At 54.1% G+C, this 57,671-nt stretch carries 51 protein-coding genes (2 of these 51 running past the window's edge); 20 read left to right on the top strand and 31 right to left on the bottom strand.

Annotated features, from left to right (window positions below; translation table 11 throughout):
- From TH4_RS09715 to TH4_RS09705, 3 genes are all read right to left on the bottom strand, one after another.
- Positions 1-13, bottom strand: partial view of a Fe(3+) ABC transporter substrate-binding protein gene (locus tag TH4_RS09715; protein WP_083997042.1) — the 5' end (the start) only. 1,013 nt of this gene lie to the left of the window's left edge; 13 of the gene's 1,026 nt are visible here — the first part of the coding sequence; its start codon is at positions 11-13; its stop codon lies beyond the left edge, outside the window.
- A 236-nt stretch (positions 14-249) separates the two neighbouring features.
- Positions 250-1,266: a Fe(3+) ABC transporter substrate-binding protein gene (locus TH4_RS09710; protein ID WP_064780889.1), complete on the bottom strand. Its 1,017-nt coding sequence runs from the start codon at positions 1,264-1,266 to the stop codon at positions 250-252.
- Positions 1,267-1,461: 195 nt separating this feature from the next.
- Entirely contained in the window at positions 1,462-2,295 is an 834-nt protein-coding gene (locus tag TH4_RS09705) for a 3'-5' exonuclease (protein WP_245227811.1), read from the bottom strand.
- Between the two features lie 367 nt (positions 2,296-2,662).
- On the opposite strand from TH4_RS09705, the gene TH4_RS09700 reads away from it, so the two are divergent.
- Complete coding sequence (locus TH4_RS09700) at positions 2,663-3,694, top strand: ABC transporter substrate-binding protein (RefSeq protein WP_064780887.1); 1,032 nt, start codon at positions 2,663-2,665, stop codon at positions 3,692-3,694.
- Between the two features lie 92 nt (positions 3,695-3,786).
- Here TH4_RS09700 and TH4_RS09695 read toward each other — a convergent pair whose 3' ends face one another.
- Positions 3,787-4,170, bottom strand: a complete 384-nt coding sequence (locus tag TH4_RS09695; protein ID WP_064780885.1) for a thiol-disulfide oxidoreductase DCC family protein — start codon at positions 4,168-4,170, stop codon at positions 3,787-3,789.
- 195 nt (positions 4,171-4,365) lie between these two features.
- Between TH4_RS09695 and TH4_RS09690 the strand changes: the two genes are divergently transcribed.
- Both TH4_RS09690 and TH4_RS09685 read left to right on the top strand, forming a co-directional pair.
- The gene (locus tag TH4_RS09690; protein ID WP_064780883.1) at positions 4,366-5,229 is read left to right on the top strand and encodes an ABC transporter permease; all 864 of its coding nucleotides are present in this window, start codon (positions 4,366-4,368) and stop codon (positions 5,227-5,229) included.
- Positions 5,229-6,254, top strand: a complete 1,026-nt coding sequence (locus TH4_RS09685) for a quaternary amine ABC transporter ATP-binding protein (protein ID WP_064780881.1) — start codon at positions 5,229-5,231, stop codon at positions 6,252-6,254. Before TH4_RS09690 ends, TH4_RS09685 begins: the two co-directional genes overlap by 1 nt.
- A gap of 21 nt (positions 6,255-6,275) precedes the next feature.
- On the opposite strand, the gene TH4_RS09680 is transcribed toward TH4_RS09685, so the two are convergent.
- Positions 6,276-6,779, bottom strand: coding sequence for a M67 family metallopeptidase (locus tag TH4_RS09680; protein WP_064780879.1), 504 nt, complete (start codon positions 6,777-6,779; stop codon positions 6,276-6,278).
- A gap of 27 nt (positions 6,780-6,806) precedes the next feature.
- A complete protein-coding gene (locus TH4_RS09675) occupies positions 6,807-7,178 on the bottom strand; it encodes a hypothetical protein (protein WP_064780877.1) in 372 nt (123 codons plus the stop codon).
- 224 nt (positions 7,179-7,402) lie between these two features.
- Here TH4_RS09675 and TH4_RS09665 point away from each other — a divergent pair, with 224 nt between their 5' ends.
- Together TH4_RS09665 and rpoH are read left to right on the top strand one after the other, a co-directional pair.
- Positions 7,403-8,374: an RluA family pseudouridine synthase gene (locus tag TH4_RS09665; RefSeq protein WP_064780873.1), complete on the top strand. Its 972-nt coding sequence runs from the start codon at positions 7,403-7,405 to the stop codon at positions 8,372-8,374.
- A 119-nt stretch (positions 8,375-8,493) separates the two neighbouring features.
- Entirely contained in the window at positions 8,494-9,360 is an 867-nt protein-coding gene (gene rpoH, locus TH4_RS09660; protein WP_040823769.1) for an RNA polymerase sigma factor RpoH, read from the top strand.
- Positions 9,361-9,457: 97 nt separating this feature from the next.
- Here the strand turns inward: rpoH and TH4_RS09655 are convergent, their stop codons facing one another.
- The 10 genes from TH4_RS09655 to TH4_RS09610 form a co-directional block, all read right to left on the bottom strand.
- Positions 9,458-9,943 carry a hypothetical protein gene (locus TH4_RS09655; protein WP_063089899.1) on the bottom strand — a complete coding sequence of 162 codons (486 nt, stop codon included), beginning with the start codon at positions 9,941-9,943 and terminating at the stop codon, positions 9,458-9,460.
- A gap of 9 nt (positions 9,944-9,952) precedes the next feature.
- Positions 9,953-12,088 carry a serine/threonine-protein kinase gene (locus TH4_RS09650; RefSeq protein ID WP_064780871.1) on the bottom strand — a complete coding sequence of 712 codons (2,136 nt, stop codon included), beginning with the start codon at positions 12,086-12,088 and terminating at the stop codon, positions 9,953-9,955.
- A 246-nt stretch (positions 12,089-12,334) separates the two neighbouring features.
- Positions 12,335-13,630, bottom strand: coding sequence for an adenylosuccinate synthase (locus TH4_RS09645; RefSeq protein ID WP_063089905.1), 1,296 nt, complete (start codon positions 13,628-13,630; stop codon positions 12,335-12,337).
- 35 nt (positions 13,631-13,665) lie between these two features.
- A complete protein-coding gene (locus tag TH4_RS09640) occupies positions 13,666-14,832 on the bottom strand; it encodes an ATP phosphoribosyltransferase regulatory subunit (RefSeq protein WP_008890830.1) in 1,167 nt (388 codons plus the stop codon).
- 156 nt (positions 14,833-14,988) lie between these two features.
- Positions 14,989-16,170, bottom strand: a complete 1,182-nt coding sequence (locus TH4_RS09635) for a phosphoserine transaminase (RefSeq protein ID WP_064780869.1) — start codon at positions 16,168-16,170, stop codon at positions 14,989-14,991.
- A 173-nt stretch (positions 16,171-16,343) separates the two neighbouring features.
- The gene (locus TH4_RS09630) at positions 16,344-18,215 is read right to left on the bottom strand and encodes an SLC13 family permease (protein ID WP_083997041.1); all 1,872 of its coding nucleotides are present in this window, start codon (positions 18,213-18,215) and stop codon (positions 16,344-16,346) included.
- A gap of 266 nt (positions 18,216-18,481) precedes the next feature.
- A complete protein-coding gene (locus TH4_RS09625; RefSeq protein ID WP_064780867.1) occupies positions 18,482-19,306 on the bottom strand; it encodes a PhzF family phenazine biosynthesis protein in 825 nt (274 codons plus the stop codon).
- 78 nt (positions 19,307-19,384) lie between these two features.
- The gene (locus TH4_RS09620; protein WP_083997040.1) at positions 19,385-20,815 is read right to left on the bottom strand and encodes a pyridoxal phosphate-dependent decarboxylase family protein; all 1,431 of its coding nucleotides are present in this window, start codon (positions 20,813-20,815) and stop codon (positions 19,385-19,387) included.
- Complete coding sequence (locus TH4_RS09615) at positions 20,812-21,774, bottom strand: threonine dehydratase (RefSeq protein ID WP_064780865.1); 963 nt, start codon at positions 21,772-21,774, stop codon at positions 20,812-20,814. Before TH4_RS09615 ends, TH4_RS09620 begins: the two co-directional genes overlap by 4 nt.
- Before the next feature lie 130 nt (positions 21,775-21,904).
- Positions 21,905-22,168 (bottom strand): DUF1127 domain-containing protein, encoded by a 264-nt coding sequence (locus tag TH4_RS09610; protein WP_064781034.1) that lies wholly within the window; start codon positions 22,166-22,168, stop codon positions 21,905-21,907.
- 79 nt (positions 22,169-22,247) lie between these two features.
- On the opposite strand from TH4_RS09610, the gene TH4_RS09605 reads away from it, so the two are divergent.
- Positions 22,248-23,714, top strand: coding sequence for an aminotransferase-like domain-containing protein (locus TH4_RS09605; protein WP_064780863.1), 1,467 nt, complete (start codon positions 22,248-22,250; stop codon positions 23,712-23,714).
- On the opposite strand, the gene TH4_RS20770 is transcribed toward TH4_RS09605, so the two are convergent.
- Positions 23,678-23,995: a hypothetical protein gene (locus tag TH4_RS20770; protein WP_167351201.1), complete on the bottom strand. Its 318-nt coding sequence runs from the start codon at positions 23,993-23,995 to the stop codon at positions 23,678-23,680. The genes TH4_RS09605 and TH4_RS20770 overlap by 37 nt on opposite strands.
- Before the next feature lie 41 nt (positions 23,996-24,036).
- Between TH4_RS20770 and TH4_RS09600 the strand changes: the two genes are divergently transcribed.
- Together TH4_RS09600 and TH4_RS09595 are read left to right on the top strand one after the other, a co-directional pair.
- On the top strand, positions 24,037-26,280 hold the full coding sequence (locus tag TH4_RS09600) for an ATP-binding protein (protein ID WP_245227809.1): 2,244 nt from the start codon (positions 24,037-24,039) through the stop codon (positions 26,278-26,280).
- A 71-nt stretch (positions 26,281-26,351) separates the two neighbouring features.
- Positions 26,352-27,062: an SPOR domain-containing protein gene (locus tag TH4_RS09595; RefSeq protein WP_167351209.1), complete on the top strand. Its 711-nt coding sequence runs from the start codon at positions 26,352-26,354 to the stop codon at positions 27,060-27,062.
- An 8-nt stretch (positions 27,063-27,070) separates the two neighbouring features.
- Here TH4_RS09595 and TH4_RS09590 read toward each other — a convergent pair whose 3' ends face one another.
- Entirely contained in the window at positions 27,071-27,379 is a 309-nt protein-coding gene (locus TH4_RS09590; RefSeq protein ID WP_008890840.1) for a DUF5818 domain-containing protein, read from the bottom strand.
- A 146-nt stretch (positions 27,380-27,525) separates the two neighbouring features.
- Here TH4_RS09590 and TH4_RS09585 point away from each other — a divergent pair, with 146 nt between their 5' ends.
- Complete coding sequence (locus TH4_RS09585; RefSeq protein WP_064780856.1) at positions 27,526-28,230, top strand: GGDEF domain-containing protein; 705 nt, start codon at positions 27,526-27,528, stop codon at positions 28,228-28,230.
- Positions 28,231-28,259: 29 nt separating this feature from the next.
- On the opposite strand, the gene TH4_RS09580 is transcribed toward TH4_RS09585, so the two are convergent.
- The gene (locus TH4_RS09580) at positions 28,260-29,591 is read right to left on the bottom strand and encodes a flavin monoamine oxidase family protein (RefSeq protein WP_064781033.1); all 1,332 of its coding nucleotides are present in this window, start codon (positions 29,589-29,591) and stop codon (positions 28,260-28,262) included.
- A 386-nt stretch (positions 29,592-29,977) separates the two neighbouring features.
- Here TH4_RS09580 and TH4_RS09575 point away from each other — a divergent pair, with 386 nt between their 5' ends.
- The 3 genes from TH4_RS09575 to TH4_RS09565 are packed head-to-tail and all read left to right on the top strand — an operon-like array spanning position 29,978 to position 34,986.
- Positions 29,978-31,846 carry an EAL domain-containing protein gene (locus tag TH4_RS09575; protein WP_064780854.1) on the top strand — a complete coding sequence of 623 codons (1,869 nt, stop codon included), beginning with the start codon at positions 29,978-29,980 and terminating at the stop codon, positions 31,844-31,846.
- On the top strand, positions 31,843-33,579 hold the full coding sequence (locus TH4_RS09570) for a sensor domain-containing diguanylate cyclase (RefSeq protein ID WP_064780851.1): 1,737 nt from the start codon (positions 31,843-31,845) through the stop codon (positions 33,577-33,579). Before TH4_RS09575 ends, TH4_RS09570 begins: the two co-directional genes overlap by 4 nt.
- Positions 33,580-33,591: 12 nt before the next feature.
- The gene (locus TH4_RS09565; protein ID WP_064780849.1) at positions 33,592-34,986 is read left to right on the top strand and encodes a DUF2336 domain-containing protein; all 1,395 of its coding nucleotides are present in this window, start codon (positions 33,592-33,594) and stop codon (positions 34,984-34,986) included.
- A 25-nt stretch (positions 34,987-35,011) separates the two neighbouring features.
- On the opposite strand, the gene TH4_RS09560 is transcribed toward TH4_RS09565, so the two are convergent.
- Positions 35,012-35,512, bottom strand: a complete 501-nt coding sequence (locus tag TH4_RS09560) for a GNAT family N-acetyltransferase (RefSeq protein ID WP_064780847.1) — start codon at positions 35,510-35,512, stop codon at positions 35,012-35,014.
- A gap of 41 nt (positions 35,513-35,553) precedes the next feature.
- Positions 35,554-35,805 (bottom strand): sulfurtransferase TusA family protein, encoded by a 252-nt coding sequence (locus tag TH4_RS09555; RefSeq protein ID WP_064780844.1) that lies wholly within the window; start codon positions 35,803-35,805, stop codon positions 35,554-35,556.
- A 120-nt stretch (positions 35,806-35,925) separates the two neighbouring features.
- Between TH4_RS09555 and TH4_RS09550 the strand changes: the two genes are divergently transcribed.
- The 3 genes from TH4_RS09550 to TH4_RS09540 all read left to right on the top strand — a co-directional run bounded on the left by TH4_RS09550 (position 35,926) and on the right by TH4_RS09540 (position 38,349).
- A complete protein-coding gene (locus TH4_RS09550) occupies positions 35,926-36,849 on the top strand; it encodes a sulfite exporter TauE/SafE family protein (RefSeq protein WP_008890848.1) in 924 nt (307 codons plus the stop codon).
- Positions 36,849-37,616, top strand: coding sequence for a TIGR02186 family protein (locus TH4_RS09545; protein ID WP_064780842.1), 768 nt, complete (start codon positions 36,849-36,851; stop codon positions 37,614-37,616). Before TH4_RS09550 ends, TH4_RS09545 begins: the two co-directional genes overlap by 1 nt.
- Before the next feature lie 229 nt (positions 37,617-37,845).
- Positions 37,846-38,349 carry a universal stress protein gene (locus tag TH4_RS09540; protein WP_008890850.1) on the top strand — a complete coding sequence of 168 codons (504 nt, stop codon included), beginning with the start codon at positions 37,846-37,848 and terminating at the stop codon, positions 38,347-38,349.
- 21 nt (positions 38,350-38,370) lie between these two features.
- Here TH4_RS09540 and TH4_RS09535 read toward each other — a convergent pair whose 3' ends face one another.
- The 4 genes from TH4_RS09535 to TH4_RS09520 form a co-directional block, all read right to left on the bottom strand.
- Entirely contained in the window at positions 38,371-40,365 is a 1,995-nt protein-coding gene (locus tag TH4_RS09535; RefSeq protein WP_167727154.1) for a glycosyltransferase, read from the bottom strand.
- Between the two features lie 8 nt (positions 40,366-40,373).
- Positions 40,374-41,597 carry an HlyD family secretion protein gene (locus TH4_RS09530; RefSeq protein WP_064780838.1) on the bottom strand — a complete coding sequence of 408 codons (1,224 nt, stop codon included), beginning with the start codon at positions 41,595-41,597 and terminating at the stop codon, positions 40,374-40,376.
- A 97-nt stretch (positions 41,598-41,694) separates the two neighbouring features.
- Positions 41,695-44,100: a tetratricopeptide repeat protein gene (locus tag TH4_RS09525; protein ID WP_245227819.1), complete on the bottom strand. Its 2,406-nt coding sequence runs from the start codon at positions 44,098-44,100 to the stop codon at positions 41,695-41,697.
- A 291-nt stretch (positions 44,101-44,391) separates the two neighbouring features.
- Positions 44,392-45,498, bottom strand: coding sequence for a saccharopine dehydrogenase family protein (locus TH4_RS09520; RefSeq protein ID WP_280806645.1), 1,107 nt, complete (start codon positions 45,496-45,498; stop codon positions 44,392-44,394).
- Between the two features lie 140 nt (positions 45,499-45,638).
- Between TH4_RS09520 and TH4_RS09515 the strand changes: the two genes are divergently transcribed.
- Positions 45,639-46,076, top strand: a complete 438-nt coding sequence (locus tag TH4_RS09515) for an Lrp/AsnC family transcriptional regulator (RefSeq protein WP_008890855.1) — start codon at positions 45,639-45,641, stop codon at positions 46,074-46,076.
- Positions 46,077-46,122: 46 nt separating this feature from the next.
- Entirely contained in the window at positions 46,123-47,967 is a 1,845-nt protein-coding gene (locus TH4_RS09510) for an adenylate/guanylate cyclase domain-containing protein (RefSeq protein WP_245227808.1), read from the top strand.
- A gap of 113 nt (positions 47,968-48,080) precedes the next feature.
- Here the strand turns inward: TH4_RS09510 and ykgO are convergent, their stop codons facing one another.
- Both ykgO and TH4_RS09500 read right to left on the bottom strand, forming a co-directional pair.
- The gene (gene ykgO / locus TH4_RS09505; protein ID WP_007090004.1) at positions 48,081-48,206 is read right to left on the bottom strand and encodes a type B 50S ribosomal protein L36; all 126 of its coding nucleotides are present in this window, start codon (positions 48,204-48,206) and stop codon (positions 48,081-48,083) included.
- A 161-nt stretch (positions 48,207-48,367) separates the two neighbouring features.
- Positions 48,368-49,426: a methyltransferase domain-containing protein gene (locus TH4_RS09500; RefSeq protein WP_245227805.1), complete on the bottom strand. Its 1,059-nt coding sequence runs from the start codon at positions 49,424-49,426 to the stop codon at positions 48,368-48,370.
- Positions 49,427-49,608: 182 nt separating this feature from the next.
- On the opposite strand from TH4_RS09500, the gene TH4_RS09495 reads away from it, so the two are divergent.
- Positions 49,609-50,964, top strand: coding sequence for a DnaJ domain-containing protein (locus TH4_RS09495; protein WP_064780831.1), 1,356 nt, complete (start codon positions 49,609-49,611; stop codon positions 50,962-50,964).
- A 48-nt stretch (positions 50,965-51,012) separates the two neighbouring features.
- Here TH4_RS09495 and TH4_RS09490 read toward each other — a convergent pair whose 3' ends face one another.
- The 3 genes from TH4_RS09490 to TH4_RS09480 form a co-directional block, all read right to left on the bottom strand.
- Positions 51,013-52,473 carry an aminoacyl-histidine dipeptidase gene (locus TH4_RS09490; protein WP_064780829.1) on the bottom strand — a complete coding sequence of 487 codons (1,461 nt, stop codon included), beginning with the start codon at positions 52,471-52,473 and terminating at the stop codon, positions 51,013-51,015.
- A gap of 188 nt (positions 52,474-52,661) precedes the next feature.
- Positions 52,662-53,171, bottom strand: coding sequence for a GNAT family N-acetyltransferase (locus TH4_RS09485; RefSeq protein WP_064780827.1), 510 nt, complete (start codon positions 53,169-53,171; stop codon positions 52,662-52,664).
- A gap of 100 nt (positions 53,172-53,271) precedes the next feature.
- Positions 53,272-54,903: a sensor domain-containing diguanylate cyclase gene (locus TH4_RS09480; RefSeq protein WP_064780825.1), complete on the bottom strand. Its 1,632-nt coding sequence runs from the start codon at positions 54,901-54,903 to the stop codon at positions 53,272-53,274.
- 287 nt (positions 54,904-55,190) lie between these two features.
- Here TH4_RS09480 and TH4_RS09475 point away from each other — a divergent pair, with 287 nt between their 5' ends.
- Entirely contained in the window at positions 55,191-55,802 is a 612-nt protein-coding gene (locus TH4_RS09475) for an NUDIX domain-containing protein (protein WP_064780823.1), read from the top strand.
- Between the two features lie 138 nt (positions 55,803-55,940).
- Complete coding sequence (locus TH4_RS09470) at positions 55,941-56,939, top strand: cysteine synthase A (protein ID WP_064780821.1); 999 nt, start codon at positions 55,941-55,943, stop codon at positions 56,937-56,939.
- 65 nt (positions 56,940-57,004) lie between these two features.
- On the opposite strand, the gene TH4_RS09465 is transcribed toward TH4_RS09470, so the two are convergent.
- Positions 57,005-57,671 carry the end of an MFS transporter gene (locus TH4_RS09465; RefSeq protein WP_157097733.1) on the bottom strand. The gene runs 692 nt beyond the window's last position, so only the last 667 of its 1,359 coding nucleotides appear in the window; its start codon lies beyond the right edge, outside the window; it ends in the stop codon at positions 57,005-57,007.

Below are 57,671 nucleotides of genomic sequence, written 5' to 3'. Positions count from 1 at the left end.
GCAGAGAAATCATAAATGCCTCGTTTGGATCAGCTGCAGGTCGCACAGCAATTAGGAATGATTTGTATTTGCTGTGGCCGAAATTAAAGGGCCCGCCCCGCCTTTTGCAAGCAAGAAAACCACATAAGAGCCATACCCGAAGTCACGAATGCGCGACCGCATCCGGCCTGTGACCGCATGCCGAAACTGAAAAAAGGGGTGGCATTACACCACCCCTTTCAAAAAGCTCATCAAACTCAGTCGGTTTGACTATTCGTTATAACCGATCTCATCGACCATCTTGATCGCATCCGGGCTCAGGCGGGCAATCTCGGCCAACGATACTTCATCGGCCTTGAACGTGCCCCAGGACTTCACATTTTCGGCCCACTCGACACCCGGTTTGACCGGATATTCGTAATTGACCTCAGCATAGATGCCCTGCGCAACATCACCGGCCAGGAATTCCATCAGCTTGATGGCGTTTTCGCGGTTCGGCGCATCGGCGATCAGGCTCATGCCCGAAATGTTCATCGACATGCCACGACCATCCTGGTTCGGGAAGATAAGGTTGACGGCCTCTGCCCAAGGACGCTGTTCTTCGTTATCGAGCATCTTGCCGTAGTAATAGGTGTTGCCGATCGAAAGATCGCAAACGCCTTCCTTGATCGCCTTGACCTGTGCGCGGTCATTGCCTTGCGGCTTGCGCGCCAGATTGTTTTTAAGACCTTGCAGCCATTCCTTGGCTTTTTCCTCGCCATGAACAGCGATCATCGAAGCAAACAGCGCCACGTTATAAACGTGCGTGCCGGAACGGGTGCAAATGCGCCCTTCCCATTTCGGGTCGGCAAGGTCTTCGTAAGACGTGATCTCGCCTTCTGCCACGCGCTCCTTGGAGGCATAGATCGCGCGACCACGCTGGGTCAGAGCAAACCAATGACCTTCCGGGTCGCGCAGGTGGGCCGGAATATTGGCATCAAGGGTGTCATTCGAAACGGCCTCAGTCACGTCGGCGTCAACTGCCTGCTGGATACGGCTGATATCGACGGTCATCAGGATATCGGCCGGGCTGTTCGCGCCTTCCTGCTTGATACGTTCGACCAGACCTTTTTCAGCAAAGATCACATTGACGTCGATGCCGGTTTCAGCGGTGAACTTCTCAAAAAGCGGCTCGACCAGAAATTCCTGACGCAGGGAATAGACATTAACTTCCTGTGCCATCGCGGTTGTCGCAGCCATCGCTGTTGCGCCAAATACCGCACCACCGACGAGTTTCTTGATATCCATTTGAACGATCCCTGTTGAGTTTGACCCTGTTGAATTTGGGTACGCGTTGAAACGTACTGACGTTGCAACTCACTTGCACATTCAATGCAATTAAGATCAACTCGCATTTAATTCAACACAAATTTGCAAGACAGGGTGTCAAAATGTGACGGACTTCACTTCTGAAGTCATGCCTGGGCACAACGTCGGGCCGTATCAAAGAACGTTAAACGACCCGCCACTCGATTGCTTCCAGGCATTAAGGAATTCCTGATAGGCGGGAATGTCCCCTGCCCGTTCTTCAAGCCAGCCAACGGTCAGATTGATCGCATGGTTATAGCCATCATGATCGGTCATCCCGGTATGAAGCGCATGACGCAGATACAGCAAATAGGTATTCAAAACATCGGTCTCGCAATAGCGACGAATGCCATCAATCTCGCCATTGTCATACATGTCCGAAACCTTGCTGCCATCGACCCCGGTCTTGCCCGGCAGATCAAGGGCGGCGCAAACCTCGTTCATCTTGGTCCGGGCCGATGCACCATAATCGGATAGAACTTCCGCCAGATCGCAATGCCAATGCGGTGCATAGCGCGCGGTATAGTTTTCCCACTTGTTGGACGCCTGATGCAACCAGCGGGCCGAAACGCCATGTTTCATCGCGCGGTATTTCAACACCGGCAGATCAAAGCCACGACCGTTGAAACTGACCAAACGCGGATAAAGCTTGCCGCAATAGGCAAAGAACCCGTTCACAAGGTCCTTTTCCTCGGATGTCAATTCGCCGCCGGATCGCAATTCTTCGATCTCGTACATTTCGGTATCGCCATCACGTTGAATGGTCGCGCGCAGGAAGCTGATCGCCACCACCTTGTGAAACGGCTGGCGCGGGAAGCCATTGCGGCCACTGGTGATTTCAAGATGATAGTCTTCCAGCATCTTGCGCCCGGCTTCAGGATCCGGCGCGGTTTCCCCGGTCAGCTGCGGCAGAACATCAATATCGGGCACGGTTTCGATATCAAAAACGAACAGGTTGGTATGCATCATGACGGCCCCCGATTATCTGTGCCCGATTGGTTGGTTTGCCCAACATAACGGCAAAGTCCGATAAATTCACGGGCAGAGTTAAACCAATCGCGCCCACTACCGTAAATCACATTACCTGACATCTCCTGCCATCCCTGTCAGGAGCATTCTGCAATGATATCAGCACGGAAACACCCATCACGTCGGCGTTATAATCGACACCGGGGGTTGCGCGCATTCTAACCACACGTCTAGAATTGCCGCACCTGTATCAGGGGCACGGTCAATTTGAAGTTCAGGATCACACCGGATCCCAATCTTTGCGGGCTTCCCGCACCGACCATGCATTTGATGCGATTCCGGACCGCAACCACGAAGGGACAGAAGGATGAAAACCCTGCCTACCGGAGCCGCAATGCTTTTGGCCGCTGGCCTTGCATTTACTTCTCATTCAAGCGCAAACGCGCAAGATGCCACATGCGAGATTGATCGACCGGTGATGTTTGCCGGTCTCAATTACGACAGTGCGCTTTTCCATAACGCCGTTGCCCGCTTCATCATTGAAAAGGGCTATGGCTGTCAGACCGATGCCCTGCCCGGCGATGTCATCCCGCTTTTGACCGGGGCTGGCAAGGGCGATGTTGATATCGTCATGGAAATCTGGCGCGACAACGTTGCCGAAGCCTGGACCAAGGCCGAAGAAGCCGGCAATGTCAGCCAGATCGGAGTTAATTTCGATGACGCCGTCGAAGGCTGGTTTGTGCCGACCTACGTCATCGAAGGCGACGCAGATCGCGGGATTGAGCCGATGGCGCCTGACCTGAAATCGGTCGATGATCTGGCGAAATACACCGAACTGTTTGAAGACCCCGAAGAACCCGGCAAGGGCCGCTTTTATAACTGCCCGTCGGGCTGGGTCTGTGAAAAGGTCAATTCGGCCAAACTTGGTGCCTATGACCTTAATGACAGCTTCACCAACTTCCGCCCGGGCACCGGTGCGGCCCTTTCGGCTGCCATCGCATCGGCGCATAAGCGCGGTAAACCGGCCCTTTATTACTATTGGGGCCCAACCTGGGTGATGGGCCTTTATAACAGCACGCGTCTTGAAGAACCGGCTTATGACAAGTCGATCTTTGACGCGCTAAAAACAGAAGAAAACCCGACCAAGGCAACCGCCTACCCGCAAAGCACGATCACAATTGGTGTGAATAACGACTTCAAAGCCGCCGCACCAACCCTGATCACCTTCCTGACCAACTACGAAACCAGCAACGCGCTGGTCTCGGAAATGCTGGCCTATATGCAGGAAAACAACGAAAAGCCTGATGGGGCGGCCATGTATTTCCTGAAATCCAAGCCGGATGTCTGGAAAGCGTGGGTGCCTGCGGATGTTGCAGCACGTGTTGAAAGCGCGATGTAAGTAACACCACCAATAAATTACTCAATCACCCTGCAGGAGAAATCCTGCGGGGTGTTTGTTTAGCAAGAAAAATACGACGATAATTGAATAAACTAGGTCGGCCGGGATCCATCCTCAACAGCCGCCAACTGGCAGTGTGTAAGGCGCTTGAAGCGCCATGCGGCCCATAGAAGATACACAAGGTTCGCGATCTGGCGAATAATCGGCAGCGCAACGATAGCTGCCAAAACACGCCATCGGTCAAGCTGGCGCCAGATCAGAATGAAGGCATCAGCACCGGCATGCCATTGCCCATCTGAATCCAGGGCGCGCATTTGCTTTAACCCTTCGACAAGGGAGATGCCGTGCTTTTCAAGATCACCTGCGTGTTCCGTGATGTCCCGCCATTCGAAAACGCCTCTTGGCGCGATCTTGCGGTAGTAATTGATTTCTCTGGAACACAGACCGCATTTTCCATCAAAGAACACAGTGATCATCGCAACCTCTCAGGAAAACAATATTGTCTATGATTTACGGCTTTGGCAGGCCTCTGGATTATCAATCACAGGAATAGGCTACCAAAAGAAGTCAGGAGATGTCAGTCAGAGTTCGATTTACGGTCGCGCGGTCCACGTGATCTTGTTAGGCTCTTACGCTCATTGATTTTTTGAGCAGATCGGGCCAATTGCGCCATGTTTCCAGAACAGTTGAATGTGCCTTTGGGCAAGTGGGTCAATCAGTTTGTTGATTGGCTGGTGGTCAATTACGGCGCGGCGTTTGAGGCCTTTGCCGACAGTTTGCTGACCGTTTTGGTGGCACTCGAGCAGGTCTTGCGTGGTGCACCCTGGTGGGTGGTCTTGATCGCCATTGCCGCGATCACCTGGCATGCCAGCAAGAACTGGAAGCTGGTTGTCGGGCTGGTCATCGCCATGTTTGCCATTGGCATGCTGGGTCTTTGGGACAAGGCAATGCAAACCCTTGCCCTGATGATTGTCGCGACATCGCTATCGGTTCTGATTGGCATTCCGGTCGGCATTGCCATGGCAATGTCCAATCGTTTGCGGGCCGTCATGTTGCCGATCCTTGATACGATGCAGACCATGCCGAGTTTTGTGTACCTGATCCCTGCCCTGATGTTGTTTGGGCTTGGTAAGGTTCCAGCGATCCTCGCCACGGTGATTTATGCGGCCCCGCCCGTCATGCGCCTGACTGACCTTGGTATCCGCCTTGTTGATCAGGAAGTACTCGAAGCGTCGCGATCCTTTGGTGCCAGCCGCAAGCAGATCCTGTTTGGTGTGCAGTTGCCACTCGCCCTTCCCAACATCATGGCCGGGATCAACCAGACGACGATGATGTCAATCTCGATGGTGGTGATTGCCTCGATGATTGGCGCGCGCGGATTGGGCGAGCAGGTCCTGATGGGTATTCAGCGTCTGGACGTTGGTGCGGGCATGGAAGCCGGCGTTGCGATTGTTCTTCTGGCCGTGGTGTTTGACCGGATCGGTCAGGCCTATGGCAAGCGATCACAACGATCGCACGATGCGGAGGACGCATAATGAGCTACATCGAAATCCGCAATATTTTCAAAATCTTCGGACCTGATCCGCAATCCGCACTTGAACTGGCAAAGGGTGGCGCGGACAAGGATGAAATCCTTGCAAAAACCGGTCATACGGTTGGTCTTCACGATGTATCCCTGTCGATTGAACAAGGGGAAACCTTCGTCGTCATGGGCCTGTCTGGATCAGGGAAATCGACCCTGATCCGCCATCTTAATCGGCTGATTGATCCGACAGCGGGCGAAGTATCATTTGGTGGCGAAGATATCCTTGCCATGGATATTCCGACCCTCAATGCCTTTCGCCGCAAGCGGCTTGGTATGGTGTTTCAACGCTTTGGCCTGCTTCCCCATCGCAATGTGATGGATAACGTTGCCTACGGGCTCGAAATCCAGGGTACCGCGCGCAAGGAACGCGAAGCAGCCGCATCTAAATGGATCGAACGTGTCGGTCTGGCGGGCTATGAGGCCAAATATCCCGATCAATTATCGGGTGGTATGCAGCAACGCGTGGGCCTTGCCCGGGCCCTTGCAACCGATCCAGAAGTTTTGCTGATGGACGAGGCTTTCTCCGCCCTTGATCCGCTGATACGGTCTGACATGCAGGATGAGTTGATGAAGCTTCAGGCGGAGCTTCATAAGACGATTGTTTTCATCACCCATGATCTGGACGAAGCGCTTAAGATCGGGGATCGGATCGCAATCCTCAAAGACGGCAAGCTTGTGCAGGTCGGGCGGCCAGAAGAAATCGTGCTTAGACCCGCCGATGATTATGTGCAGGCCTTTACCCGAGATGTGAACAGATCACGCGTCTTGCGCGCAAAGTCGATTATGGAGCCGATCACGTCTGGAGAAAGCCAAGCGGTAAATGAATACTGGCCGAGCATTGCGGCAAATGCACGTCTTGCCGATATCCTGCCTGTTGCGCTTGCCAATGGCACGTCAATGACGGTGCGTGATGCCAAAGACACTGCGATTGGGACACTGTCGCCACAGCAGATTGTCGAAGCACTGGAAGGTTAAGCCAGAGCGCATTGCGAAAGCTTAGCGGTCAATAATCTGGCAGCGCCGGAAGTAACGCAATTCAGATTGCTCTGCCGCGTCGGCGGTTGATTGGTGAATGATGCGATAAAGGCCGCTATCACCTGCGCGATTATGTTCGGTGGCTATGATCAGCCACAGAAAACCATTTTCATCAGCGCGTGCGCGGTCTGTTGGCGATGGCAGGGCCTTGCCATTGGGGTGGGAATGAAAACATCCCACAACGCGCTCCCGCTTTTGCCGCGCTGTGCGATGCACATCGATCAAGGTTTGCGGATCTATTTCAAACGTGGTCAGCCGATCTTCCGCAACGTTGCGCGCAAACACAACACGGTCGATCCGGTTCGGGGTATCGATGGAGGCAATCAGAAGGCCACATGCTTCCTCCGGCCATTTAACAGCGGCGAAATCGCGGATTTCTTCGAGAAGCGCCTTGCCAAGCGCGATGTGGGTCTGATCATCGCCACCAGATGAGCTGTTGTTTGCGATCCCCTGCCCGTTTGCCATCGCTGCACACGCCCTTGTGGTTTCAGACTACTGCGCGTCCTGTTGCAAAAGGATACGGCCAAGGACCTTCTTTTCGCTTAAGGAGACAATAACGAGACGTGCGCTGTCACCGTGCCGACCTTCGATATGGAGCGTTGCCTGCGGACCATCGACAGAATAGCCAACAAGACGTTCACCTTCTTCAAGGTCGATAACGACATCACCGAACGCGCCAAGAGCACTTTGCGCGGCCGCATTATCGCCACCTGCAAATGGCACGGACGGCGTCACCGTTGGCGTATTTTGCTCGACACTTGTGTCTGGGGCGTTCTTTTCAAGCGACAGGCCATAGACGACAAGTCCGATACCCACCACGATCAGAATGCCCATGAACGCGACCAGAGCCTTAACTACACGCATCGTATTTCCAACTGACAAAGTTTGATGAAACCTGCATGCTCGCCACACGCGCGATCATACGTAACCTGTTTCAAGGCCATAGCGACAAGCACGATCAATTGCAAGGCAACAACGCCAAATGAAGCAAGTTGTCGCAATTCGTTGCAATCGCCGGACAAAGCGCTAAAAGCGGCGAACACATGCATCATTACAGTCACCAAATCAAACCATGCCAATAGCAAACGATGTCTGAAAACCTGACCTATACCGCGACAGACCAGGACGAAGGTGCCCGCCTTGATAAGGTGTTGGCGACCGCCTGGCCCAATCAGTCGCGTTCGCGGATCAAGGCCTTGATCGAAGACGGTCAGCTTTGCGTCAATGGCACGCCTGCGGCCAAGATGTCTGCCAAGGTCAAGGCTGGTGATGTTTTTGATCTGAGTGTGCCCGAACCGGAAATGGCCGAACCGACGCCCGAAGACATCAAACTTGATGTGCTTTTTGAAGATGAAGACCTGCTGGTGATCAACAAGCCTGCTGGCATGGTTGTTCATCCTGCGGCCGGCAATGAAAGCGGAACGCTTGTGAATGCGCTTCTGGCCCACTGCGGGGACAGTCTTTCGGGTATTGGCGGGGTTAAACGCCCGGGGATCGTGCACAGGCTGGACAAGGACACCAGCGGTGCAATGGTGGTCGCCAAGAACGATGCCGCCCATCGCGCCCTTTCAAACCTGTTTGCCGAGGACAAGGAAAACATCGAGCGCGCCTACCTTGCGGTCGTGTGGGGTGTTCCCCGCCCCCGCTCAGGTGATATCGAAGGCAATATTGGCCGCAGCCCGAGCAATCGGAAAAAGATGGCAGTGGTCAAAAAAGGGGGAAAATATGCCCTCACACACTACAAGACTCTGCAGACTCGCGACGACTCGTTGGCGTCCCTTGTTGAATGCCGCCTTGCAACCGGACGGACGCATCAAATTCGTGTTCATATGAACCATATCGGGCACGCACTTGTATGTGATCCGGTTTACAGCCGAAACAGACCAGCGGGCAAACTCAACCTAGAAGCGCAACAGATTTTGAACGCATTCAACAAACAGGCGCTGCATGCCCGAACGTTAGGATTTCTGCACCCTCGCACCGGTGCCTATATATCCACAGAGGCACCTATACCTAGTGACCTTTTGGCACTGATGAAGGCCCTGGAACTATACCTTTGAATAGTTGATACTAGCCTTACTGTCTAATTTTCCATTGACGGTTTCTAATACTCCCGTATAAGCTCCTAAAAAGTGCAAGGGGTAAAATGCACTTTTAGAAAGCAATACGGGAGGCTTTGATGAAGCAAGGAAACGCTCTTCCAACTATCTCTCAAGATGGTCTCACGGTATACCTTCAACGTATACGCCGCTACCCGATGCTTACCCCGGAACAGGAAACGACCTATGCCTGCAATTTCCGGGACAAGGATTGCGATAAATCTGCTGAAAAACTGATTACCAGCCACTTGCGCCTGGTCGCCAAGATCGCGATGAGCTACCGCGGTTATGGCCTGCCGATCAATGAACTCATTTCCGAGGGCAATGTCGGCCTGCTGCAATCGGTAAAACGCTTTGACCCGGACAAGGGCTTCCGCCTTGCGACCTACGCAATGTGGTGGATCCGCGCCGCCATTCAGGAATACATCCTGCATTCATGGTCGCTTGTGAAAATGGGTACGACTGCGGCACAGAAAAAGCTGTTCTTCAACCTGCGCAAACTCAAAAGCCAGATGCAGGCAATTGATGAAGGCGACCTTCAACCTGAACAGGTCGAACTGATCGCAACCAAACTCAATGTGTCCGAAGATGACGTTGTGATGATGAACCGCCGCCTGGCCGGACCGGATCACTCACTGAATGCGCCGGTCCGTATTGAGGGTGACGGTGAATGGGTCGACTGGATCGAAAGCGATGACGAAGATCAGGAAACCCTTTATGGCAAACGCGAAGAATTCCTGCAGCGCATGAGCATGCTCAAAAACGCGATGTCGCATCTCAATGATCGTGAACGCGATATTCTGACGCAGCGCCGCCTGCTTGAAAGCCCGGTCACGCTTGAAAACCTGAGCCTTGCCTATGGCATCTCACGCGAACGCATCCGTCAGATCGAAGTACGCGCCTTTGAAAAGGTCCGCAAATCGATCCATACGGACCTGCCCCACTAATACTGCCTGCTTTGCGTCCCTTCTGAAACAACTTGCGGCGGACAATGTCCGCCGCTTTCTTTTTTGCATGGTCTTTTTCAATCAGGTCACGCAGAGATCAGTTCCCGGACCGATCCACTTCCTTGATCAGACTATCGCCCCAGGTTTTTATAAGTCCGCGCTGCTTCTTGCGCAATTCACTGACACGACGCTGGGCTGCCAGGTTCAGAACGTTGGCAACAATTGGTGGCATGGCGAGGTATAGAAGCCAACCAAGCCCTGCTGCCCCATACATGATCGACAGCGCCAGCGGCTGGAAAACGGCCTGCGTTGCCCCGCCGACCGTTTGCGATGGCTGCATCCAGACTTCCAGAATATAGGGCGCGACCCCTGAAAAGTTCAGGCCGAAGACACACCGCGCCATCGTCCTGCCCGCACTGCGATCAAAGATAAAGGCCACAAGGGATGGCAACAGCCCGACCGTCAACGTGATAAATGTTGGAAGTGCCACCATGAACAGCAGCACGGCGGATGCAATAACCGACAAGCCGGAAAATGCGCTGCGACCGCCTTTTTTTGTGCCTGCTCGTTTACCCTTTGCCATGGCGATCCCTTAAAAGATATGCATCAAGAACAGCGCGGACACTGTCAGTAGTGCGATCATGGTAGACGCGAAAGCAGCCGCCTGTTGCCCGACCTTTTCGGCAAGCTCCATACGGGCCGGCCCCGACGATTCAAGATCAAACACTTCGCTTTCCGCTTCGGAATATTCCGCGACGGCTTCGACAAACTCTGACTGATCCTTGCGACGTTCCTGTTCGTCATTGATCAGGTTATACAGTTCGACAAGATTGCCGCGCTTGGCCAGTTTGGGAATCTCGGTCTCGACCCGTTCACGACGTGCCTTGCTATGGAATACCTTGATCGCCGGTTCCATCAAACGCGCAACCCAATGCGACAGGTTCTGCAAATTGTCCGGCCCATGACGCCATTGCACAATCGCCAACATGCTGATGATTGCGCGACTATATTCGACCTCGTCAGATGGGTTTTGCATCGCCAACAACTGCCCTTCGACATCGTCCTCAAGGCGGGCGGCGATGAAGGCGGCGATATGACGATCCACCGGCCAGCTTTCTTCGGATGCGGTTTCGGCTGCCTTTTCAAGGGCTGGCAGCAGATCTGCTATCTCGACGACATATTCCTCTTCGACAAGCGGGCTCAGGCAATGCTGGTTGCGCACGGTCGCATAGAGGCAGCGTTCATACCCGTAACCGGCACTTTGCTGCTGAATGTAATAGCGCAGGTTCTTGTATAGCTGTTGTTGCCTCTGGACCTCGGGGCTGTATCCCATCTGACGGCCAAACCAGAAAGATGGAATATCGCGCACGATCACGTCGGCAAAACGTTGGGGCCCCTTTCCATGTTGGACATCATAGGACAGCATGAAACCGAGCCCGTCGACCATCGACGAAAAGCCCTTGAACCGGATCGGCCCTGCCGGATCCAGAATCAGGATGGACCGCGCAACCAACACGTCCTCTGCCGACCGTTTATCCGTCCCGGCCCACTGCAGTTGTCGCATGGCATCCGATAGGGCCTTGGCGCGATCATTATCGCCAAGGCCGCGCCGCAACCAGACTTCGACCGTGCTGTCACGCAACGGGCCAAGCGCGGTTACCCAGTTCTTGGCGATCCCCTGCGCCAGTGAACGCACGGTATAATAATCCCGACCAGCCAGGTTTTGAGACCGCGCTGCCCGCTTTTCTGTATTGGCCTGAACCGGTTTGGTCCGTCTTCCGTCCAGCCATGCGTTCAATTCGGCCAAGCCCCAGCGTTCTTCGGGGTCATCACACAACAGACCACGAACCGGTTCAATCAGAACAAGCGGAAGCTTTTCGTGTGATGCGATTGCCTGAAACGACCCTTTGGCCAGTTTAAGTTCGATAATTTCCTGGTCATTCAGCTTTTTGAGTGGCTGGCGACCGATGCCAAGCTCGGCCAAAGTCATGCCAAGCGCATAGAAATCGTCGGTCGCATTGCCTGAACCACGACCGGCAGGATCAGCACTCATACGTGCTGTGGTCTCATAAACCGCTGGCTGATCATAACCGGGCGGGCCACTGGCACAATCGCCAAGCACGACCTTTTCACGCATGGGATCGGCAAAGAACAGGTTATCGGCGCGAATATTGCGGTGTGCCAGCCCCTTCTCACTGAATGCCTGCATGGCATTCATCAGCGGCTCAACCACAACCGTGGCAATATCATGCTCATCGATGGCGAGTTTCTTGTGTTCGCGCGCAACGACCTTTCCGCCTGCCGGCTTTTCATAGAAAAGCACCATCGTCTTGCGACCAATTGGCGGCCAGTAGGCGGTTTCATAATCGATAAGGTCAATCTGACCGGCCATATGCATACCGGCCAGGAAGGTCAGATGGTCATGGCGGGTCGGAAGAACCGGATCGGTTACCAGCGCAAAGGCGCTACCCTCTTCGCGGCGGAGATTGTCAGCCGAATAGGCCTTGCAGTGGCCCATATCGAATTCGGGCATCCGCAAATCCAGAAAGACGCGAAAATTGCCGATCTCGACACTTTTGCCGCCTGCATTGATCGCGACACCATCAAGCTCAGGGGATTCTTCGGGTTCCTCAGGCGCAGGTGCACCGCCGCCCGGTGCATCCATCACCGGCCCTGTCGCAGCACCATTCGAAACGTCCTGTTCCTGATCTTCTGCTTGCTCTGCCATGGTCCCGATATTTCTTTACAGGTTATCATTCCCTGAGTGACACACTTACTTGGGCCAAAAGTCTTCCTGACCTAACCCTCAGAACGCTATCCTCAAAAGGTTGATAAAACGATACTTGTGATCCCCCCTGTCGGCAAGCTGTTATCCCTCAGGCGCAGTCACGGATGAACAGTAAAACCCGCAACTGCAAACAAAAAAGCCACCAGTCATAAACTGGTGGCTTTCGAAGTTCGCAAATTCAGGCGATCAGGCGCTGAACGGATCGTGCACCAGAATGGTGTCATCGCGCTCCGGGCTGGTTGACAGAAGCGCAACCGGAGCTTCAATCAGCTCTTCGATGCGGCGAACATATTTGATCGCGGTTGCCGGAAGATCGGCCCAGCTACGCGCGCCCATGGTCGTTTCCGACCAGCCGTCGATGGTTTCGTAAACCGGCTTGGCTTTTGCCTGCAGACGCTGGTTGGCCGGCAGATGATCATAGATTTTGCCATCAATGTCGTAACCGGTGCAGATCTTGATTTCATCAAAGCCATCAAGAACATCCAGCTTGGTAAGCGCAATACCGGTGATGCCGTTGACCTTGACAGACTGACGGACAAGGGCTGCATCAAACCAGCCACAACGACGCTTACGGCCGGTGACGACACCGAACTCGTGACCGCGCTGACCAAGACGTTCGCCGTCTTCATCAAACAGCTCGGACGGGAACGGACCTTCACCAACACGGGTGGTGTATGCCTTGGTGATACCCAGAACATAACCAACACCCGACGGCCCCATACCGGAACCGGCAGCAGCCTGACCGGAAACAGTGTTCGACGAGGTCACAAACGGATACGTACCGTGATCAACGTCAAGCATGGTGCCCTGTGCGCCTTCGAACAGGATGCGTTTACCCGCTTCCTTGAACTGATTAAGCGACTTCCAGACAGTGTCGGAGAACGGCAGGATTTTCGGTGCGATTTCCTTAAGCTGCGCAAGCAGTTCCGCCCCGTCGACTTCCGGCTGCCCCAGGCCACGCAGAAGTGCGTTATGGTGGGTCAGAAGGTTTTCGACCTTGGCTTCAAGCAAATCAGTGTCTGCCAGATCACCTACGCGGATGGCACGGCGGCCAACACGATCTTCATATGCCGGGCCAATGCCACGACCGGTGGTGCCGATCTTGTTGTCGCCCGAAGCCGCCGCTTCGCGCGCACGATCAAGATTGCCATGCAGCGGCAGGATCAGGCAGGCATTTTCGGCCAGACGCAGGTTTTCCGGGGTGATATCCACGCCCTGCTCTTTCAGGCGGCCGATTTCGGCAAGCAGCGCCCACGGATCAACAACAACGCCGTTGCCGATCACCGAAAGTTTGTTTTCACGGACGATACCTGACGGCAGCAGGCTCAGCTTATAAGTGGTTCCGTCGATCACCAAAGTATGACCGGCGTTGTGACCACCCTGGAAACGCACAACAACGTCTGCCCGTTCGGACAGCCAGTCGACGATCTTGCCTTTACCTTCGTCCCCCCACTGGGAACCGATCACGGCAACATTGGTCATCGCAAAACTCCTTGCGCGATAAAAAGTTCGTTCGATTAGGCGTTCAGCGGCACAACCTGACCGCCGATATAAATATGATTGCAGCCCATGCCTTGTGCTTCGATGCGTGCGGCGGCTTCGGTTTTGGCCTCGGCCGCACCTTCAAGGGCGGCAACGGTGTAATGGCCTTCTGCACGCAATTTGCGCGCTTCACGCTGTGGCGTACCAAGCGGCAGATAAACACGATCAACCGGCTCAGCATCAGGAAGACCGCGCAAAATACTGTCCATATAAAGCGACATACCCGTTGCGGCTTCGCCCGAGGCCCCCCCGGCACGATAACGGCCACCGCGGCCGATTTCGCCGCGGACGTTACGCGCAAACAGCGTAAAGCTGACGCCGGTCTGATAGCGGAAACCAGCCATCTCGACCGGATCAATGGTAAGTGCAGCATCAAGGCCGGACGCCAGAACGCGTTCTGCGACATCGATCAGACGATAAAGTTCCTCAGACGCACCAAGCGGCAGTTCGAGTTTTTTGAGTTTCGGCAAAGCGGACTGCGCCGGGCCAGCGGCCTCAAGCAAGGCCACCAGAACACCGGTAACTTTGCCATCAGCAGCACGAAGGGCCGCGACATCACGACGTTCAAGCGCCTCGGTCAATACTTCACGGTCATCGCGTGACACACCAAAGGCATCAAAAAGACGCACCGGGAGTGTTGGCAAATTAAGATCAACCGAAACATCCGGCAAACCGATGCTTTCCAAAGCTTCGAGTGCGAGCAGAACAATCTCGGTATCAGCAGCAGCACTCGACACACCGATCAACTCGGCACCGACCTGTGCGAACTGGCGTTCCGGGCGCAGATGCGATCCCTTGATCCGCAAGACATCGCCGGAATAGGAAAGACGCAGAGGACGCGGCGCATCAACCAGACGGGTTGCTGCAATGCGTCCAACCTGGGGGGTCATATCGGAACGAACGCCCATCATGCGGCGGGACTCAGGGTCCATCAAACGGAACGTCTGGGTCGACAATTCCGGAGCAGCACCTTCAAGCAGGCTTTCTTCGAACTCGACCAGCGGGGTTTTCACGCGGTCATAGCCTGCATGTGCCAGACTGGCCATCAGCTTTTCACGGATTTCAGCTTCCCGTGCAGCGGTTCCTGGCAGGACATCCTGCAGGCCGGCGGGCAAAAGAGCTTTCCTGGCAAGTTCGGTCATTTTGTGTGCTTTCCCGGACGAGGCGCGCAGATTTAAATTGATAATATCCCGAGCAACGCTCAGGGCTCACTATCCGGTAGCGGTTACTACCGCGTTGTGCCGGACAGAGCAACGGGGAAAAACCCTTTAACGCAAATAATACGTACGAACTATTTCCTAGCTGGCCGCAAATTCGGCTTTTACCACCGCATATGCCCAATCGAGCCAAGGCAGCAAAGCCTTGATATCGCTGGGCTCAACGGTTGCACCGCCCCAAATACGCAGTCCCGGAGGCGCATCACGATACCCGTTGATATCAAGTGCGACATTTTCCGCTTCAAGAAGCTGCGAAATCTTTTTCGGCAGCAAAGCCTGCTGATCGGCAGACAGACCAAGCGCCCATGGATCGACAATCTTGATGCACATCGAGGTGTTTGAGCCGGTTGCCGGATCCTCGGCAAGGTCGGCAGGCCAGTCGCTGCTGGCAAGCCACGCATCAAGATGCGCCCGGCTTGCACGGGTACGCTTCAAAAGCCCTTCAAGGCCACCAATCTCTTCGGCCCATTTCAAGGCATCAATGGCATCTTCGACAACCAACATCGATGGCGTGTTGATGGTTTCCCCGCGGAAAATGCCGTCAATCAGTTTGCCACCCTTGGTCATGCGGAAGATTTTCGGCATTGGCCATGATGGCGTGTAGCTTTCAAGGCGTTCAACGGCACGCGGGCTCAGGATAATGATCCCGTGACCACCCTCGCCGCCCAGAACCTTCTGCCAGCTATAGGTCACGACATCGAGCTTGTCCCACGGCAGTTCCATGGCAAAGATGGCCGAGGTCGCATCGCAAATGGTCAAACCCTTGCGGTCGCCGGCAATCCAGTCGCCATTGGGCACGCGAACACCGGCCGTCGTGCCGTTCCAGGTAAAGACAACATCGCGATCAAAATCAACCGATGCCAGATCCGGCAGTTTGCCGTAATCGGCTTCAAGGGTACGCACATCATCAAGCTTGAGCTGCTCGATCACATCGGTGACCCAGGTCGCCCCGAAGCTTTCCCACGCCAGCATATCAACGCCACGTGCACCCAGCATCGACCACAGCGCCATTTCAACGGCACCGGTATCGGATGCCGGAACCACACCCAACAGATAATCTTCTGGCAGGTTCAAAATTGCGCGCGAACGGTCAATCACCTCTTCAAGGCGTTGCTTGCCCAGCTTGGATCGATGTGAACGGCCAAGGATCTCCGTCTGCAATGCGTCTGCGGACCAACCCGGGCGTTTTTTGCACGGACCCGACGAAAAATTCGGGCTGGTCGGACGAGTAGTCGGCTTTGCAAGTACGGCAGTCTGGGCCATCTGTAAGTTCCTGAGAAAGAAGGATAACCAATGCAGGTTGGTTCAGAATATTCAAGCGATCCGATCCTATTGCCCCAAAGGCAAAAGTCAAACGCCTTCCACACAGACATGACAGCCATTTTTGCATGGCTGAAACGAACCGCCACAAACATTCATTCGTTGGTTTATGCGCCTTAGAACGGGATGTCGTAATACCAAGGCGCAAACAGGCTGAACGCAATCCAAAGAATGATGATCAGAGGTGTCCCTGCCTTCAGGAAGTCGATAAACCGATAGTGCCCCGGCCCCATGACAAGAAGGTTGGTTTGATACCCCACTGGCGACGCAAACGAACAGTTGGCCGCCATCACCACCGCAATCGCAAAAACATGTGGCTCCACGCCAAGTTGCTGCGCCATGCCAATGCCGATGGGCGTAAAAAGAACCGCACAGGCATTGTTGGACAAAACGTTGGTAAAGCCCGCCACAATCAGGAAGAACAGCGACAGAATAACTGGTGCGGGCGCCCCGCGGGTTGCCGCCAACAACTGATCCGCAACGAATTCCGCGCCGCCAGTCAATTGCAACGCATTACCAAGCGCTAGTGCAGCGGCAACAAGCAAAACAATCTTGCGATCAATTGCACGCGATGCCTGACGCAAATTAAGCGCGCCGGATGCAATCATCAATCCGGCACCAATAAAGCTTGAAACCATGATCGGCACGACACCGGTTGCCGCAAGCGCAATCACGCCCAGGAAAATGGCCGCAGCCCGACGCGCATGGAATGGACGGGGCAAGGTTCTGGTCGACCATTCCAGCAACACAACGTCGCGGATGGTGCGAAGGGCCTCGACATCCTCTGATCGTCCCTGCACCAGCAAAACGTCCCCGGCCTCAAGCCGGATTTCAGTCATCTGGCTTCGGATCATGCGCGAACGACGCTGGATACCAAGTACAAGGCACTTGTACTGATAGCGGAAACCGATCTGCTCAAGGTTAAAGCCAATCAGGCGCGACCCCGGCGGCAACATGACTTCGGCCAACAACTGCGTTGATTTTTGCGGGGCTTCGTCACCGTCTGCACCAACGGCGGCGGCATCTGAATGCAACAATCCCGGGTCCTTTTGCAGGGCCTCGGTCAGTGCCTTGCGGGTGGCGGCAACCACCAGAACGTCGCCCGCCTGAATTTCCATATCGTCTTCAAACGGCGGCAGTTCAGCATGTTCGCGCCGCACTATCATCTGAACGGTGATATTTGGCAGGTTCTTGAAGAACCCGGCGACCGGCTTCGTGCCAATCATGTTGGCCGCTGGCCCAACCGTGATCTGGGCGATGAACTGCTTGCCACTGCTATCGGGATTGGCAAGTTTGCTGCGCATCGATGCCAGCGCCGGAAGCAGGCGCGGCGCAATCAACAGGACATAGACAAAGCCGGTCAGGGCAAGCACGCTGCCAATCGTTGTGAATTCAAAGAATTCAAGCCCCGGCATGCCGAGTTCGATCAGGGAACTTGATACCAGAAGGTTGGTCGATGAACCAATCAGGGTCGTCATGCCACCAAGGATCGCCGCATAGGAAAGCGGGATCATCAATGCCGACGGGGAACGTTCAATACGCTCGGCAAGTGCCTGAATAATCGGGATAAAGATAACAACAACCGGCGTATTGTTCAGGAAGGCCGACAATACCATCACCACGAACAACCCGACGAAAATCGCAATCGAGGCATTCTTTCCGCCATGTTCGGTAATCAGACCGGCGATGTAACTGACACCCCCGGTCAGGACCATCCCCTGCCCGACAACCAGTAAGGACAACACCGTCAGCAAGGCCGGGTTGGCAAAGCCCGACATGACCGTGGCAGGCCCCATCAGGTTTTCACCATCCGCATCAAGCAGCGGGAAAAAATCAAAGAAAAGCAAAAGCGTTGCGATAAGAGCAATACTGGTCAGTTCGAGCGAGATGCGCTCCAACCCATACAGAACAAGCGATCCGGCAACGAGTGCTAGGACCACCCACATCTGCATCGGCGTTGCAGAACTGGCAACAACACTTTCGAGCACGATAAACTTTCCCCTGTAAAGCCTGCATTCTTGCGGTTATCGCGCACCTTTGCACCGGCGAGATCTGTCCACAATCGTTTCATTTTGCCTTTTACTTAGACGAAAGCCCTATAGCCCGGTCAATAAAAAAACAAAGCAAATCAGTTCGAATGCGGATTAGTCGGTAGAATACCTCTGACAGAATGCAGGCCCCTTGAACAAGGAAAGGCGGGCAAATACCAGATTGCCCGCCCTTTTGAATTCATTGCCCGACACCGCCAGGCCAATCACGTCGGAACCGTGATTTCCCCTTTGAGATACTGCACGGCTTCGCCCTTGAGATGCACACGGTCACCGTCGATTTTGCAGGCAACCACACCACCGCGCGCGGACGCCTGATATCCGACAACATCGACCTGCCCCAGTTTTTCTTCCCAATAGGGCCCAACGACACAGTGCATATAACCGGTGACCGGATCTTCATTGATGCCAAGTGCTGGCAGGAAATAACGTGAAATCATATCAAGTCCGGTTTTATCGCCGGGTGCCGTCACAATCACACCGCGCCCTGCCAATTTGCCCAACGCCGACATATCCGGGCGCAAATTTCGCACAATGGCAGCGTCATCATAGACAATCACAATATCCGTATCGCGGCTTACCACGCCAAATGTCTCGGCGGGCTTAACTCCGCCAAGGGCTTCAAGCACCTCCTCAGAGACAGGTTCACGCTTGATCGGTTGTTTCGGGAAGTTCAGGACAATCGCATCACCTTCGCGCCGGGCGGTCAAAACGCCGCTTTGGCTTTGCAACTTGATCAGATCGCCCTCAAAACCAAGCCGATTGAAAATCACAAATGCACTTGCAAGCGTCGCGTGGCCACACAGCGGCACCTCGACGGTCGGCGTAAACCAACGAATATGGAAATCGGCCTCGTCACCCGCACTTGGCACGAAAAATGCCGTTTCCGAGAGATTGTTTTCCATTGCGATTTTTTGCAGCACGTCATCAGGCAACCAATCTGACAAGGGCACAACCGCCGCCGGGTTGCCGGCAAACAAAACATCGGTGAAGGCATCGATCTGATAGATCGGCAGGGTTTGGGTCGTCATCGTCTTATCCTGAACTCGGCATATGTATGATGTACAAGTCGATACATCGTCTGCGTTATTGATGATTTGGGTTCGCCTTTACAAGGCCGTTTGAATGGCCTGCTTGACGACCACAAGATCTTCGTCGCGGGTCCGCCAGTTGCTGAATGCCGCACGGAATCCGAAACGACCGCCGTAAACCGTTGGTGTCAGGAAAACCTTGCCGGTTTCATTGATACGCTGGAGCAAGGCCCGATTCTCGTCATCAGTTCCACGCGATGCGAACATTGTCACATTGAGTTTGGGCTCACGCAGTAGTTCGAGCTTCTCATGGGTTCGAATCCACGCGGCCAGGTTTGCCGCCTGATCACAGTTTGCCCGGATGATGGATGCAATTCCGTCGCGACCATAAGCCGTCATCGCCATCCAAAGCGGCAACGCGCGGAATCGTCTGGAATTTTCGACCCCGCGATTGATATAGCTATTCCCGTCCGCCTTGGTATCGAGGTACGGCGCGAAGGCCCGACAGCATGTCTCCAGCACCGAAATATGCCGGGTCAGGAAAATCCCGCAATCATACGGAACATTGAGCCACTTATGCCCGTCTGATGTGATGGAGTCCGCACGTGCTATTCCCCTGGTAAGGTGGGCACGACGATCATCCAGGGCAGCGAAAAAGCCAAATGCGGCATCGACGTGAAGCCATGCGCCAAAGTCCCTGCACAAATCGGCAATCGCATCAAGGTTATCGAAGTCCGTCGCATTCACGGTTCCGGCCGACGCAATAACGATCTTGGCGCGCGCCTCACTGGCCGCAAGTTTGGCCTTGAGGTCGGCAATATCGGTTTCTTCCGATCCCGGTGTGGTTGCAACCTTGGTAAAGCTGTTGCGACCAATGCCGGCAATCGACAAATCCTTGATCATGCTGGCGTGCGGACTCGCGGCAAAAATCTCGATATCTGGCAGAACGCTTGCACCATCGGCGTCGACATTCACACCAATCTGTTCACCACACCATTGCCGGGCCGCAACCAGACCCAAAAGGTTTGATACCGTTGCACCGGTCGTCAACACACCATCAAACGTATCTGACGGCACACCACCCAGTTCACACAACCAGTTGATGACCTGTTCTTCAACCGCGGCATTGACCGACCCTTCCGGTCCGGTGGCATTTTGATCAATTGCACTGACAAGCCAATCGCCGACAAGGGCGGCTGGCGTCGTGCCGCCGGTAACAAATCCAAGATAACGAGGACCAATTGATGCGGCGAGCAGCGGCAGAATTTCTTCCTTCGCTGCCCGCAACGCATCAAGCGCACCGCGTCCCTGCCCCGGCATGGGGCGCGAGGGGTCAAAGGCAGAGAAATCGCGGCAGGTTACATCCATGTTATCCGCACCCTGAATAAAGCTGTGCGCGACATCACCTGTTTCCACAAGAATGCGGCCAAGTTTTTCAAGGTCATCAAACATGAGATGACGTTCATCAACAGTGGGGCTGTCGTCTGAACGATTTGAAATGCTGTTCATTTGTTCTCTCCTGAAAGGATGCGCGCAAAGTCGGCGCGATCAATGTTCGCCCCGGTCAACACAACGGCGACCTTTTTGCCAATATTGCTTTCGCGCTGCGCAATCGCAGCCGCCAGCGGCACGGCACCTGCCCCCTCGGCAATGGTGTGACACGAACTGAAATAAAGGCGCATGGCATCCGTGATCTGTTCATCATCGACAGCAACAATGTCCGCAGCACCGCTTTTAATGATCTCAAACGCGCCCGGATCGGGGCTACGACAGGCAACCCCGTCGGCGAATGTATTGGCCGTTGGTGTCTGGATGATTTCACCGGCCATGAATGATTGACGTATGGCATCCGCACCCGTTGCGACCACACCAATAATTTCGGTCTTAAGGCCCAGCGCATCACGCACCGTGATCAGCGAACAAATCCCGGATCCCATGCCAACCGGCACATAGATACGATCCAGACCGGAAATAGCGTCAAAAAGCTCCAACCCATAGGACGCGACACCACGCACAAGTTCCCGATGGAACGGCGGGACCATTACAAGGTCTTCCTTGGTGGCAAGTGCCTTGGCGTATTCGGCTGCCTCCTGGAAGTCATGACCATGCTCAATCACCTCTGCACCCCAGGCCCGCATGGCGGCGTTCTTTTCAACGGAATTGCCATGCGGGACAATAATGGTCGCAGGCATACCAAAACGGCTGGCCGCATGGGCAAGGCTCTGACCATGGTTGCCCCGTGTCGCCGAGATAATCCCGCGGTTCACATCAACCGACTTTCCGAGATAACGACAAAAGGTCAGCCCACCCCGGATTTTGAACGCACCAAGTCGGGTATGGTTTTCGTGTTTGACATACAGGGACAATCCTGTGGCGCGATCAAGCAGCGGCCACTGAATTGTCGGCGTTGGTGCAACATATTGATGCACAAAATCCGCAGCCTCGCGCAACTCACCCGTATTAAACATTGTATTGTATCCCTGATAGATCAAAATCGTGACAATTTGCGTTTACAGCAGATTCCCGCCGAACGGAGGCACAATGGGAGCAAAGTGCCTCCGTCAAACGCGGCGGTGGCGAGCCGCGCCGGGGGAAACCTTACAGGAACGGCTTTGACAGTTCCTGTTCGATATCTGATCGGGTCAGCCCGACATCCTTAAGCATATGATCATCAAGCCTTTGCAAAGCGAGACGATCGCGCGAATGCGCCTGCAGACGGGCAAGATATTCAGCCGCAGAGATCATCACACCAGTGATCGCGGCACGCCAGGTCACAGGCTGTTTGGCCTGTTTGGAGGTGCTTGCTGTGCGCTCAGTGACATTGATGCCAGGAAGCTGGATTGTATCGTTACAATTTACCATTTCCATCTCCTTTCGGTGAATTGTCTCGATATTGTTTTGTCATTGACATTGCAATTGTGTCAATTTAAACATTGTCACCATGACAATATGGTTCCCGAAACTTGATGAGGCTGGTGGTCCTGTTTATCGACAGATCGCGCAAGCCATCCGCAAAGCAGTCAAAGACGGCTCTCTGAAACCCGGAGACCGACTGCCCACCCATCGCGACCTCGCCTATCAACTTGGCGTCACGGTTGGCACAATTACCCGCTCCTACCGCGAGGCGGAAAGATTGGGGCTGGTGGCTGGTGAAGTTGGCCGCGGAACCTATGTGCTCGACAATATCCAATCGGAACTTGATATGGCGGCCACCGCCCCGATTCCGATGGCATTTACCAACAACCTCACCCAGTTGGCGCGATCTACAGGTACTGCGCCATCGACGAACTCCCAATCAAACGAGACCGAAGATACCGGACCGATCAATTTCAGGATGAACTGTCCCCTCCCGCCAAGGGAAGGCCGCATTCGCGAGACCCTGGTTGAGGTTGCGACCACCATGTCGACAGACGATATGGTGTCGTACAAATCGGAATATGGCGTTGCCCATCAGCGTGAAGCGCTTGCTTTTTCCGCCGGAAGATTGGGTCTGGATGACAATCCGGAACGCGTTTTACCAACGGCTGGCGTTCAACATGGCATGACAGTCTCGCTGCTGGCGACAGTGCGCCCCGGCGATCTTGTCCTTTGCGAGGAACTCACCTATCCCAACCTGCGCAGCCTTGCCAATTTGTTGCAATTCCGTCTGCGCGGTGTGGCCATGGACGACGACGGCATCATGCCTGACGCGCTCGAAAACATGTGCCGCACACAAAGCCCGCGTGCGATTTATCTGATGCCGACGCTGCACAACCCGCTGTGCAGCACCATGAGCCAGAAGCGCCGCATCGAAATTGCCGAAATCCTGCGTAAATATGATCTGACATTGATCGAGGACGGCATTTATCATTTCCTTGATCCCGATGCCCCACCCCCGCTTTCTTGCTTTGCACCGGAACGCAGCATTTATCTTGATGGCGTATCAAAAAGCATCGGTGGTGGTTTGCGTGTCGGTTATATCCATGCACCGGGCGAAATGATCGGCAAACTTGCCAGTGCAATCCGGTCCACCTGCTGGATGGTTTCAACCATCAACCTTGAACTTGTCACACGCATGATCATGGATGGCAGCCTTGCCCAGTTCGAGGCATGGCACCGCGAAGAAGCGGCCAAGCGCCTCGCAATCGTGCTCGGTACGCTCAAGGGTTACGATATCCGTTTCCACCCGACCAACTATCACATCTGGCTGGAACTTCCCGAACATATCGACACCAGTGAATTGGTGATGGATGCGGCCAACAATGGTGTTCTTCTGACTGCGGCACAGCAATTCGCTGTTGGCCACGTGCCAAGGGGGATGCGCCTGTGCTTCGGCGCAGAACGATCCCCCGAAAGATTGCGCCGCGGCGTGCAAATCGTCGACCGACTGCTTCAGAGCAGTGATTTTGGCAATTCTGTCGTCATGTAACGCACGTTTTTCTTGTGCATGATGACCGTGGAATTTTGAGGCGAAGTCACGGTTCTTACTGGCATTTCAATTATTTCCGCACGCAACGCTTGACCGCGTGATTGCGTTGCTTCCAAGATATGCTGCAGGAGCTTCTTGCCCCTACTTGATACCTTGATCTTGGGCAGCAGAAAGTCAGCAGATGCCAGTTTCCCGCCTTGACGCAGATGATTGCGGTTTCCCGCATTTCCGTATTCGCAGCCCACACAAAGACCAACAGCCGAAAATATTCGATTTTTCATCGCATTACCGCGCGGCAGAGGCTCTTAAATTCGGACTTTCGATGTCCGAACCCGGTTTCAACATATTTGTTCTTGGCCTTGATCGCGCTGGCCGCATGACGGCAACACTCGATTACCTCAACAAGGCCATGGAAGAACGCGAAGCCCCTGATGATTGGGTCTATCTGAACAATTTTTCGCGCACCAATCGCCCGCGCCCCTATGCCCTTCCGGCTGGTCAGGGCCAGAAGCTTTTAGCGGCGATGGAAACGCTGATCACGCATCTGCGCGAAGCCTTCGCCTCGGCCTTCAACGCCCCGGCCCACCTGACCGAAACCCAGACACAGACTGAAGAAGCGCGTGCTCAGCTTCGCGAAAAGTTCGATGCGTTGCGTGAATATGCCCGCGAACGCGGTCTGGATGTTCAGGAAAACGAAAAAGGCGTGATGATTGTCGCGCTGAACGAGGAAGGCGAACCGGTTTCCCTTGATGAAATACCCAAGGATCGCCGCAACGAGGCCGAAGACGCGTTTGAGGAAGTCGCCGAAGAAGCCCGCAAAACGCTGCTTTCCACCCGCGACCTCGAAGAACAGATCGCCGATACGCTTGATAGTTTGCGTCGCGGGGCAGCAAAGGTTGTTCTGAAACCGCGCATCAAGAAACTGCGCGACAAATTCACAAGCCCCGGCCTTAAGGCATGGTTCGACGCGCTTGAAAAAGACATTCTCGACAATATCGACGCGTTCGAGGAAGCCAGCGACCAACCCGCCATCGAAAGCGGTGATGGCAAGATCCCCGAAACCGTCGATGATCGCTATGCCGTCAACCTGCTGATTGATCATTCGCGCGATGACCACCCCGATGTCGTACTTGAACCGAGTCCAAGCTACGACAACCTGTTTGGGCAAATTCAGTACCGCCCGATGGGTGGCGGCATGCATCCGCATTTCAGCCTGATCAAGCCGGGCGCCCTTCATCGCGCCAATGGCGGCGTTCTTGTTTTGCGTGCGGAAAGCCTTCTGGAACACGAAGAATGCTGGGGCTTTTTGAAAGCAGCCCTTCGTGACGGTGAAATCCGTATTGAAGAAACCCATAAGGGCGGCCCGCCGACCGCTGGTGCACCGGAACCGCGCCCGATCCCGCTTGATCTCAAGGTGGTTATCGTCGGCGCACCGAAGTTTTATTACACCTTCTTCTCGCTAGATGTGGATTTCCGAAATCACTTCCGGGTCAAGGCAGATATTGATGCCGACATGCCAGCAGCTGGTCGCAACATTTCGATCTATACCGGGCTTCTGCGGGCATCCGCCCTGTCACGCTCCGGCATCCCGGTCGATAATGGTGCAATCCGTCAATTGCTTGGTCAGGCGGCGCGTTGGGCAGGCGAACGTGACAAGCTGACAGCCCAGATTGAACGGGTCGAAGATGTCGCGATCGAGGCCGGCGCACTCAGCAAGGCCGAAGGTCGCGAAACCATTCGTGCCGCAGATGTCAGGCGTGCGATCGAGGAACGTCGCCATCGCAATTCACGCCTTGAAGACCGATCCCATGAACGGGTTCAAAGGCGAGAAATCCTGATCGACAGTTTTGGCAGCGTGGTTGGTCAGGTCAACGCACTGACGGTTCTAGATTACGGCGATCATGCCTTTGGCCTGCCAGCACGCGTGTCGGCTCGGTCTTATGTCGGTAGCCTCGGCGTTTTAAACATCGAACGCATGGTCGATATGTCCGGCCCATTGCAGCAAAAGTCTGTGATGATCATCGAAGGCTTCCTGAAATCACGCTTTGCGCAGGATTTCCCGCTCTCATTCGCCTGTAACGTGACGTTTGAGCAGAACTATGGCGGGATCGAAGGAGATTCTGCCTCGATGGCGGAACTTTGCGCCATCATTTCCGCTGTTTCCAACATCCCGATGCGCCAGAATGTCGGCATTACGGGGTCGATGAACCAGTTTGGCCAAGCACAACCGGTCGGCGGTATTTCCCACAAGATCGAAGGTTTCTATCGCATTTGCGCCGATCAGGGTTTTACCGGTGATCAGGGCGTGATCATTCCTTCGGCCAATGCGGAAAACGTTGTCCTGCGCGAAGAAGTCGTTCAGGCCATTCGCCAGGGCAAATTCAACATCTGGACCGTGGAACACATCAATGATGCGATTGAGCTTCTGACCGGAATGGCAACAGGTGACCGGACAGATGGTCAATATGCGCCAGACACAGTCTATGGCAAAGCCATGGAACGCCTGCGCAACAATGATCAGATTTTGCGCGAACGCCATGCATATGGTTCGCGCACGGAGATGTAGGAATGGCGAAACCACCCCACGCATATCCAACCCCTGCGACACAGTTTTCGCAGGCGATTGGCTTTGCCGGAATGTGGGGTGGCTTTCCTTTTTCGGGCATCTTTGCTGCGGCACTAATGGCCGCCATGATCTTTAATATCGGTGCAGTGGCACAATCGCTTGCGCCTGAAACAGGACCAACCGGGATCGATATCATCCCGACGGATTTGCCTGCCCGCGCATCAAGTGTGCGATCAGGCAATCAGCCGCTAAGCCTCCTGCCCGGAACAATTCCGACTGAAACCCGGCTTGAGGAAGAAATCGAAATCCCCTCTTTGGCAGATCAGTATCAACGTACGATCAACGGAAAACCCCCAATCCGTTCGGTCCAACCGGTCCGTCAAAGAACACCAAACCCCACGGAAACTCGGATTACCCCGGCGGCTTCACCAACTTCCCCTGCGAACCAGACCACACAGCCCGCTGTAACCGTGCAACGCACGACGGCATCTGGTCATGTTGAAACAGCAACGCCTGCGTCGGCAGTCAGCGGTGGTGGCTTCCGGATCCAGCTTGGTGCCTTTCGCGACACATTTACCGCTGAAACCTATTGGGCAAGCTTCAGCATCCGCTATCCGGAATTGGCTAAATCGCACGACAAAAAAATCGTATCCGCCGATCTCGGCAGTCAAGGCATCTACCACCGGCTGCAGCTTGCAGGATTTGAAGACCCGGAGTCTGCACAAAAACAATGCCGCCAGCTGAAAGCTGACGGCACGGATTGTTTTGCAACTGCGCGCTAGACAAAGGCTCAGTCAGCGGGTGCAAGCAGGACAATCTTGTCAACGATCAGGGTTGTTGCCTCGGTACAGGTTGTCATCAGTGCCAGATGGCCGGTGATGCGTACTTTGTCGCCCGGGCGCAGCCTGCTTGCCTTGTTGGCGAGTGCATATAGGGTCCCGTCTTCGGCACGGAACGTAACGCATTCCTGCCCCTGATCGGTGATTTCACCACCAACCGTAAAGTTTTCTTTTTGCAGGAACGAACACCCTGCCAACGCCAGAGCCACACCCGCAACAGCGATTTTTCGCGCCAATCCGGCCCCAAAAAGGTACTTCATCCGTCGTGCTCCTTTGCGTGATCGACAGTGCTTCGTCACAAATACGCTTCATGTGCGTTAATGTTCTTGTAACGCCATGAAAGATAGAATGGTTCCACCCCTTTTAAGGGTTTCGGTATCCAATGTCATTGAGAACAAGACGCCCAATGGAAAAGTCGCAGATAGATTTGTTGATAGAGCTTGCTGCTGATTTTCAGCATCAGACGGCAATCAACAATCGCGCGACCGAAGAAACAGATGAAAGCGAACAACGTAGTGCGCTTTCGACATTGGTTGATCTTGCCCGTGACATGCAAACCCGAATTGATCAGCAGCAAAACCGCATCAGACAGCTTGAACTCATGGTCGAAACAGATGAGTTGACCGGGCTTTATAACCGTCGCGGCTTCATGAAGCGCACCCGCGAGGCAATATCACGCGCGTCACGAACCGACGAACGCGGCATTCTGGTCATTGCCGATCTTGATGGTTTCAAACAAATCAATGACATGCACGGGCATGCTGCGGGGGACGCCGTCCTACGACACTTTGGTCAGAACCTGCGCACGCACACCCGGTCTGATGATTTTGTTGCCCGCTTTGGCGGCGACGAATTTGCCATCCTGATGACCGGTAGCGATCCTGCCGCAGCGGCAAAACGGATTGTACAGCTTCAGAACGCGACCGAGCGTTTCCCGCTGATATGGCAGAGCAAGGCATTGTCGATCAGGGCAAGCTTCGGTCACGCATCATTTGGCGCAAAATGCGATATTGCCGATCTGATCCGCGAAGCAGATGAAGCCATGTATGATCAGAAGCACAGCCGCCGCGAGGCAACAGAGCCCCGTAAAGCCGATCATAACGCAGCCTGACATCCGATAAGACAGGCTGTCGGCTTCCCCTAACCTTCCTCGTCGATTATATACTCTGCTGCGCGCAGCCCGGTCATGAATGCCCCATGGGTTGTACCGGCATAGTCAAAGATCGTGTGTTCACCAGCCAAGATCAGTCGATCTGAAATCGGCTCTCCGAGATCGTCAAAATCAGATTTTCGGTTCCCCGGACGCGGAAAAGCATATGCGCCAAGTGTGAATGGATCGGTGGCCCAGTGGGTTGCCAGAACATCAATCGGCTCTGTCACGTCATCTTCCCAAACCGTGCGCAGCACATCGAGTGCATCTTCAACCATTTCCGCATCCGTCATACGATCAGCCGTCAATGCATAATCCCCGACACTTAGCCCTAGCAGGATATTCTCATCTGAAAACGTTCGGTAACTCAGCCAATAGTTCCACCGCCCTTTCGGCTCGGTTGTGATGCCGAAATACTGGGTTTCGATATCCCAGAACGGTTCCTCGAACTTCAGCGCGAGTTTGGTCACACTGCCAAAGCCGAGATTTTCGATGGAATCGCGATAGCTGCCGGGAAGTTCGGGCGTAAACTGGATATTGTTAGCTTTCAGAACACCGAGTGGAACCGAACAAATGCAATAGTCAGCCTCGAAAGTTCCCTGATCGGTGGTGATCACCACACCCTCATCGGCACTGTAATCAATTGCCGAAACCACATGGGAAAGCTTGATATCAAGCCCCTCTTTCAGAGGATTTAAAATCTCGTCATAGCCGGATGTGACGACGACATCCGCACCGTCAAATGCCTCATCCCAGTTAAATAGGGGCGCTGACAATTTTTCGATCGCCCCACCCTTCGAAAATTCGGTAAAGGCAGAAAAAGCCCACATGATCCCCGGATCATCAAGATACGCCGGACGATAGTCCTTGATCGCTTGCAAAAGACTGCGCGGGTCATTTACCTCATAGGTGCCGTCGATGTGTTCAAGAACCCCTTCCCAGGCATCGACAATTCTCTCGACCTCATCCTCATCATATTCATAGCCGTTGATGTCAAAGAACACTGCGTTCTCATCGTCGGTGACGGCATATCGGGCATTAACCGCATCGGCGAGTTGCTTGGTCGGATTATCCGACGACGGACCGTGGATCCATCCGGCACCGACTTCAAACGGTGCGCCCATAGACCAGTCTGTCAAAAGGCGACCACCGGTATGGTCCTTTGCCTCAAGCACGGTCACTGTGGCCCCGTGCTTACGCAACAAGTTCGCCGCACCGAGCCCGGCAATACCTGCACCGACCACAATCACAGAAACATTTTCCAGCGCATGGGCGCTTTTGATGGCAAACCTTGATGCAAACGCGACAGCCCCGCTTGCCATCAGGACAGACTTCATAAATCGGCGGCGGTTGATGTTTCGGCTTAACACAGCGACCTCACTAAGCTGATGATGCAGTTTCCCGGACAGAAGGTGGAAGGCGCAGAAAACTGTCCAATTCAGAGTTGATAGAACAATCGAAAAAACATCAAGCCTCAATGTCTGCGACGGCATTGAGGTGAAAGTCAGCGTCGCTCGACTGTCGCTTAGAATTGATCGACACTCAGCCCCTTGCGACGTGTCAGAAATCGATCTTTTGAAGCCGGAATGTTTTTTTTGCCATATCAAGTGCAAATCCTTCATATCCTTTGTAAGATCGCTATTTATGAGAGACAGGCAAAGCTGCGGCTTAGAAAAACAAACAGGCGGCTTACGATGACGGGTCGAAAATGACGGACAGCACCGGCCACTCGGCGGAAACGAATGACCAAGACCTTCTGGCAGCCATGGCATTCTGCTGGGCTGACATGCTTCTTGAGGTCGATGAGAACGGCTATATTCTGTTTGTCGCAGGCGCGACCGAGAGCCTTCTGGGATGCACGCCTGACCGCTTGATCGGCGAAGCCTTCGAGAAAATTGTTGTTAAGTCTGAACGTCCTTTGCTGCGCGCCTATCTTCACGGCGGCACTGGGCTGAAACGCCTTGAAGAGCTTGATCTTGATTTCCAGCTTTGCGAGTCCGATGGCAAACCGGTTCAGGAAGCTGTGCCGCTGTCACTCAGCGGCTATATGATCGCCGACCCTTCAAGCCGCTATTACATCGCAGCGCGCCACCGCGCCATTCGTCCTCGCGCCAGATCGGGCATTGACCGTATCATTTTGCAAAATGCCGTCATCCGTCAGAACATGAACGCCGAAACCAGCCAGACCGGTTCGGTTGGTGATCTTTCAAGCATGAACTACCATAACGAAGCCTTGGTCGTGCTCGAAAACCTGGCGGCTTCGCGCTCCCAGGCGGAAACGGCCGCAACCAATGAATTGGCACGTCTGATCGGAATTGGCGCCAAGCAATTCAATGCCAGTGTGGTTAAGGATCAGGAACAGTCACGACGACCGCACAAAATTCATCCGGTTGATGAACCGATGATCGAGCTCGAACGCCGTATCGTGGCCTATGCCAGTGCGCTGCGCGCCGACCTTGAGGAAATCGATAAAACCACCTCGGCCGAGAGTATCAGTGGATTGATGTCGTTGACCAACACCTCGGGCGTTAACGGCAAAAATACCAAAAAGTCCAAAACAGCAGACTTGTTTGGCAATGACTATGAAAGTGCTCGGAACATCCATCATTTCGATACCGAGAATGCCGAAAGTGACAGGGATACCAACCTGACACGGGCAGTTGCCTATGCGCTCAACCGGATGCAGCGCAAGGCACAGAATGACGTCACCGCCGCCCGCCTTTCGGCAAGCCTGCCGCACCTGATCAACGAAACACTGAAGTCCGTGCGTGCCTTCCGCGAGATTGTGGAAAATGGGTCCTTTGCGGTTGCATTGCAGCCGATAGTCCATCTTGGCAATCGGGAAATGCATCATTTCGAAGCATTGGCGCGCTTTAACATCGGCGACAGCACGCTGGCTGTTGACCAGATCATTCATTTTGCCGAGGGAACCGGTCTGATTACCGAGTTTGATCTGGCAATGTGCAGCAAGGTTCTTGATCACCTGCGCGACAATCCTGACAGCATCCCCTATCCGGTTGCCGTCAATCTTTCCGGCCACTCGCTTGAACAGGCCGGTTTCATGCCAGCCCTGATCGAATTGCTTGGCGACTATGACATCCCTTCGGAACAAGTCCTTTTCGAAGTTACCGAAACGTCGCGTATTCGTGGATTGACCGATGTGAATAACGGGTTGCAGATGCTGCGCGCCCGTGGCCATGCCATTTGTCTTGATGACTTTGGTGCCGGGGCTGCCAACTTCGAATATCTGAGTGCGCTTGATGTCGACATTATCAAGTTTGATGGCGGGGCGATGAGAACTGCGCTTGCCAATCCCAAAGGGCGCGCATTTCTTAAGGCAACCGCACTGCTTTGTCGCGATCTTGGTATTCATACAATCGCCGAAATGATCCACGATCAGGCCAGTTACGAACTGGTATGTGATCTGGGTATCGACTATGGTCAAGGCTATCATCTGGGGCCGCCAATCACGATTGGCAGCGAAGATGATTATCACAAGACCAATCTCGCCAGCTCAAATAGTAGTGCCGACACCGACGATCAGAACGCGTCGACCACAACAGGAGGACGCGCATGACTTCCCGTCATCCGGTGGATCCGCAAAACCAGAACACAAACTTTGCAGACGATCTGACAAACTACGACGCCGACGTGTTTACCCTTGACCCCAAAGTCATGGCCGAGGCCGAGGCCCCCGTCATCGTGATGGACGCAAAGGGTGTGCCGCTATTTGCCAACAAAAATGCTGTCGGTTTTGCCAATGGCATTCGTGACGGCCTGTTCCCGGAAATTTATCAACTGATCCGACGCGCCCTGACCACACCGGGCGGTGTGGTTGAACTGATGACCTTTGAAGTCCAGCGCGGTACGGCGACATTGGAGCTAACTGCCCTGCCGACCACAAAGAACGAGGTCATGATCCTGCCGCGTGATGTCAGCATGGATCGGAACTTGCGTGAAGCCCTGATCGACTCACGCCAGCGCTATCGCGACATTGTCGAAGTCTCGTCCGCCTTTGCCTGGGAAACGGATGAAACAGGCAAGTTTATCTTTGTCTCGCCGCGCGGGGCACTTGGATACCGTGCCGATGACATCGTCGGACGTTTCCCGGGGAAATTCCTGCTTGATACTGCCGATCAGGACAGCGAACACGTATTTCGCAGCCAGAAGGCCGTGCGCGATGTCCCGGTTTGGTTCCGCCGTTCGAACGGACGCGATGCGTGTCTTTCGGTTTCATCGACGCCCGTCTATTCGCGTGAAGGGGTCTGGATTGGCGCACGTGGTCTTGCCCACGACATTACCGAACAGCGCCGCCGCGAAAGCGAAGTCGCAACCGCCCGAAATCGTGACCGCCTGATGACCTATATCGTGCGCACCATGCGTGATGAAATTGATCCACTTATGGTCCTTAAGGGCGCGTCAGAGGCCAGCACGCGTGCATTGGCCTGTTCCCATTGCGTTATTTTCAAACGCAATGATGAAACCGGCGACCTTGAACTGGCCGCTGGTGATGCAGACAAGACGGCCAACGAGATCGCCCATCAGGCGCTTCATCAGATGCAGAAAACGAATGAAACGTTCGATGCCCATGTCGGGAATTACCGGCTCATTGGTCTTCGTTGCCATTATCATCAGCGCAATAATGGCGCTGTGATCTTTATGTTTGATGCGGATCACCCGGAACCCACCGACGGCGAGCGTGCCATCATGACCGAGGTTGCCGATCAGGTCGGTATCGCCATTGAACAGGCCATCCAGCATGAACGCATCCTGACGCTTTCACGTACCGATGGCATGACCGGACTTCTGAACCGTCGCGCGTTCTTTGAGGAACTCAAACGTCGCCACAGTCGCCTGCGCCGTGAAAATGCGCCTGCGGCTTTGATGTATGTCGATATGGACAACTTCAAACTGGTCAATGATATCCATGGCCATCAGGCAGGTGACGACGCCATTCTTACGCTAACGCAAGTGTTACTTGATAATGTGCGCCCATCTGATCTTGTAGCCCGTCTTGGTGGCGACGAATTTGTTCTGTGGCTGGAAGGTGCCGATATTCCGGCCGCGTCGGCACGCGCCAAGACCCTGATGAAGGAAAGTGCCGTTCTTGGAAAATATTCCGGTGATGCCGAACATCCATTGGGCATTTCCGTGGGTATTGCGGTTCACGAACCTGATTCAAAAGAAACGCTTGAACAACTTGTGCAACGCGCAGATCAGACCATGTATCAAGTCAAGAAACTTGGCAAAGGCCGTTTTGGTATCGCTGCCGCGCCAGGGTCAAAAGACCCGGCAAAAATCGAAGTTTAGGAGGAATGCCCGATGAAGGGATTTTTGCAGCGGGTATTTACCAAGCGAAGCGAAACGCCAATCACCTATGACGAAGCCAAGGAAATGGCGGCAAGCCCGGATGCAGATGTTCGCGGCAAATTGGCACAACGCCATGATACCCGCCCTGAAATCCTGTATTTCCTCGCGACTGACCACGATTCTTCCGTTCGTCGTCACATTGCAGCCAACCAGGCGACGCCTGTTCAGGCCGATGTCCTTCTGACCGATGACAGCGATGACAGTGTCCGTGGCAGTTTGGCGGAAAAAATCGCGCATCTCTCTGCCGGCCTGACCGCCCATGAAACCGATAAACTGCGCCGCATGACTTACGAGGCGCTCGACAAGCTTGTCCGTGACCAGGCTGTTCATGTCCGCCAAGTGATCTCTGAAACCCTCAAAGATATTGCCGACGCCCCGCAGCCAATCATTCAGCAGCTCGCACGCGACGCCGAAAGTGTCGTTTCTGGCCCGGTCTTGCAGTATTCGCCGGTTCTGACCGAGGAAGATCTGCTTGAAATCATTGAAGGCAGCTCTGGTCGTGGTGCGCTCAGCTTTGTGTCGCGTCGCAGAAACGTTGGTGAAAAGCTTGCCGATGCCATTGCCGCAAGCAGTGACAAGGATGCGATTTCCCATCTGCTTGGCAACAAGTCTGCACAGATCCGCGAAGAAACGCTTGATCAACTGATTGATCGCGCACCGGACTACCCGGAATGGCACGAACCCCTTGTCAAACGTCCAACGCTGACACCGACCGCGGCCGGGAAACTGGCACGTTTTGTCGCCGAAAACCTGATCAGTGTGCTGGAACGCCGCAAAGACCTGAAAAAGGACCAGCTTGATGCGGTCCGTGAAGTCGTGCAACGCCGTATCGCATCTGGCGAGTTCGAAAAGCGCGAAGACGTTGCGACCGATGCGAAAAAGATCAAGGCTGACAAGGACAAGGCCAAACCGTCGGACAAGGCGGAACCGAAGTCTGACAAAAAAGGCGTGGTCGCAGAAGACGGCGACGAAGAGGAAGGCGAGCCTGCCTTTGAAAAGGCACTTGCCATGCATGCCAAGAAAAAGCTGACCGATCAGGAAGTGGCAAAAGCGCTGGCTGCAAACGATGTCAAATTCGCCCGCGCATCGCTGGCCGTTCTGGCCGGAATTTCGCCCGACGCCGTATCAAAGGTGCTTAACACCCATTCGGCAAAAGGCGTTGTATCCTTGGCATGGAAGGCTGGCCTTCCGGCCGATCTTGCTGTGAAAATTCAGGTCAAGCTTGGTCATGTTCCACCGAGCCAGACACTTAATCCCCGCAGCGGCAATCAATATCCGCTGAGCGAGGATGACATGAATTGGCAGCTTGAATTCTTCACCGGCATGGCGACCAGCGGCGCACGCTAAGGTCCACCGCTATTGGTCATTCCTTCTACTGGACCTCTTTCAGGTTCGCCGGGCGTTCCATGCTGATATGGGCGATACCATCTTCGTCATATTCGTCACCGAATTGCACGAAGCCGAGGCTTTCATAAAAACCTCGAAGATATAGCTGCCCGTTCAGGTAGATCGGTTTGCCTGCAAACTGCTTTTCACAAACCTCAATCGCACGGCGCATCACTTCGCGGCCAATGCCCTGCCCGCGCAAACGATCACTGGTGACAACGCGGCCAATCGCAGGACGGTCACCTTGTTCTGCATGATCGGGATCAATGCCCGGGGCCACAATCCGGGCCGCAGCCAGAACATCGTCACCTTCATAGGCAACGATGTGCCTGCATCGCGGGTCAAGCCCGTCTATGTCGGGAAATATGCAGGTCTGCTCGATAATGAAAATCTGCTGGCGAAGCTTCAAAAGGCTGTGCACGTGTCGCGCGGACAGATCATCAAAATCACAATCCAGCCAAGTCAGATTAGGTGGGGTTGGCGACATTCAGGGAACTTTCATCGTGTGGGGCGCTTTAAAACCCGGTCTCAGGTACCGGATTTTTCAATGTGATAGATAAAAACATCTTCGTCCTGTTCAGACGATATCAGTCGATTACCGGTCATCTCGCAAAAGGCTTTCATATCGGCGACAGAACCGGGATCGGTCGCAAGGACTTGCAGAATCCCGCCATCCTTGACGTCACGCAGTGCTTTTTTTGCCTTCAGAACGGGCATCGGGCACATCAGTCCGCGCGCGTCGAGAATTGCATCATGGGAACCACTTGAAGATGTCGACATAAGAAACCTTATAAAAAATACGAAACCGGTCCGATATAGCGGCAATTGGCGATTGTTGCATTTGCACAATATGTTAGACTGAACCACAACAATCAATCAAACGCTGTTAGCCCGCCCGCGATGCAAATCTATCTCCCGATTGCCGAGATATCGGTAAATATATTTCTGATCTTGGGACTGGGCGGCGGGGTCGGCTTCTTGTCGGGTCTTTTTGGCGTTGGTGGCGGCTTTCTGATTACGCCGCTTTTGATTTTCTACGGTATTCCCCCGGCCGTATCCGTGGCAACTGCCGCGAACCAAATCGTCGCATCTTCTGTATCGGGTGTGTTCGCCCATTGGAAGCGCGGCAATGTCGACCTCAAGATGGGCCTGGTTCTTCTGGCAGGCGGTATTGTCGGGTCGACCGTTGGTGTCTGGGTGTTTGCCTGGTTACGTTCGCTTGGTCAGATCGATCTGGTCATTTCGCTCTGTTACGTGATCTTCCTTGGTATCATCGGCGGTATGATGCTGTTTGAAGCCACACGCGCCATTTTCCGTACACGGCGTCGCGGCGGCCAAATCCGCCGATCCAAGAAACATCAACACAGCTTTATTCACGGCCTGCCCTTGAAGATGCGGTTTTACCGCTCCGGGCTTTATATCAGCGCCCTGTTGCCGCTTGCCGTTGGTTTCTTTGTCGGCATGCTGACCGCATTGATGGGGGTTGGTGGCGGCTTTGTGATGGTGCCGGCCATGATCTATCTGTTGGGCATGCCGACCGGGGTTGTCATTGGCACATCGCTGTTTCAGATCATCTTTGTCACGGCCAACGTCACCTTCCTGCAATCGGTGCAAACCCAGACGGTTGATGTGGCCCTTGCCATCCTGTTGCTGATTGGCGGGGTTATCGGCGCACAGTTTGGTGCGCAGTTTGGCTCCCGCCTCAAGGCAGAGCATCTTCGTGCCCTGCTCGGCCTTTTGGTTTTGTCGGTCTGCCTGAAGCTTCTGTTTGATCTGGTGATTACACCAAGCGACCTTTATTCCGTTATGCCGGGGGATCTGTGATGACAGTACCCTTAGCCATTCGGGTCGCTTTTATGATTGCCCTAGCGCTGCCGCTTTTGAGTATCGGGGCTGGCCCCAAAAAGGCATCTGCTGACCCGCTGGTTGTCGATTTGTCCAACCATCTTGTTGCTATCACCACCGGATTTACCGGAACCAACGTTCTGTTGTTTGGCGCGGTCGAAGAAGAAGGTGACGTCGTCGTCACCGTGCGTGGCCCGGATCAGGACATGGTGGTCCGAAAAAAAGAGCGTAAAGTCGGCATTTGGGTTAACAGCGAAAGCGCACGCTATAAGAACGTGCCTGCCTATTATGCCAGCGCATCAAACCGCCCGATGGATATCATCGCATCCCCCGAAGTCTTGCTTGATTATCGCATTGGCCTTCAAAACCAACGCTTTATCGGCGAAAGCAAGTTGAGCGATGATGATCAAAAAGTCTATCGCGAGGCGCTGGTGCGCAATATGCAAGGTGCTGGTCTGTTTGGGGAACGCCCGGCCAAAATCAGTTTTCTGTCCAATCAGCTGTTTCGAACTGACATCCATTTTCCGGCCAATACCCCTACGGGAACCTATACCATCAATGTGTATCTGATCCGGGATGGCCGCGTTGCCAGCGTCAAAACCACACCACTGGTTGTTTCAAAAACCGGCATCAGTGCCGAGGTTTATGAATTCGCTCATCGCTACTCGGCCCTTTACGGCATTATTGCCGTGATCATCGCCGTGGTTGCGGGCTGGATTGCCAGTGTCGTATTCCGCAAACGCTAACAGCGTGCGGGCCTGCTCACCCTCAAAACGCGCATTAACGGTCCTTGCGACTTCGCAACCGCAGCATTACCTCAATCAATAACGCAACGCATAAATCTTTGTCGCTATTACCAAAAATCACTTGGAAACCGGCATTGAGTTGCGGCACAATTTGACTGTCCGCTCGTAACAACAGTCCCACATCTGTTCAGTGTCGCAGCGGTTGAGTGCAACTGTTCAGAGAACCCATATGCCTTCTTTTGATGCCGATCAGGAACTTCGTGCGACTTCGAACAGGACATTTCTTGTTGTCGTGGATGACAGCGACGAGATGACCAAGGCATTGCGTTATGCCTGCCGTCGCGCACAACATACCGGCGGTCGTGTCGCCCTTCTCAGCGTCATTGAACCGGCCGAGTTCCAGCACTGGATGGCGGTTGGCGATCTGATGAAGGAAGAAGCCCGTGACGAGGCAGAATCCCGTGTGAACGAGTTGGCCGCCTATGTGCATGAACAAACCGGAAGCATGCCGCTTCTGTTCATCCGCGAAGGACGTCTCAAGGACGAATTGTTGAACCTTCTTGACGAAGAAGAACAGATTTCCATTCTGGTCCTTGCCGCAGGCACAACAAGTGAAGGCCCCGGCCCGCTGATCACGGCATTGACCAAAAGCGATACCGTCGGTCAATTGCGCCTGCCATTGACCATTGTGCCAGCGGCCCTTTCCGAAGCCGACATTGACGCGTTGAGCTAACCTTAACCCGTCGTCGGCGTCCTAGCTTTTGACAGGACCACGTCCGAAAATCCGGCGCAACAACGCACCCCAAAGCGCAAAACTGCCTGCCGGTTTTGATGCGTTATCTATCCCGGTTGTGTAAAGCACACGGATCAGCGCATCACGTACGTCGCCGGCGGGCTCCGGCGTGAAATCGAGTGTCAGGACGAGCTGTTTCTGATCATTCACAAAGGCCCGCGCCAGTTTGGCGTCTAGCGGCGGCAGTTCTTCGGCATCGAGCTTGATTAATGCCCCCTTCTGGAACCTGTCACGATCAATATCCGTTACAGGGCTCATCGCGCGTGCGCCGCCCAATGACATATCGGTGATCGTCATATCAAGCGGGTCATCGTTACTGTTTGCCGTAATCTTTGCCCGCAAACTGGTCGGGAACCGTTCCTGTTGGCGCTGTACCGGGCTTTCAAAACAAATCAAAATCGCAACAAGCAATGTCAGCGAATTGATTGCGGCCCATAATCCCCCAACAAGCAGAAAGTCGGCGTTATCAATGATCCGGATGTCGGTGTTGATGTTGTAAAAGAACCCGCCAATCGTCAAAACGAACAGTACGCCCAGAATGATTGCCTCGGTCCTAGAGTTCCCCACCCCGGACTGGGATCCCTTGGGTGTCACCTTGAACGGGCGCCCGAACGGTCGGATCAAAGATGACACAACAATTGGAAACAGCCTGAGGGATACCAGCACTGCGGGCCCTTCATTGACGATAGGATAGGCTTGCCTGCCATTGTGCCACATCGCCGTTGCCCAGCCGCCGATCAAAACCGGCAATTGCCAATAGAAAATTTCCCAACTTCGCGCATTTTCAAGCGGTTGCAGGCCAAACCAGAAATAAAAAATCGGGATCATGATCACCAGCAAGCGCGCCGGGATATGAAACACCCAATAGATCGGAAACAGCAATATCCGCTGCCAAAGCGAAAGCCCCGGCCCCAGCGGCCCCGCCTTTAAAAACAACGTTTGAATACCACCCTGACACCAGCGTTCACGCTGGGTGTGGAATGCAAGAAGGCTCTCGGCCGCAAGACCGATGGACAGTTTTTCATTGAGGTAACGGGTGCGATAGCCTTCGCGCAGCATCTCAAGCGAGGTCAGGATATCTTCGGTAATGGACGCGGTCGGCACACCACCGATGGCATCCAGCGCCTTGCGCCGCATGACCATGCAAGATCCACAACAAAACATTGAGTCCCATGCATCAACGGACGGCGCAATATGATCAAAGAATAGCCTTTGTTCATCCGGCCACCGATCGGCAATCCAAAGATTGCGCTGCATCGGGTCCTTGTTGAAGAAATGCTGTGGCGTCTGGACGATACCAATTGTCGGGTCTTCGAAAAATCCGACCACGCGTTTCAGGAAGTGGCGATAAGCCACGAAATCTGCATCAAAAATACAGACAAGGTCACCACTGGAATGTGCCAGCCCATTGTTTACATTACCGGCCTTGGCATGGGTCCCGTCCTTGCGTGTAAGGTACTTGGCCCCCTTTTCCTTGCAGAAATCACGCAACCAGTCCCGCTTGCCGTCATCTAGCACCCAGACAGTCTTGTTCGGGTAATCAATCGCCAAGGCACCGACAATGCTGCGCTCAAGCACATCAAGCGGTTCGTTGTAACTTGGAATGAAGACATCGACGCTTGGCCAGCTTTCGACCGGCCGGGCGGACAATCTGGCATAGGCCTGATCGGCTTCAGCACTGCGATCTACGATTTTGCAGTGAATAAGCGACTGACGCAGCATGTCACACAGAAACACGATTTCGATCGCAAACAGGAAAACAATCCACCAGCCCTGAAACGTGGTGAGGTCGGCTGGCAAAACTGTTTCGGTGATCCGCCACGGCAAATACCGCGCAATCAGCGCGATCAGGAAAACCACAACCAGCCAACGCGCCCATAACCGGTCACGACGCAGAAAGGGTGACGCCAGCATCATGACACCGACAACAAGTGCCAGCGGTGCGAATTGCGCCATCGCGTTCATTATGACGGGTCGCTCTCGCCAAACCAGCTATGAAGTCGGCTTGGAATGCTGACTTCGGCGCGACGACCGACATTACAGAAGGTCTCGGGGCGATCTTCAAAGCCGGATTCGGGAATATTGACGACCAAAAGGACTTCATCCTTCTTAAGCAACGGCGGCAAGGCTGCATATTCAAGTTCCGGCGATACCGCACGGGTCCCGATCACGCCGCTGATGATCCCTTCAAACGTTTCGGGTGATCCTTGCAGGCGAACCGAGACAACTGCCCCAATTTCCATCCGATCAGACAGGCTTTCATCGACCGGCACCTCGATGCGAATGTCTGAACAATCCAGAATTTTTGCCAAGTCATTGTTTTTGGTAACCGTCGCAAGTTCGGTGGCCATGCGCCGCCATATCAGCCCGTCAATCGGACTGCGCACCAGCATGGATTCGCGACGCCCCGCACGCGCACTTTCATCGCGGAGCTGCTTTTCAAGTGATGCCATGCGCCCGTTGGTTTCGGTCAGTTGCACATTCAGATCCGCAATCGCAAGAACGACTTCGTCAAGACGCTGCTGGGAATATGGCACATCATTTTGCCCGTCCCCGACAAAGACACCTTTTTCAAGCGCCCCGGATTCCTTGCGGTAACGTTCTTCATCGGCGCGTGCGCGCTCTACCTCTTGCTGGGCCTGTTCAAGCAGGCTTTCGGCTTCTTCCACGCGCGCCTTGGCGACATGGCCATCAGCCAACAGGGTTTTCTGCCGTGCAAGGCTCAGATCACGTTCCTTGACGACCGACATCCAGCCTTTCTGGCGGGCCGCTGCCTCAAGCATTTTGTAATGCAAGCTTTCCATTGAGCCGGTCACCATTTCACGGACGCGCTCGCCCAGTTCGCGGCGCAGGCCATTCAGGGTCGACAGCTTTTCAATCAACGCCGTTTTTCGCGACCGCAGCAGTTGGTATTCACCATCAAGCTGGGCAAGCAGCGCCTGGGGTTCGGTGTCATCGGTTATTCTTGTCACAATCGACCCGGCCGAAACGGGTTCTCCGACATCGGGGATTGCGCGAACAAGCTGACCACTGATCGGTGCCTGAATGGTCACCAATTTGGCATTCACAACGCCGTTCGGGCGAATATCAGAAACGGTAAGTGGTGCGAGTTGCCAGATCGCAATAACGACAATAGCCAAGGCGACAGTCAGACGGACAATCTGCCCCTTGGAAAAACGCAAGGCCATAAAACTACCTCAACCGGGTCTGGCATCACTGCCATATACAAACATCACCTTAGAATTTGTGAGTCGATTGGGTAGTTTCAAGGTTATCTATCGGAAATTAAATCACTTTATCGGCTGGCAGTGCGATTGATCGATCAAGAAACTGCATATATGCATCAAAGGATGATTTCTGGCCAAACAGAATGTGTGACCGGCTCTTGATGGCGTGCGAAACGACCGAGCGACGGCGTTTATCGGTCGCAAGCGTCAGGGCCGTGTCGACGAAGTCGGCCGAATGGTAGGCGACGCAATCAAAGACCGATATCTGGCGATAACAGGTATGGCTTCTGCGTGATCGTGCGGCGTTGCCCGGCAATGTAACAAGCGGCACACCAAGCCCCAGACAATCAAAGGCCAGCATCGCATCATTCCATGCCGGACTTTCAAGCACGACATCCACAGCACATAGAAGCGACAGCAAATCGGACCGGTTGCGCACATTCACAAACCGCATCCGACCGGCAACATCTGCGTGATTAATGGCAAACCGGCGTCCCCATGCCGCATCCCAGCTATCACGCTCCGGCGCAATCAACAGAAGCTCTGCGGTTTCATCCAGCCGCAAGATTTCGGCAATCAGCGGATCAAATTCGGCCGTCAGAACATCAAGCGGCTGCGGGCACAAATAGGTATTGCGGTCCTGCGCCAATCGCCAGCGCCGCTGCAACTCTGTTGTCGACATCTCGACAGGTTCGGGCGGGGTGGCATTCACAAACAAGCCCGGAAGGCGCACCAGCTTCTCGCTGAATCGCTTTTCACCGCCGGCTGTTTCCCAATCCTCGGCGATCAGGTGATAATCAATGTTGGAAAGACCACTGGTCGCTGCAATCCCGCCACCTGAAATCTGAAGCGGCGCCAAGCGCCAGCTTGCCAGCAACATCGTATAGGCATCCGCCTGTGGATCGACATAATGCAGAACATCAAGACCAAGCCCTGCAATCACCCGTGCCGAATGCAACGGATCAAGCGGCAATGGCACGACAAGGTCGGCATGTTCGTCAATGCGGGCGGTAATGTCGTCTTCGCCCGTCGGCGGACGAATGATTGTCACATCAAACCGGTCGCGATCAATCGCCTCTGCAAGGCCTTCGATCCAACGCCCGACGCCATTGTCACACATATTCGCCGAAACGATACCGATCCGGATTTTCCCACCGATCCGTGTGGCAGATGCACTGACTTCCGGCACATCATAACCTGACACCAGGCGTTCCCAATAATGGCCAACAGCGCGCAACTGTTTGTCCCCTTCCGGGCGCAATGCGGCGCGCCAGACCGGCGGAAAGCGGGTCAGAACAATGGGATCGATCCGGTCAGAACCAACAAATTCAAGGTCCGGCTCAAGCGCGTCTTCATCAAGCGTATCATCAAGAAGATCACGCACGACTTCATCATTCTGGGCGGCAAGATCGGTCGGCACGGGGGCAAACAACAAACGGCGTGCTGTGCGGAACAGCGCAGTATTCTCGCCCGCGGCAATTTTGCGATCTATGCCGCTTTGCAGGACCGACTGCGCAGAGCCTGTATCGCCTTCTTCAGCCAGCTCGACGGCAAGACGGAAAACCGCGTCATCACCACCACCGGCCCCGATGGCTGCGCCAAACTGTTCAACGGCCTCGCCATGACGGCCAACAAGGCTAAGCGCCTCGCCCATCATCAGCAGTAATTGCGGATCTTCCGGACTGTGGGCCAATAGCGGCTCAAGCGCACCAATCGCCTCAAGCCCCTGCCCGACACGCAAATTAAGCAACGCAAGCGTCCTGCGCGCCTTGGCGTCATCCGGATCAAGAGCCAGAACCTGCCGAAGGCAATGTTGCGCACCGGCAAACTGACCCAGTTGGAAAAGTGCATCGCCATAGGCGGTCAATGCGCGCGGATGTCCGGGTTCAAGCGATAGCGCACGGCGCAACGGCTCGCTTGCGGAAACTGTGCGGCCCTGATCCAATCGAATTTGCCCGATCAGAACCAATGCATTGACGATGTCGTCGCGCATCTTAAGCGCGGTCAAACAAGACGTTTCAGCGCCATCGATATCGCCCATTGCATATTGGCAGGCGGCATAATTGGCATGAATTTCGGCGACATCCGGGGCCAGTTCGAGCGCGCGTTCATAATTTTCCCGCGCGTCTTCAAGTTCATCAAGCTGGCGATAGGTATTGGCGATATTGCAATAAAGTGCCGGGGCATCCGGGCACAGACGAATGGCCCGCTTGAACGCACCAACGGCATCGCGCAATTTGCCGATGGCCTTAAGGGCCTGCGCGTGGTCATGCTGAATTTCTGCACTATTGGCATCGGCAATGGCGGCGCGCCCCATACGCTCTGCGGCCAGGGATTGATTACCATGGCGCATTGCAACGAGACCGGCCAGATGCATTGCCTCTGCGGCCTGTGGGAATGATCGGATCATTCGCTGACAGGATTCTTCTGCCTCTGCGTATCGACCTGCCTCATACAGGTTCAATGCAGAACGGTAGATGTCGGCAAAATCAGACAAGGAATACCTATTACCCAAGAGAAAGCAGATTTCGTCCCACCATAAGGTCCAACCGTTAACAAACCACGTCCTTGATGGAATTTTTCAAAACAATTCATGACGGCGAAGTCATCGCTGTTCTAATCGGTTGTAAGAACACCTTTTTCTGAAAAATCAGGAAAACTTCCCCACATACAGCATTGAAAAATAAAGAAACCCTCCGGAATTACCTCCGGAGGGTTTCAGTACAAAATATCAAATGCTGATCGTTGGGAATACTCAACCAGCGTGGCTGTAGTATCGACCAAACCGGTTTGCCAGAAAATCTTCCAGCCTGACTTCTTCTTGTCGCACGTAACCGGTTGCCGGCAATTTACCGGTCAGAACCATATCCATCACGGCACACAATCCGGCCGATGTCGTAATCTGGATTGCCGACCAGTCCATATCACCAACACGCGTGCCATGGACCTTGCGAATGAAGCTCTCTTCACAAAGCTCGCCGCGCCGCGTGCCGACAGCATCGGCAAAGATAACGATCACGTCCTGTTTGGTGACTGGCAGGGCATTTTCGAAGATTTGCTTCATCATCTCCGGGCGTTCGCCAAGTCTGAGGTCCTCGATCAGGATTTTAAGAATTTCCTGATGCCCCGGATACCGCACGGTCTTGTAGTCAAGGTTATCAACCTTGCCTTCAAGCATGTCACACAGCGCGCCCACGCCACCCGATGTATTGAAGGCCTCATACTCCGTACCGTCGATGGTAAAGCGCTCATAGCCTTCGAGGGGCAGCACTTCGACCCGTTTGCCATTCATGATCGCTTCACAAGGATTCAGATACTCGTTGATCAGCCCGTCGGTCGACCAGGTCAGGTTATATTTCAAACGGTTGGTCGGATTTTGCGGCAAAGCCCCGACACGCAAACGAAGCTTGTTTACATGATCAAATCGCTTGAACAAGTCATGTGCCGCAATGGAAATAAATCCCGGCGCCAGACCACATTGCGGCACAAAGGCACATTGCGCACCCTTGGAAATTTCGCGAATGGCGCGGGTGGTTTCGACATCTTCGGTAACGTCAAAATAGGATGCCCCAACCGCGCGTGCGACACGGGCAATCGCCACGTTCAAGAAGAACGGGCATGTCGACAGGATCGCATCATGTCCTTTGGCAACATCGGTGAGTGCGGTCTCATCCGTGACATCTACTTTTACCAAGGTCGCTGCGTTGTCTTCGGCACAGATTTCCAGCATTTCACCACTGGCATCGGCCAGCGTCACCGCATAATCGCCACTTTCATTGAGCATCACCGCAGCAATGCGACCAATTTTCCCGGCACCGAGGATCAAAATCTTTTTCATTTTCTCTAACTCCCGAACGAGCAGACACCTTCACCGTCGATGTCGTACCTGCCCTGATCATGTTTTGTTTTTGCCCGATAATGTTCCGCCGCTGGACGAACGCTTTCAACCCGGCAATACTGTCAAAACACAATAAAACCCCGTCATTTTAATGGGTAAAACCGATGAAACGTCAGATTGATGAAGTTGACCGCCAACTGATCGCACGCCTGCAGGAAAATGCCCGCATTCCTACCGCTGCCTTGGCACGTGAAGTCGGTCTGTCTCGCAGCGCCGTTCAGGAAAGGTTGGAACGCCTTGAAAAGGCAGAAGTCATCAAGGGTTACACCGTTCAGCTTGGCGATGTGGCAAAGCCCGTCTTGCTGGCAGAAGTCCTGATACAGCTTGAACAAAAGCAGTCGGCAGGCGTCGTGGGCGCGCTTCAGAAAGTCCCGCACTGCATTCGGTGCCTTGCGGTTTCAGGCGAATATGACCTGATTGCCGAGGTCGCCGCAAACACGCCCGAAGAACTTGATGGCGTGCTTGACCGGATCGGGGAAATGTCGGGGATAAAACGCACATCAAGTTCAATCATCCTTTCAACAAAGTTCGATCGCCGCTAAGATCGGCGCGGGGTTGGGGAAAACCTCTTTTCTGGAAGAAAACCGATTGAAATCAAAACGCAGATATTCAGTCCTTTCTGTACTGCTTGCCGGTTTTATCGCCACCAGTGTCTTTGGCGTCGGACTATCCCTTTATGTCGGTCTTGGAACGGCCTATGAAAACACCCGCAATCTGTGGGTGATGCTGGCTGATGTTGACCTGACATCGGTGCAGCGCACCATGCATGAACGCATGGACGAGGTCGAACAACGTTCTGACTGGGTCGCAGAACAGGTCGCCAGTGGCGCACTTGATCCAAGTTTTCAGTATGGCTGGACCAGCACAATGCGCGCCCTTGCGGCGGCAGACATGGGTGTCATGGCCTATGGGCTTGTGACCGGGGAACGTGAATTTATCGGCTTTAATCCCGAAGACATGAGCGACATTCGAAGAACCCTGCCCGAAGACGACATGCTGTTTTCCGAGCTTGCGCATATCCGCGGCCCTGTAAGCAACCGCACGGGCTATCCGCGTTGGGACCCCTATTTTGACCGCACCGTCCTGACAAGCTGGGTACCGCTGTTTTATGACGGGCAGTATCTTGGAACGTTCATTCAGTATCTGTCGCTGTCCAATCTGTCCGAAAGCCTCATCCGCGGGCGCGAAGATTTGCCAGGCACACCGTTTGTTCTGATTGGTGGCAATCGGGTCATGGCCCATCCGGGATTGCGCAACTGGGGGGAAAAAACGTCAACCGAGCCGGTTAATGGCGATAACATCGCCCGCAGCCCGATTCCCCTGCCCACCATTCATGACATTGGCGACCCTGTTCTTGCCAATATCGGAAAATCCGAGAGCATCCGGCTTGATCCCGATGACGAGCGCCACAACAGCGGCATTCGCCTTTCGGGGCTTGAGTACAATGATCGCTATCACCTGATCGTCACACGTCAGGTTCAAACCGCACCAATTTCACCGGTCGTAATCGGCATGTATTTTGACCAGGAATTGTTTGACGATGAATGGGACAGACTGGTTCTGGCCTCTGTTCTTGGCGGTGCCGTCTTTATCCTGTCAGTGATCGTTGCCATCGTCCTGTCGCGACACTTCACCAAGCCGATCCGCCGGTTTGCCAGTGCTGCGCGCGCCTTTGAAGACGAAGACATCGCATCAATCGATGTGCCGCAACTTAAAGGCAGCCGCATTCGTGAATATGACGATGCCGCGCGATCATTCAATCACATGATGATGGCCGTACATGATCGTGAACGTATCACCAGCCTGTTTGGTAAGTTCGTACCGCAATCCATTGCCAAAAAGCTGTTGGCATCGGGCAATGATTCCGGCGTCCTGCCGCCGCAAACCTCCGAAGCCACCGTCCTTTTTGTCGATATCGTCGGTTTCACTTCGATGTGCGAAAGCCTTGATCCGAAACAGATCATTGCGATGCTTAATGACTATTTCGACTGTGCGACGCAGATCATCGAACGTCATGGCGGCATCATTACCCAGTTCCAGGGCGATGCGATCCTTGCGGTCTATAACGTGTTTGATGACTTAAAGAACCACGCAGATGCCGCTGTCGATAGCGCCATTGCCCTGCAAAGCGAAGTCGAAAAGCGCAAGTTCGAGGGCCTTGAGTTAAAGGTTCGCTGTGGTGTGAATACCGGACCGATGGTTGCCGGGAATGTCGGCGCGAAAGCCCGTCTGTCATTCACTGTCCACGGGGATGCCGTCAATACAGCATCACGCCTTGAACAGGAAAACAAGGTTCTGGGAACACAAATCCTGATCTCGGAGACAACCCGCAACTTGCTGGCCGATCCTGATCGCGTTGCCAAGGCAGGCGATGTGCTTTTGCGCGGACGTCATACCACGACAGAGCTGTTTACAACCCGGCCCGACAAATAAAGAAAGGGGGCATTTGCTGCCCCCTTCATCATTCAAGGAATACAAACAACAAAACGCCGCATTGGATAAACCGATGCGGCGTTTTGTAAAACCTTAGAACAAGGTACCGGGAATTAACCCTGGCGCGCCTTGAAACGCGGGTTCTTTTTATTGATCACGTATACGCGGCCACGGCGGCGCACGATACGGCAGCCTTTTTCCCGCAGCTTCGCGGATTTCAATGAGTTCCGGATCTTCATAATCTTAAACCTTAGAAACTTGGCCCCTTCGAGGAAGCCGGAAAATAGAAGTACGACATGCCCCTGTCAACACCTAAAACAGGTTGCGGCGACAGAAAGTGGAACAAATCCCCTCTGCGTCGCCAGCAGCAGTCTCGGCTCAGGATCTTAAACCTGAGCACTCAGTTGATCGTTGCGTAGAACCGATAAAAGGCCAGGCTGCCATTTTCAAGCATTTTTACGCGATTCATCCACATTTCCATCTCTGGCTCCAGATAATCCATGATATCGGGGTCCAGACCGGCTTTCTGAATGTCTGAAAGCATCGTCATCCAGGCCAGTTTGATATGCTTCAGATGCGTTTCCGACTCATCCTTGGCAATACGGATATCAAATTTCAGCTGGCCAAGACGGGATTTGTACTCCTGTGCTGTCCACGGAAACAGCTCTTCGCCTTCAAGCCTAGCCCAATTTGCCAACTCATTTTCATCAAGATCACGCGTCAGAACATAATCTGTAACCAAAAGCTGCCCATGATCGCGCAGCGTTTCGGCCAAAGCTTTGAGAAAGGTTTCCTTTTCCGGGATCTTATAAAGCTCGCCATAGGAATAAACGACGTTGAAATAACCCTTGCGAAGCTCTGGCTGAAGCGGGTCAAGTGGTTGAACCGGGACTCTCTTTTGAACACCGGCCTGAACAGATCGTTCCATGCCCAGAAGTGCAAGCTCGCCGTCCGGCTCCAGCGCCGTCACCCAAACGCCAAGACGGTCTGCCAGCAAGCGGGCCACACCGCCAAGCTTTGCACCAATTTCAAGACAACTGAGTGTTTCATCAAGTGCCAGCGGCTTGGCAAGCTCAAGGGCGTATTCATGACCGCCCGGCATCATGATCCCGTGATCAAACAGTTTGTCATAAAGCCGGATACGATCCGGCGGCCAGCGACCGATTTCGTCATCAAGGGCAAGCTCACTAAGCTCCGGCTCGACCGGACGGGCAAGCCAGACACGCATCTTGCGCAACCAGTCGGTATAGGCATCGATTTCAAGCTGCAGAAGATAGTATTCAACAGGGTCGTCGTACCCTTCCCATTTCGCGCGCATCCGCGTGCCGAAATCAAGGTGATGTCCCGGCGGCATTTCGAATTCGGGTGCCTCGCCTTGGGCGACGCCAACGGAACCTCCGCCCTTTTCGGGCCCATCACCATCCGCATCAGACTTGCGTTGCCAAAATTTCAGTTTCAAGGCGTTTACCTGTTTGTTCGCATCGCGTGCACTTGCGATTCCTGAAAATATGGCAATTAGCCAAAAGTGACAACGTGTTAAGATTTCCAGCATATGATTGCACCGCGAAATACAATCGATAAAATTGTCGTTTGCTGGATTACTGCGCTGACAAGCATGCCTGACAGGAATTTTCATTCATCATGAACACCGATAACCTCGGCATTTATTATCGCATGCTGAACATTGCGCCGGGGGCGAGCGCAAAGGAAATCAAACTGGCCTATCGCAAACTGGCCTTTGAATTTCATCCGGACCGCAACACGGACCCGGACTCCGAGGACAGGTTCAAGGACATTACCGAAGCCTATGAAATCCTGATTGGCGAACGCAAACCGCCCAAGCAATCTGGCAATGCGCCCTCAGGAGCCCAAAAGTCCGGTACAACCAGCAACGGGACATCGACCGCTTATGGCCCGAACGCAGCGGGTCCGCAAAATGCGAACCGCCAGAAACAGGGCTTTGCTGGCGCCGGGCGCAAACAGGAAAAAGCCAAGGAAACTGCCGAGGAAAAGTTTGCCCGCGCCAATCAGGCCTACCGCGAACAGCAGGCCAAGGCCAATGCACGCAAAAGCAACATTCATCCCGGCGCGCGTCGCCACAAAGGCAAAAAGACCGAACCCAACGCTCAAGGCTTCATCCAGTGCGCGGTCACTGGCGTTGTATCGGCCCAACCCCGTCAGGTGGAATTCAAGGTCGTGCGTGGTTTTCTGAATTCCTGCAACATTGAAACCATCACCGCCAACCTTGCCCCCAAGGGCGCAAAACGCATGGCGCTTAAGGCCAGTTTCAAGACCTGGCTGCGCGGGTTTTGGGGCTGGAAGAGCTTTTTACCGGCCTGGAAGGCGATTGTTGGCAACATGCGGGGCGGCACTTTCCCGCCGGAAGGCAACGCCAAAATGCTGTTTACCCAGGCCAATGCCTTTGAACGGTCTGGCAACAAGCCGCTTGCGCGCGCTGTTCTGATGCAGGCGCTTGATTTTATCGGTTCGAACCGCTCTGCCCTTGCCGAACAGGTTCGCGCAACCCAGCGCCGTCTGGATGACGGACAACCCGCACGGCGCGTTCGCGACGAGTGGAAGCGTGCGGGCATGTTCGATGCCCTGCTCCATCTTAGTCCGCTGTTTTTGCTAATTTTTGCAGCCCTGATTGCCTTTGGCCCCGGCCAGGGATTTGTCACCCGTGACATCCCTGAACTGGTTGCCCGCCAAGGCACAGAGATCACCCGTCAGGTCAAGGACCTGATTGGCGAAGAACGCGAACCCTATTATGTCGATCGTGAACTTCTGAACCTTCGCGATGGCCCAAGTGTCAATGACACCATCATTCGCCGCCTGACGCGCTTTGAAACTGTCTATGTCGCAGGCGACAGTCAGGGATTCTGGATCGAAATCGAAACCAGCATCGGTGAAAACGGCTTTGTGAACCTTGACGCACTGGTTCCGGGAAATGGTTCTGATGCCCGCGATGCTTGGTGTGCTGAAAACAAATGCGACTGACCGGCTTCCCGATCAGTCGCATCAACGTCATCAAATCCGATTAAGGCCTTATCCCTTGGCCGGGATCGCCTTCAGTGCAGCCAGAAGATAGTCCCAGAAACGCGCAACGCTTGGCACATGGACGCATTCATCCGGGCTGTGCGCGCGTTTGATGGTCGGACCGAACGATACCATGTCCCAGTGCGGGTATTTCGATCCCAGTACGCCGCATTCAAGACCGGCGTGAATGACGCGAATTTCCGGCTCTTTGCCAAACATGTCCTTGTGAACCGCCTTCATCAGGCTGACCACTTCGCTGTTAGCATCAGGCTTCCAGCCCGGATAGGCATCGCCCCAGGCAACAGATGCGCCGATATTCTCAAATACCGCTGTTGCAACCTCACGCATGGCATCGCGCGCAGAATTGATCGAGCTACGCGCTGACAGCGTCACCTTGGCCTTACCATCGCCAAGCTTGACGATGGCAAGATTGATCGAGGTTTCAACAACGCCTTCGACTGAGGTACTCATGGCCTGAACACCGTTCGGCGCACCGACACAGGCATTGTTGAACGCCTCGGAGTCTTTTGCGCTCATTGCCTTTGCAGGGACATCTGCATTGGTTGCGGCAATGGCAAATTTCGGTTCAATCGCGCCGATTTCATCTTTGATGTCGCTGGCAAAAGCATTCAATGCCGCATCGAAATCAGACAACTTGCCTTCCGGCAGAACGATGGTCGCAAACGACTCCCGCGGGATGGCGTTGCGGGCGGTCCCGGCGTTGATTTTTACAATACGCGCATCAAAATCACGGATCGCGGTGCGCAGGAAACGCGCCATCAGTTTGTTGGCATTGCCAAGACCAAGGATGATGTCGATGCCGGAATGGCCACCTTTCAAACCTGTCAGCGCGATATCGCGGGCCACCTGCCCTGCGCCAACGGCTTCTTCGGTGTAGTCATAGCTTGCGACCAGATCACCACCGCCAGCACAACCAACACAAAGCTCGTACTCGTCTTCGGTATCAAGGTTCAGAAGGATTTCACCCTTAAGGCGGCCCGGTTCCAGGTTCATCGCACCGGTCAGGCCGCGTTCTTCATCAACCGTGAACAGAAGTTCAAGCGGGCCGTGTTCAAGACCGTCTTCGGTCATGAAGCCCATCATTGCCGCCGCACCGATACCGTTATCGGCACCAAGGGTGGTGTTATCGGCAGTAATCCAGTCCCCATCCATGACCATGCGGATCGGGTCGGTGTCGAAATTGTGGGTCGATCCGGAATTGGCCTGGGTCACCATGTCGACATGGGACTGCAAGATCACCATTTTGCGGTCTTCAAAGCCGGCAGTCGCCGGAACTGACACAACAAGGTTGCCACCGCTGTCGAGGAAATGCGCAAGCCCCTTGTCATCGGCCATCTTTTCCAGAAGTTTTAAAACAGCTTCTTCTTTATTGGAGGGACGCGGTGTATCGCAAAGTTTCTGGAAATTGTCCCAGATTGCGACAGGCGCAATTTTACGGATCTCGTTCACGGTGGCGCTCCTGGCAAATTTTCGTCTACGGGTTCTCACTTACCCAGACCTGTTGATTACCTTATTGCCGCGCGAATTTAAAGCGTGCCAAGGACGTTTTCGACCAAGCCACATACAAATTCGAAAAAACCGCATTCCGCGCGCAATTTACGCACGCAAAGCGGAAAAATGCGCAATATGATTTTAAGTTATTCGACACCAACGACCTGACTGCGGCGCTGCAACAGCATGACATCTCGCCATTGTCCGGCCAGCGGCCCATAGCCCATGCGCCCCAGGCCGCGCTTACGGCCGACGATCTCGAAGCCCAATGCCTTATGCAGGACTAGGCTTGCTTCGTTTTCCGGGAAAATACCGGCTTCAAGCGACCAGATACCATTTTCCTCGCTGGCAGCAATCAAGGCTGAAAGCAGCGCTTTGCCAACGCCCTTCCCGTGATGATTTGGGTCAACATAGACCGATATCTCGGCAATCCCGCGATAGACACAGCGATTTGAAACGCCAGATAACCCGGCCCAGCCAATGACGATGTCATTGTCGTCGCTGGCAACTAGCCGGCATTCCGACAAATGTCCCTGATCCCAGTCTTCCCAGGTTCCCGGATTTTCCTGAAACGTGGCATGACCCGATTTGATGGCCTGCCCATAGATTTCAACAACACGATTACCATCAGAAACGGTCATGGAACGAACACGCATTACGGCCTCGCACAGAAACTGCCACGCAATTACCAAACAGGTGCGGCATCGAATGTCAGGAAAACATGATGGAAAGCGATGATAATCGATGATCCGGTGATCAGCTATCTTGTTCTTGCCCGGCGAAGCGAAAGACAAGTTGATCACGTCCGGCATCCTTGGCGGCGTACATTGCTTCGTCTGCGACCTTCATCGCTTCTGACAATTCGATGAATTTTTGCCGGCCCTCGCCGCCGACCGTTGCGCCAAAGCTGGCCGTGACATTGACATACTCCGTACCGGACTTGTCAATTGGCACCCTGATTTCGCGGATCATGTTCGACAAACGCTCGCCAATGCGCTTGGTGACCGCAGCCGTCGCAGATGGCAGCAATACTGCAAATTCCTCACCACCCAGACGAACGACAAGATCGTCGTCACGCAACGCCTGACGCAATGTATCGGCAACCCTCTCAAGAACCCGGTCGCCCACCGCATGCCCGTGGGTATCATTCACATCCTTGAAGTAATCAAGATCAAGAACGATCAACCCGAACAGCCAGCTTTTATCCTTGAGATGGCGAATTTCGCGCAATCTGCTAACCGCGCTTTCAAAACCGCGACGGTTAAGCGCACGGGTCAACGCATCGGTTGATGCCAGGGTGTCTAGCATCTGCTCCTTGCGCTTGTGATCGGTAATATCAGTCGCCGATACCATGACACCGCCATCATCCATCATGTTCATGCGGATGTCGGCAAGACGGCCCGATGGTGTCTGCATTTCGTCGATATTGGCATGGCCATGCCCGTTTCGCATCATCTCGGCACAACATTCATGCAGTGCTGAAATATCAAATACCGGTTCGGATCCATCCGTTGTTTCTCCACCGAAAAGACGGGAAAACTCGTGATTGAAATGAATAACCTCAAGCTTGTCATCAAGCATCGCGACAGCCGACGGCACCATCCGGATCACTTCGGTTACCGCCTGTTCAAGGCTTGCTTTGGCCCGGACAAGTTGCTGATGCATTTCGACTTCGTCGCGAACATCATGGGCAGTCGTCAGGATCGCCGGTTTGCCGTCATACCAAAGAATGCGTTCATCGGTCAGGTCACGCCAGACCGAACTGCCATCATCGAGAATATCCCGAACACGGTGCCGGTCGCCGCGTCGTTCGCCGCTTAGAATTGCCGCGACATGGCGGATTGCGCGCGGACGATTTTCGTCGGGGATAAAGCGGAGGATATTGGGATTTTCCATAAAGGCACTGACGTCCTTTGCCCCCATTAGGCGGGCAAAGCTTTCATTAACGTACAATGCAGTCATGTTGCGATGGACCATCACACCAATGAAAGACCGCCCCAGCATATGGTCGACCTGCATCGCAGTCGTGCCATTGTCAATCATCTGTGCCGTGGTCAGGACCGCATTACCGCCTTCCCATTCGACGGTCTCGTCACTGATTTCCATCCAGACCGGCGTTCCATCCGTTCGGATATTATAGACTTTCTTCCAGCCGTGGAAACCGCTGCTTTTCTGGAAACTGTTGGAAAGCTTGTCCGCCTCGTGATGGAAACTGGGCGGAATATACTGGCGCATGTCCGGGTCGCTCATAAAGTCCGAGACATCGCGACGGCCCAGCATTTTCGCATAGGCATCGTTGACATACACAGCTTCGAGATCCTTGTGTACAACAACGCCCACGCGTGACCGCCCATACAGACGTGCGATTTCTGTTGGTTCGAACCGCATCAACGTCCTGTATCCCCCGACACATCTAAACCCTGAATGAAAGCACAGTTATCTAAGACTTGTTTCTCTGCGCACCATATTCGAAAGATTACATCAGTTTTGACGCAATTGAAACCGACGGATGCCACCCTCGCCCCGGCAAATATGGTCACGATGAGAAACATCATGCTATCAAATAACACCAGATCAGCCCGAATATATAAGAACTACAAAATATTAAGAGCAACGATAAATCAACTGAATAGATCGACAATGGCACATTTTCCGGGAGAAACACCGTGACAGAAATGAAATTTAAAATAATTGCCAAAAATCGAAGCTGGGACGGTTACTGCAAGATTGATGTCTATCAGTTGCAACATGACCGATTTGATGGTGGTCAAAGCCTTGTCCTGCAACGCGAAGTCCTTGAACGCGGACACGCCGTCGCCGTCCTGCCCTATGACCCGGTCCGCGATGAAGTTGTACTGATTGAACAATTCCGCCCCGGTGCCATTTCTGTCAACAACAGCGATCCAACAATGCCGGTCTGGCTGACCGAAATCGTTGCAGGCATCATAGAAGACGGCGAGACGGCAGAAGCTGTTGCACGCCGTGAAACGTTTGAAGAAGCTGGATGCGAACTTATCGGATCGCCAGAACTGATTTCGCATTATTACGTCACACCGGGATGCTCGACTGAAACGGTCCATCTCTTTTATGGTCAGGTCGATACCACCAATGTTGGCGGGCTGCATGGCGTCGCCGAGGAAGGTGAAGATATCCGCGTCTTCACAGTGTCGGCCGAAGAATGCTTTGCCATGTTGCAGAATGGACAACTCTGCAATGCAATGACGACCATCGCCGTTCAGTGGTTGATGCTAAACCGCGACCGACTTCGGCAGAATTCAGAGGCTTGAGGAAGCTGAAGCAATTATTCAGAAAAACAATAATCACACAAACTTTACGTTATATTTTTTAATCTGCCTTGACTTTTGTGTGCAAAAAGACCAATCAACTATCAAACACATTTGAAATCACCATGTTTGGAGTCTGTCATGGACATTCGCAATGGCACCATTGAAGCCATTGGCCGCACCCCGCTTGTGAAGCTTAAAAAGGTTTCCGAGCTGACGGGCTGCACCATTCTTGGCAAGGCGGAATACGCAAACCCGGGCGGGTCGGTCAAGGACCGCGCTGCCCTTGCCATCATTCGCGACGCCGAGGCGCACGGTCTTCTGAAACCGGGCGGCGTCATCGTCGAAGGTACGGCTGGCAACACCGGCATCGGTCTTGCCGTTGTCGGCAATGCGCTGGGCTATCGCACCGTGATCGTCATCCCGGAAACCCAAAGCCAGGAAAAGAAAGACCTGCTGCGGCTTCTCGGTGCGGATCTGCGCGAAGTTCCGGCTGTCCCCTATCGCGATCAGAACAACTATGTGCATGTTTCGCGCCGTTTGGCCGAAGAACTCGCACAGTCCGAACCCAATGGCGCAATCTGGGCAAACCAGTTTGACAACGTCGCCAACCGTCAGGGTCACATCGACACCACCGCCCCGGAAATCTGGGAACAAACCGACGGCAAGGTGGATGGCTTTATCTGTGCGGTTGGTACCGGCGGCACACTTGCCGGTGTTTCGATGGCGCTTAAGGATCGCAACAAAAACATCCAGATCGGCCTTGCCGATCCGATGGGTGCGGCCCTTTACAGCCACTACAAATTCGGTGAACTGAAATCCGAAGGCAGCTCGATCTCAGAGGGGATCGGTCAGGGTCGTATTACTGCCAACCTTGAAGGTGTTGAGATCAATCACCCGTTCCAGATCTCGGACGAGGAAATGCTGCCGATCGTCTTTGACCTGCTCAAGGAAGAAGGTCTGTGCATGGGTGGCTCGACCGGTATCAACGTCGCCGGTGCCGTACGCCTCGCCCGTGAACTCGGTCCGGGCAAAACCATTGTCACCATTCTTTGTGACCTTGGCACCCGCTATCAGAGCAAGCTTTGGAACCCGGCCTTCCTTAAGGAAAAAGGCCTTCCAACGCCTAATTGGCTCTAGGCCCGACACAAAGCCATCCAAAAAGATAAAACCCCCGTCCATCATGGCGGGGGTTTTTGTTTTGATCAGGCCGTTCTGGCAACCCGGGTTTGTGACTGACGCACAACCTTTGCCGCGCGCCCCCAAAGGTAAAGCCCGCATAACAGTGCGCAAAGCAACAGAGATCCGGCAAAGCCCGCAACCGCGTTCCATCCGCCCTGATCCCAGAACCAGCCACCCACCGATCCCATGATGCTTGATCCCAAATAATAGGCCAGAAGATACAGTGACGACGCATGCCCCTTGGCCGTTTCGGCAAGCCGCCCGACCCAGCCACTGGCAATCGAATGGGCAACGAAAAAACCACTGGTCAGGACAACAATCCCGCCAATGATCACCGACAGGCTGTCAGATACGGTCAGTCCGACACCAAGCGCCGCCAACAACAGCCCCACCACTAGGACAGGGCCACGTCCGATTTTGTCTGATAGCGCACCGGCAATCGATGAGGTCACCGACCCGCACAGATAGACCACAAAGATCAACCCAATCTGACTTTGCGACAGGCCATAGGGCGCATCCGAAAGACGGAAGCCGACATAGTTAAACACCGTCACAAAGCAGCCCATGGCAAAGGCACCGATCAGGAACACAAACGGCAAACCCGCATGTTTCAGATGCCCGCCCCAGGCCCGCAGGTGATACCCCACCTGAAATCCCGGACGTTTTACAAAGTTCCGCGATGCCGGCAAC

This window comes from Thalassospira tepidiphila MCCC 1A03514, from assembly GCF_001662875.1.
GTDB classification, from domain to species: domain Bacteria; phylum Pseudomonadota; class Alphaproteobacteria; order Rhodospirillales; family Thalassospiraceae; genus Thalassospira; species Thalassospira tepidiphila.
This window is presented reverse-complemented; position numbering and strand designations above follow the sequence as displayed.

What these genes read in the sequence shown, in the direction of transcription:
- TH4_RS09710 (WP_064780889.1), bottom strand. Translation starts at nt 1,266, where the DNA reads ATGGATATCAAGAAACTCGTCGGTGGTGCGGTATTTGGCGCAACAGCG.
- TH4_RS09705 (WP_245227811.1), bottom strand. Translation starts at nt 2,295, where the DNA reads ATGATGCATACCAACCTGTTCGTTTTTGATATCGAAACCGTGCCCGAT.
- TH4_RS09700 (WP_064780887.1), top strand. Translation starts at nt 2,663, where the DNA reads ATGAAAACCCTGCCTACCGGAGCCGCAATGCTTTTGGCCGCTGGCCTT.
- TH4_RS09695 (WP_064780885.1), bottom strand. Translation starts at nt 4,170, where the DNA reads ATGATCACTGTGTTCTTTGATGGAAAATGCGGTCTGTGTTCCAGAGAA.
- TH4_RS09690 (WP_064780883.1), top strand. Translation starts at nt 4,366, where the DNA reads ATGTTTCCAGAACAGTTGAATGTGCCTTTGGGCAAGTGGGTCAATCAG.
- TH4_RS09685 (WP_064780881.1), top strand. Translation starts at nt 5,229, where the DNA reads ATGAGCTACATCGAAATCCGCAATATTTTCAAAATCTTCGGACCTGAT.
- TH4_RS09680 (WP_064780879.1), bottom strand. Translation starts at nt 6,779, where the DNA reads ATGGCAAACGGGCAGGGGATCGCAAACAACAGCTCATCTGGTGGCGAT.
- TH4_RS09675 (WP_064780877.1), bottom strand. Translation starts at nt 7,178, where the DNA reads ATGCGTGTAGTTAAGGCTCTGGTCGCGTTCATGGGCATTCTGATCGTG.
- TH4_RS09665 (WP_064780873.1), top strand. Translation starts at nt 7,403, where the DNA reads ATGTCTGAAAACCTGACCTATACCGCGACAGACCAGGACGAAGGTGCC.
- rpoH (WP_040823769.1), top strand. Translation starts at nt 8,494, where the DNA reads ATGAAGCAAGGAAACGCTCTTCCAACTATCTCTCAAGATGGTCTCACG.
- TH4_RS09655 (WP_063089899.1), bottom strand. Translation starts at nt 9,943, where the DNA reads ATGGCAAAGGGTAAACGAGCAGGCACAAAAAAAGGCGGTCGCAGCGCA.
- TH4_RS09650 (WP_064780871.1), bottom strand. Translation starts at nt 12,088, where the DNA reads ATGGCAGAGCAAGCAGAAGATCAGGAACAGGACGTTTCGAATGGTGCT.
- TH4_RS09645 (WP_063089905.1), bottom strand. Translation starts at nt 13,630, where the DNA reads ATGACCAATGTTGCCGTGATCGGTTCCCAGTGGGGGGACGAAGGTAAA.
- TH4_RS09640 (WP_008890830.1), bottom strand. Translation starts at nt 14,832, where the DNA reads ATGACCGAACTTGCCAGGAAAGCTCTTTTGCCCGCCGGCCTGCAGGAT.
- TH4_RS09635 (WP_064780869.1), bottom strand. Translation starts at nt 16,170, where the DNA reads ATGGCCCAGACTGCCGTACTTGCAAAGCCGACTACTCGTCCGACCAGC.
- TH4_RS09625 (WP_064780867.1), bottom strand. Translation starts at nt 19,306, where the DNA reads ATGACGACCCAAACCCTGCCGATCTATCAGATCGATGCCTTCACCGAT.
- TH4_RS09620 (WP_083997040.1), bottom strand. Translation starts at nt 20,815, where the DNA reads ATGAACAGCATTTCAAATCGTTCAGACGACAGCCCCACTGTTGATGAA.
- TH4_RS09615 (WP_064780865.1), bottom strand. Translation starts at nt 21,774, where the DNA reads ATGTTTAATACGGGTGAGTTGCGCGAGGCTGCGGATTTTGTGCATCAA.
- TH4_RS09610 (WP_064781034.1), bottom strand. Translation starts at nt 22,168, where the DNA reads ATGGTAAATTGTAACGATACAATCCAGCTTCCTGGCATCAATGTCACT.
- TH4_RS09605 (WP_064780863.1), top strand. Translation starts at nt 22,248, where the DNA reads ATGACAATATGGTTCCCGAAACTTGATGAGGCTGGTGGTCCTGTTTAT.
- TH4_RS20770 (WP_167351201.1), bottom strand. Translation starts at nt 23,995, where the DNA reads ATGAAAAATCGAATATTTTCGGCTGTTGGTCTTTGTGTGGGCTGCGAA.
- TH4_RS09600 (WP_245227809.1), top strand. Translation starts at nt 24,037, where the DNA reads ATGTCCGAACCCGGTTTCAACATATTTGTTCTTGGCCTTGATCGCGCT.
- TH4_RS09595 (WP_167351209.1), top strand. Translation starts at nt 26,352, where the DNA reads ATGTGGGGTGGCTTTCCTTTTTCGGGCATCTTTGCTGCGGCACTAATG.
- TH4_RS09590 (WP_008890840.1), bottom strand. Translation starts at nt 27,379, where the DNA reads ATGAAGTACCTTTTTGGGGCCGGATTGGCGCGAAAAATCGCTGTTGCG.
- TH4_RS09585 (WP_064780856.1), top strand. Translation starts at nt 27,526, where the DNA reads ATGGAAAAGTCGCAGATAGATTTGTTGATAGAGCTTGCTGCTGATTTT.
- TH4_RS09580 (WP_064781033.1), bottom strand. Translation starts at nt 29,591, where the DNA reads ATGGCAAGCGGGGCTGTCGCGTTTGCATCAAGGTTTGCCATCAAAAGC.
- TH4_RS09575 (WP_064780854.1), top strand. Translation starts at nt 29,978, where the DNA reads ATGACGGACAGCACCGGCCACTCGGCGGAAACGAATGACCAAGACCTT.
- TH4_RS09570 (WP_064780851.1), top strand. Translation starts at nt 31,843, where the DNA reads ATGACTTCCCGTCATCCGGTGGATCCGCAAAACCAGAACACAAACTTT.
- TH4_RS09565 (WP_064780849.1), top strand. Translation starts at nt 33,592, where the DNA reads ATGAAGGGATTTTTGCAGCGGGTATTTACCAAGCGAAGCGAAACGCCA.
- TH4_RS09560 (WP_064780847.1), bottom strand. Translation starts at nt 35,512, where the DNA reads ATGTCGCCAACCCCACCTAATCTGACTTGGCTGGATTGTGATTTTGAT.
- TH4_RS09555 (WP_064780844.1), bottom strand. Translation starts at nt 35,805, where the DNA reads ATGTCGACATCTTCAAGTGGTTCCCATGATGCAATTCTCGACGCGCGC.
- TH4_RS09550 (WP_008890848.1), top strand. Translation starts at nt 35,926, where the DNA reads ATGCAAATCTATCTCCCGATTGCCGAGATATCGGTAAATATATTTCTG.
- TH4_RS09545 (WP_064780842.1), top strand. Translation starts at nt 36,849, where the DNA reads ATGACAGTACCCTTAGCCATTCGGGTCGCTTTTATGATTGCCCTAGCG.
- TH4_RS09540 (WP_008890850.1), top strand. Translation starts at nt 37,846, where the DNA reads ATGCCTTCTTTTGATGCCGATCAGGAACTTCGTGCGACTTCGAACAGG.
- TH4_RS09535 (WP_167727154.1), bottom strand. Translation starts at nt 40,365, where the DNA reads ATGGCGCAATTCGCACCGCTGGCACTTGTTGTCGGTGTCATGATGCTG.
- TH4_RS09530 (WP_064780838.1), bottom strand. Translation starts at nt 41,597, where the DNA reads ATGGCCTTGCGTTTTTCCAAGGGGCAGATTGTCCGTCTGACTGTCGCC.
- TH4_RS09515 (WP_008890855.1), top strand. Translation starts at nt 45,639, where the DNA reads ATGAAACGTCAGATTGATGAAGTTGACCGCCAACTGATCGCACGCCTG.
- ykgO (WP_007090004.1), bottom strand. Translation starts at nt 48,206, where the DNA reads ATGAAGATCCGGAACTCATTGAAATCCGCGAAGCTGCGGGAAAAAGGC.
- TH4_RS09495 (WP_064780831.1), top strand. Translation starts at nt 49,609, where the DNA reads ATGAACACCGATAACCTCGGCATTTATTATCGCATGCTGAACATTGCG.
- TH4_RS09485 (WP_064780827.1), bottom strand. Translation starts at nt 53,171, where the DNA reads ATGCGTGTTCGTTCCATGACCGTTTCTGATGGTAATCGTGTTGTTGAA.
- TH4_RS09480 (WP_064780825.1), bottom strand. Translation starts at nt 54,903, where the DNA reads ATGCGGTTCGAACCAACAGAAATCGCACGTCTGTATGGGCGGTCACGC.
- TH4_RS09475 (WP_064780823.1), top strand. Translation starts at nt 55,191, where the DNA reads ATGAAATTTAAAATAATTGCCAAAAATCGAAGCTGGGACGGTTACTGC.
- TH4_RS09470 (WP_064780821.1), top strand. Translation starts at nt 55,941, where the DNA reads ATGGACATTCGCAATGGCACCATTGAAGCCATTGGCCGCACCCCGCTT.